Below are 57,671 nucleotides of genomic sequence, written 5' to 3' on the forward strand. Positions count from 1 at the left end.
ATAAAAAATCCGTGGTCGATACTGCCTGTCAGATGAGGTCAAGCACAGAGCCGCGCCTTGGCTGCGTCGTATTCTGCGGCAAGACGATCGACCAGGGCCGAGACGGGTTCGATGGCCTTGACGGCGCCCACGCCCTGACCTGCGCCCCAGATATCTTTCCATGCCTTCGCGCCGCTGGTTGCGGCTCCAAAATCCATCTTCGATGGGTCGGCCACGGGTAGATTGTCGGGGTCCATACCGGCGGCGATAATGGAGGATTTCATGTAGTTGCCGTGAATGCCGGTGAAATAGTTGGAATAGATGATGTCATTGGCATTGGCCTCAACGATGGCCTGCTTATAGGCTTCGCTGGCCCGCGCTTCCGTCGTGGCGATGAAGGGAGAGCCGATATAGGCCATATCTGCGCCCATGGCCTGTGCCGCAAGAATTGCGCCGCCATTGGCGATGGCGCCTGCCAGAAGCAGGGGGCCGTCAAACCATTCGCGTATTTCCTGCACCAGCGCGAAGGGCGACAGCGTGCCCGCGTGGCCACCAGCACCGGTCGCCACGGCAATCAGCCCATCGGCACCCTTGCGGATGGCTGAATTGGCGTGGCGGTTGTTGATGACATCATGCAGCACTATTCCGCCATAGGAGTGGATGGCGGCATTGACCTCCGGCACGGCGCCGAGCGAGGAGATGACAACAGGCACCTTGTATTTCACGCAAAGGCCCAGATCATGCTCCAGCCGCTTGTTGGATGTGTGGACGATCTGGTTGACGGCAAAGGGAGCCGCCGGTTTTTCGGGGTTGGCTGCATTATAGGCGGCAAGATCTTCCGTCATCATGGAAAGCCATTCGTCCAGCTGGCTTTCGGGGCGGGCATTGAGCGCCGGAAACGCGCCGACGACCCCCGCCTTGCACTGCGCCAGCGTCAATTCCGGATGGGAAATGATGAAAAGCGGCGAGGCAATCACCGGCAGTCGAAGATTATCCTTGAGGACGGACGGCAGCATGTTTCCTCCCATGAATGACGTTTACGCGCACGTAAGATGTAGCGAAGCCAAGCGCCCTTGAAAAGCGAAAAAAGCGGCTGGTTTTGTGTTGGTGCCAAGTGCGCTATGGCCGATGCATCTCGCACGAAAGGGGAGGCCCGAAACAAGCCCGCTCGTCCAAATACGCCTATGGCCGTGCGTTCCGGGCATGTTTTCCCACGACATTCTGACGTTTGCCAAATACTTCTCTTGCGGTTGGGCAAGCGAGACGTTACCGAATCGTAAACATATGGCGCAATGCCGCAAAAGCCTTTCGGATGGCAAGAAAAGGACCGATAGTGAGCGGACTGGAAACGGCAATCAGAAATGCCCTCGAAAAATCGGACAGATCGAGTGCCGAGGTGAGGGCCAGGATCTATCAGTCTTCCCGCCAGGCGCTGGAAGCGGGACTGCGCAAGCAGGGCATAGAAGATCCAGAGGTTGTTGCGCAGCAGCGCCAGCGTCTTGAAACGCTTATTCATGCCATTGAGGGCGAAGAGCGAAACCGGTTGTTGAGCGTGGTGGAGGATCATGTCCGGCGCGAAGCAGCCAGAGCAGCCGCTCCACCACCGCCGCCTGTCCGGCCATCGGTCTCAGCGCCGACGCGGCAGGTGGAAAATGACGAGGATGTTCTGCCGGTAGAGGCTGAGGTGCGCGGACAACCGCGCGAACCGGATACGTCAATCGACGACATGGGCGACTTTCGCGCTGAGCGCGGCGTGATGGCGCCCGATGCGCGCTCCGCCCCGGTCGCGGCAGATGCGGCATCGCTTGCCTTCAAGCCGGAACGTGCAGCCAAGGCGCGCCGCAAGAAGGGACTTGTGGCCCGCCTCTTCATCTATTTCACGCTCTTTGCCTTCCTGGGCTTCTGCGCGTGGTGGGTCTATAGCTCCGGCCTTTTACTCAGTTCTGCGGAAAGGGACACCAGCGTGCCAAACCCGCCGCCGCAGGTTCAATCGGAAGATTTTACCGGCGCGGAAACGGCACCCCAGCCAAGCCTGGAAGCGGGAAGAGGGTTTTCCGAAGCCTGGGAGGAGGTCTTCAATGCCGAGCAGGGCAATGCAGGCCTTCAAACCGGCTCACTTTCGGCTGTTGAGCCAATCTCCACACCGGCAGGAAAAGCTGTCCGCCTGACATCCCGCGTCGCGGAAAGCGATGGCAATGTGAGCATTACCGTTCCCACAGAAGTGCTGCGGGAAATGGCCGGAAAGTCATCGACGATTTCGGTGACCCTGCAATCGTCCAGCGACCGGCAGACGCAGCTTTCGATAAGCTGCGATTTCGGCAGCCTTGGAAATTGCGCCCGCCATCGCTTCACGGCAACGCCAGAGCGTGCGGATATGCTCATCAATGTCACATTTGACCGGACGATAGCGCCGAATGCGCCCGGACGCATCATCATCAACAGCGATATCGATGGCAATGGACGACCCGTCAATCTATATTCGGCGCGCATCCTGCCGGGAGAATAATGGACGATCGGAGCGGTGAGGGCCACAGGGAGCGAGTTCCTGTGACCTTCATTTAAGAGCAGGCGGCTATTTTCGGGGACGTCTAGTTCAGGAAATCGGGGCCGGAGCCGATGATCTTGTCATCGATGTCGCCAATCGCCTTCTTGTCCTTGCCTTCGTAATCCAGCGATTTCAGGATGTGCTTGATGAGATTGATCCGTGCGCGGCGCTTGTCGTTGGCGCGGATCACGGTCCAAGGCGCATCTTCTATGTGGGTTTTCTCCAGCATAAGATCGCGCATCGCCGTGTAATCGTCCCACTTGGTCAATGCGGCAATGTCCATGTCGGAAAGCTTCCACGCCTTGAGAGGGCTGTGGCGGCGGTCATGAAACCGGTCTATCTGGGTTTCGCGGCCCGTATCCAGCCAGAACTTGAACAGATGCGTGCCTTCATGCACCACCATCTTTTCCAGCCGCGGCGTTTCTTTCAGAAACCGCTTGTGTTCTTCCGGCGTGCAGAACCCCATGACCGGCTCAACGCCAGCGCGGTTGTACCAGGAACGGTCGAACATCACGAATTCGCCTGCTGTCGGGAAATGAGAGATGTAACGCTGGAAATACCACTGGCCGCGCTCGGTTTCCGTCGGCTTGGTCAGCGCCACGATGCGCGCATAACGCGGATTGAGATACTCCTTCACGACGGAAATCGCGCCGCCCTTTCCTGCCGCGTCGCGTCCCTCGAAAACCGCCATGATGCGCTTGCCTGTGGCCTGCAGCCAATACTGGACCTTCACCAGCTCGATCTGCAACGCTTCCAGCGTCTTTTCGTATTCCTCGCGTTTCATCTTCTTGTCGTAGGGAAAACCACCGGCCGAAAGTTTCTTCGCCTCGACCCAGTCGGGCAGAACGGGGTCATCGATGTTGAATATGTGCGTCTTTCCGTCGATCTGCAGTTCGACTGAACGGTCTTTGCTGTTTTCGCTCATCGTGGCTCCCATTGTGCTGCCGTTGTAACCGGCATGAAAATCCCCTCGCTTGCGAGGCGGACGACCCAGAAATATCTGCAATCCTGTTTCGCAACCGTGAAAGAACTGGCTGTGGAAAAGACATAGTGATGAATCTCTGTCATGAAAGAGCGGTAAAAGGGTCGATACGCTGATTTTCGGCGTCAGAGGAAAGCAGATGGCAATGGCGGTCTCGGAAAGCGGCAGCACGGTTGGGCGGTATTGGGGCGGGCTGCGCCGTAGCTGGTTGCCTATTCTGGTCGTTACCCTTTTGGCAATCGTGGCGATGACGGAGCTGCGCGCACCCTATGTTCCGCTGGCGCTGTGGGCCGGGGCCGTGCTGGCCATTCTCGCCATCGGCCCGGGCTCGGTGGCAAAGGCGCCAAAACGCGCTGTCGTGCAGGAGATCGATGAGGAGCAGGCTGTCAGCGAAAGTCATATTTCGGGTGTTCGCTCAGGTCTCGCTGTTCTCGATACGCCGGTCTTCATTCTGGATCGCAATGCCAGCGTTCTTTTCGAAAACAGCGCGGCGGAACGGGCGTTCGGCACTCTTCCTGTCGGCTCGCATATTTCCGGGCGCCTGCGCTCGCCGGGTCTGCTGGATGTCATCAGGGAAACGATCGCCACCGGTCAGCCCAACCAGGTGGAACATTCAGAACGTCTGCCTTCCGAACGCGTCTTTGTCGTCAGCATAGCGCTTGCCGCGGCGCAGGAGCAGGCCGGACCACCGCTCTATATTCTGTCCTTCCGCGATATTTCGGAGCTTCGCCGCATAGACCGTATGCGCAGCGATTTTGTCGCCAATGCAAGCCACGAACTGCGTACGCCGCTTGCGTCTCTTCGCGGCTTTATCGAAACCATGCAGGGACCCGCCCGGGATGATCCCAAGGCGCGTGAACGCTTTCTCGGCATCATGCTGGATCAGGCCACGCGCATGAGCCGTCTGGTGGACGACCTGATGTCACTGTCGCGGCTGGAACTGCGCGCCAATATTGCACCCGACCAGAAAGTCGATCTGGTCCCGCTTCTGGGCCATGTGCGCGACAGCCTTCTGCCGCTGGCCGAAGAACTTGGTATCGAGATTAACCTCCATGTTCCCGATGGCAAGGTGGAGGTGACGGGAGACCGTGACGAACTGGTGCAGGTCTTCCAGAACCTTGTCGAAAATGCCTGCAAATATGGTCAGGATGGCAAGGTCGTCGATGTGTTCCTGCGGGCCGAAGCCGGTAAACCTGTAGAGGTCGGCGTGGTCGACAAGGGGCCTGGCATTCCGGCAGAGCATGTTCCCCGTCTGACCGAGCGGTTTTATCGCGTCAGCGTGGCCGATAGTCGCTCCAAAAAAGGCACGGGTCTGGGCCTTGCCATCGTCAAGCATATTCTCACGCGCCACCGCGCGCGCCTCATAATCCGCTCGGAACTTGAGGTGGGTACGGACTTTACCGTGCGTTTTTGACATAAAACCCGTATCACGTGATTTTGTGAAATAAAAAACCGTTTCTATTCAGAAACTTAGGCTGTCACAAATACTTCATCGAAGTGACATAAAAGGGTGTGGCAAGACTGGTTAAGAAGAGGCCGCCGGGGCAGCCCAGATTGGGCCAGCGGGTAAAAAGCTACTGCCGGCAGCGTTCACAAAAGCCCATTACAGGGCCCCATACGGGAGAGTCACATGAATATCGTAAAATTGTCCGCAGCAGCCCTGGTGGCTTCCGTTGCCTTCGCAGGCGCCGCCGCTGCTCGCGACCAGATCCAGGTTGCTGGTTCCTCCACCGTTCTGCCTTACGCAAAGATCGTTGCTGAAACTTTCGCTGAAACCTTCCCTGACTTCAAGGCTCCGGTCGTTGAGTCCGGCGGCACGGGCGGCGGTCTGAAGGCATTCTGCTCTGGCGTTGGTGAAGGCACCATCGACATTGCAAACGCTTCGCGCAAGATCAAGGCTGACGAACTCGCAGCCTGCAAGGCAGCTGGCGTTACCGACGTTCAGGAAGTCAAGATCGGTTACGACGGCATCGTTTTCGCGATGGACAAGTCCAACAAGGACGTCAAGCTCGAGCCAAAGGATCTCTACCTCGGTCTCGCAGCTGAAATCGTCAAGGACGGAAAGCTCGTTGCCAACCCTTACAAGAAGTGGTCCGAAATCAACAAGGAACTGCCTGATGTAGCGATTGCTGCTTACATCCCAGGTTCCAAGCACGGCACACGCGAAGTCTTCGAAGAGAAGATCATGGCTGACGGCTGCAAGGAAGCGAAAGCAACCGACGCAATCAAGGCTCTGGTTCCAGATGCCAAGCAGGCAGCTGCCAAGTGCATCGCAGTCCGCAAGGACGGCATGGCAGTCGACATCGACGGCGACTACACCGAAACGCTCGCCCGTATCGATGCGAACAAGACAGGTCTCGGCGTCTTCGGCCTGGCATTCTACGAAAACAACAAGGACAAGCTGAAGGTTGCAACCGTCAGCGACGTCGTGCCAACAACGGAAACCGTTGCAAGCGGCAAGTACCCTGTTTCGCGCCCACTGTTCTTCTACGTCAAGAAGGCACATGTCGGCGTTATCCCTGGCCTCAAGGAATATGTTGAGTTCTTCACCTCTGACGAGATGATCGGACCTGACTCTCCGCTGGCCAACTACGGCCTGGTTGCTGCACCGGAAGCCGAGCGCAAGGAAATCCGCGCTCAGTTCGAAGCTGGCAAGATCATGTAATCTGTCTGGAAGGCGCGGCTTCATCGCCGCGCCTTCCGTCCATCTTTCTGTTGGCAAGGCGCTGTGTGGGTTGACAGTTCCTATTTATCGTATGACCAAGCGGCCGATAAATACGATGTATCAACCCGGAATGCCTGAGCCGAGAAACGCAACATGGCACCTTTCGCAAACCGCTTCCCGGAAACGGGCTCAAGGCTGTTTGCGATGATCCGATGTGCAAATATTAAAGCTGCCTGATCCCGCATCCATTTTCCGGTGCGCCGAGGAAAGTCTCCATGAACACATCCATTCTTTTGCTGATATTGGCGCTGATCGGCATAGCCAGCTATGTGCTTGGCTCTCGCCGTGCTGTCGCTCTGGCTGGCGGTCGTCCGTCGTCCATGCATTCCCGGGCCGGTTATCATGGCTCCTATGTTCTTATCTGGGCCATTATTCCGTCCGCATTTATTTTAGCAGTTTGGCTCATCGTCAGCCCCATGGTCATCACCTCGGCTGTGCGCGGTGCATTTCCAGAAGACATCAGGTCCCAGTCCGAGGCTCAGCAGAGCCTCAGCTACGGCATGGTCGGCTCGATTGCCCGCGGTCTTGAAAGGCTGACACCAGAAGAGTTCGCCCAGGCCAAGGCCGATCCTGCAACGCTGCGTCCGCTTTTGGGGTCCAAGGGTGTCGCCATTGCCGGCGATCCGGAGCCCTTCATGGTCGAGGCGGCTGAAACGCTCAATACCATGACGGCGGCCAGCCGCATCGGCATGGTGCTGGTGGTGCTGGGCGCAGCCGTTGGCGGTGCGCTTTATGCCCTGCGTGGTATCGCTCCCCGCTTCCGTGCCCGTAACAATGTCGAAAAGGTCATTCTGGCGGCTTTGCTGCTGGCATCCTCCATCGCCATTCTCACCACCATCGGCATTGTTCTGTCGATGCTGACGGAAGCGATCCAGTTCTTCAACATGGTTCCGGCCTACCAGTTCTTCTTTGGAACCGTCTGGGACCCGCGCTTTGCCGCCGCCGGCGCGACCGAGAGTGCAGGGCAGTTCGGCCTCGTGCCGTTGCTTGCGGGCACGCTCTATATCGGCTTCGTCGCGATGCTCGTTGCCGTTCCCGTCGGTCTGTTCTCGGCCATCTACATGGCGGAATATGCCTCGCCGCGCTTCCGTTCGGTTGCCAAGCCGCTTCTCGAAGTGCTGGCGGGCATTCCCACCATTGTCTACGGCTTCTTTGCCTTGACCACGGTTGGCCCATTCCTTCGCGACATCTCATCGCAGATCAACGGTCTTGCCACCGGTGATTACACCAACTTCATCCAGGCGCAGAGCGTCATCACCGCTGGCTTCGTCATGGGCATCATGCTGATCCCCTACGTGTCGTCGCTTTCGGATGATATCATCACCGCGGTGCCGCGTGCGCTTCGCGATGGTTCGCTCGGTCTCGGTGCCACCCGTTCGGAAACGGTCAAGCGGGTCATTCTGCCTGCCGCTCTGCCCGGCATCGTCGGCGCGATCCTGATGACCGCGTCGCGCGCCATCGGCGAAACCATGATCGTGGTTCTGGCCGCAGGCGTTGCCGCCCGCCTTCAGCTCGATCCGTTCGAGCCGATGACGACCGTAACGGTCAAGATCGTCAGCCAGCTGACGGGCGACCTTGAGTTTACCTCGCCGCAGACGCTCGTTGCCTTTGCGCTCGGCATCACACTCTTTGCCATTACTCTTTGCCTCAATATCTACGCGCTCTATATCGTGCGCAAATACCGGGAGCAGTACGAATGACCGAGGTCGTTACCCAGGGCTTTGCCGCCCCAGCCGCAACGAAGAAGGTCCGTCGCGATATCGGCATCAAGCGCCGATACGCAGCCGAGCGCCGCTTCCGCACCTACGGCCTTGCCGCCATTTCCTTCGGCCTGCTGTTCCTGTTCCTGCTTCTCTGGTCGGTCGTCGGCAAGGGCTATACGGCATTCCAGCAGACCATGATCACCGTGCCGGTCGAGTTCTCGCAGCAGATCATCGACCCGGACAATGTCCGTGCCCAGAACCCTGGCAAGCTGATGACCGCGAACTATCCCGTGGTTGCCCGCAATGCAGTGGCAAAGGCGCTCGGCGTTTCCCTGGATGATCGTGATGCCCTGAAGGCTGTCAATTCTTTGATCTCCGACAGCATTCGCGGACAGTTGCGCGATCTGGTCGTGGCCGATCCCAGCATCGTTGGAACCACCCGCACCGTTGCCCTTCTGGCGTCGGGCGATCTCGACAGCGTCGTCAAGGGTCAGGTCGATGTTTCCGTCAACGAACAGAACCGTCGCATCTCCGATCAGCAGCTCGCATGGGTCAAGCAACTGACCGACGCCGGCCAGCTGGCCAAGGAGTTCAACACCGGCATCTTTTTCAACGGCGCATCCAGCCGTCCGGAAGCCGCAGGTGTCGGCGTGGCCCTCATTGGCTCCTTCTATATGATGATGATCGTTCTGGTCCTTTCGCTGCCCATCGGTGTTGCCGCCTCCATCTATCTGGAAGAGTTTGCACCGAAGAACCGCCTGACGGACCTCATCGAAGTCAACATCAACAATCTGGCTGCCGTACCGTCCATCGTTTACGGTCTGCTTGGCCTGTCGGTCTTCATCAACTTCATGGGCTTCCCGCGCTCGGCTTCGCTGGTCGGTGGCTTCGTGCTGACGCTGATGACCCTGCCGACCATCATCATCGCCACCCGCGCGGCGCTGAAGGCGGTGCCGCCATCCATCCGCGCTGCGGCTCTGGGCCTTGGCGCATCCAAGATGCAGACCATTTTCCACCATGTGCTGCCGCTGGCCATGCCCGGCATTCTTACCGGCACCATCATCGGCCTGGCACATGCCCTTGGCGAAACCGCACCGCTGCTGCTCATCGGCATGGTCGCCTTCGTCGCGAATTATCCGACAACGCCGATGGATCCGTCCACGGCCCTGCCGGTGCAGATCTACATGTGGGCGAACGAAGCGGAACGTGCCTTTGTCGAGAGAACGTCAGGCGCCATCATCATCCTGCTTATGTTCCTCATCGTCATGAATGTGGGTGCAATCCTGTTGCGTCGCCGCTTCGAGCGTCGCTGGTAGGCCATCACAACGTGCCGACCGGTTTTTCGTCCGGAAATGCGATAAAACAAACACCGGGAGCTTTAATTATGAATATGTTGTCGGAAGCAGCAGTTGAGAAGGCGCTGGACAAGAAAATGAATGATGTAACATACAAGATGATTGGTAAGGACGTTTCCGTTTATTACAGCGAGAAGCGTGCTCTTTACGACGTGAACCTGAATGTCCGCGAGAACACGGTCACCGCGTTGATCGGCCCGTCCGGGTGCGGAAAATCCACCTTTTTGCGCACGCTCAACCGTATGAACGATACGATCGACGGCTGCCGTGTCACGGGCAAGATCACGCTCGATGAAGACGATATCTACGATCAGTCCATCGACGTGGTGGAACTGCGCGCCCGCGTCGGCATGGTGTTCCAGAAGCCGAACCCATTCCCCAAGACGATCTATGAAAACATCGCCTATGGCCCGCGCATCCATGGTCTTGCCCGCAACAAGGCGGATATGGACCAGATCGTCGAGTCCAGCCTGCAGAAGGCCGGTCTGTGGAACGAAGCCAAGGATCGCCTGCATGAATCAGGCACCGGCCTGTCCGGCGGCCAGCAGCAGCGTCTGTGCATTGCGCGCGCGATTGCTGTGTCTCCTGAAGTCATCCTGATGGACGAGCCATGCTCGGCGCTGGACCCGATTGCGACGGCAAAGGTGGAAGAACTCATCCACGAGCTGCGCGCAAACTACACCATCGTCATCGTCACCCACTCCATGCAGCAGGCAGCCCGCGTCTCGCAGCGCACCGCCATGTTCCATCTGGGCCATCTGGTCGAAGAAAACGACACCGACAAGATGTTCACCAACCCGGATGACCAGCGCACGCAGGACTACATCATGGGCCGCTTCGGCTGATCTGCCGCAGGTTGAAACCATTCGCGTGGCACCGCTTGAGCCCGTCCGGGCTTGCGGGCCAGCGCATCGAAACTGGAGATTTCGTACATGCCGACACATTCCCATATCATGTCCGCCTATGACGAGGAGCTGAAGTTCCTCACCCGCCGCATCGCCGAAATGGGCGGTCTGGCGGAACAGATGTGCGCCGATGCGGTGCGCGCGCTCGTCAATTCCGACGCAGCACTTGCCCAGAAGGTCATATCCGACGACACGATCCTCGATCATGCCGAGCGTGAGATTGGCGACAAGGCCATCGTCACCATCGCCAAGCGTCAGCCCATGGCTGCCGACCTTCGTGAAATCATCGGCTCGCTGCGTATCGCTGCCGATCTGGAGCGCGTGGGCGACCTTGGCAAGAACACCGCCAAGCGCGTCATCGCGGTTGCCGGTACCGGCGTTCCGCGCAAGCTGGCCCGCGGTCTGGAGCACCTGTCGGAACTGGCGCTGGTGCAGCTCAAGGAAGTGCTTGACGTCTACTCCACCCGTTCGGCGGAAAAGGCCCAGGCCATCCGCGAGCGCGATGAAGAGATCGATGCCATGTACACCTCGCTGTTCCGCGAGCTCTTGACCTACATGATGGAAGATCCGCGCAACATCACGACCTGCACGCATCTCCTGTTCTGCGCCAAGAACATCGAGCGCGTTGGCGACCACGCAACCAACATTGCCGAAACCATCTACTACATGACCACCGGCAGCCAGCCGGAAGGCGAGCGTCCGAAGGACGATAGTTCCAACACGCTTGGCGCAGTAACCGAGTGAGTTGCAGCATCGGCGCCGAAGGTCGAACATGACCTTCGGTCGGCCCGATGTGTCGATCAACATGCCAGAGCGGCCGCAATGCGCCCCGAAGAACGCCTTGCGCTCTGGTCAGACTGGCGGAGTTCAAATCCATGGTGCCGAAAATCGCAGTTGTCGAAGATGAAGAAGCGCTCAGCGTTCTTCTCCGCTACAATCTGGAATCCGAAGGTTATGACGTCGACACCATTCCCCGTGGCGACGAGGCGGAAATCCGCTTGCAGGAACGCACCCCGGATCTTCTGATCCTGGACTGGATGTTGCCGGGCGTTTCCGGCATCGAGCTTTGCCGTCGCTTAAGAATGCGCCCGGAAACCGAACGCCTGCCGATCATCATGCTGACGGCGCGTGGCGAGGAGAGCGAGCGCGTGCGGGGATTGGCGACCGGCGCTGACGACTATGTGGTCAAGCCGTTTTCGACCCCAGAGCTGATGGCACGCGTCAAGGCCATGCTGCGCCGTGCCCGCCCGGAAGTTCTGTCCTCCGTCCTGAAATGCGGCGATATCGAACTCGACCGCGAAACCCACCGCGTGCACCGCAAGACCCGCGAAGTGCGTCTGGGGCCAACCGAGTTTCGCCTGCTGGAGTTCCTCATGGTCTCCCCCGGTCGCGTCTTCTCGCGCTCGCAGCTTCTGGATGGCGTATGGGGTCACGATATCTATGTGGATGAACGCACCGTGGACGTTCATGTCGGCCGTCTGAGAAAGGCGCTCAACTTCTCCAATATGCAGGATGTCATTCGCACCGTGCGCGGCGCGGGCTATTCCATGGAAGCCTGACGGGCCTTTCGACACCCTTTTGAAGCACAACGCGCGCAGGATGTTCTGGCTGGAACACGGCGCGCGTTTCCTGTTTTATGCCAGGATCGAACAGCTGCCGCCGAGGGAACCGTCGTTTGCGTTCATCGCTAGGATAAATTCTCAGGTTCTGGCGGCGGCTCCAAACTTCGCCCTCGGGTGCGAAAAAGGGTAGGGCGGGATTTCCTTTTCCAAGCGATTTTTCTGAGTAAAAACAACAGGCAGGGACATTGCGGAAATTGAAATAGCGATACGGGTAATTATTCTTCTGACCGTGCCTTTACGTTGCAAGATAAAAGCGAATTTCAATTATCTGTAATTTAAGGTTTGACTATCAGGGAATAACCCTCTATCAATTGGTCATCGATATTTTGCTTGCTGAGCTTTGGTTGCCGCGCGATTAGCACCGCGTTTTGAACTAACCCTTTCCTTCAAAAAAATCGCTATACTCGCACACAGGGCGTCAGTTCTGTGATCTATCACTTATGCTTTGAAAGGGTTCATTATGACCACAGGCACAGTAAAATGGTTTAACTCCACCAAGGGCTTCGGCTTCATTCAGCCAGACAACGGCGGCACGGACGCATTCGTACACATCTCCGCTGTAGAGCGTGCAGGTATGCGCGAAATCGTTGAAGGCCAGAAGCTGAGCTACGACCTTGAGCGCGACAACAAGTCGGGCAAAATGTCGGCTTGCAATCTCCAGGCTGCTTAAATACGGAATCTGCTTTCCTTTGACCACGGATGTACTGGCACTGTCGAAAGTATGAGACCAACCGAGGTCAGGCACGTTGCCTGGCCTTTTTTTGTGCCGCAGCTCGGCACATGCGCCAGAGCGTTTTTCATTTGCGAAATCCGCCTCCGGCCACCCAATCCACTCCGCATCGGCATTTTTTTGAAATCGATCCCGATCTCAGCCGAAGCGACAGGAAGGAAAATCCATGTCCGAAACACACAGCAAATCTCGCCAGCAGGCTGAGAAGGCATTCGGCGCCACGCAGACGCAGTTCTTCGCTCGCGGTCACGCCGTGGACGAACTGAACTCGATTGCGCAGGCGCGTGATGAAAAGACCCAACGCTTGCGCGAAGCGCGTCTTGCCAAGGAATTGCAGGATAGCCTGAACCCACCGCCAGCGCCCACAAAACGCGGTAAAAAGTCCTGATCGCGAGATCGGAATGACCCTTCAACTGGAATAGAGATTTGAGAAACACAAGAAACGCCAGAACCAACGAAGTTGCCGACCGTCGCGGCGCTGCTGCTGACGCCAAGGCCGCACTTTTGCAGGCCTACAAGGCAGCCAAGGAAGCCGCAGCGCCGATGCTCGAAGCCAAGCAGGCCGAGCAGATTGCCGTTGCCGAAGCCCGTAGGGCCCGCCAGGCTGAACGCGAGCAGCAAAAGCGCGACGAGAAAATCCGCATCGAAGCAGAAGCCGCTCAAAAGCAGGCAGAACTCGATGCCGCCGCCAGCGCCGAAGAAGATGCCCGCAAGCTGGCCGACAAGAACCGCATCGCGCGTGTCATCGAAGACGAAGCGGCGCGCAAGGCAGAACGCGATCGCCGTTATGCCAACCGCAAGGCCCGCCAGGGCTAATCCGGCTACAGACGTTCTCGTCAAACATAAAGCGGGCCACCCGGTCCCGCTTCAGCCTGCCGGCAAATGCGCCGGTGGCGTTACTTCGGGGCCAGCCTCCCTTTCCTCCGGCGGCTGCCCGGTCGATACGAGCAGCACTTTCGTTCGTTCCCATTGCGCTCTTTTGTCATACCGCAGGTAAGCCGCAAACCGGCTGATGCGCGTCTGTTATGGCGGCAACGCTACGTTCATGGCGCTGGCCTGGCCGGACAAGAAACCATCCTGTAGTACCCCAACGCGCCGCCTCTCGATGACGGCTCCTGTTTGCCATGAGGGCATGGTGATTTCTCGCGAGCCTTGAGCAGCACAGCACCTTTCGGTGGGAAGCAGCCCATTTGAGACGGTCAGCCTCCGCCACCGTACCGTCTTTCTCCACGAACAAAAAAGCGGGCCGAATGGACCCGCTTTTGCTATCTTTTGAGATTTCGCTCAGGCCCTGCGGCGTTCGCTGACGGGCTGGTAAGCCATCTTCGCGTGGAACTTGCAGTAAGGCGAGGACTCGGAAGCTTCACAGCCACAGAAGTGGAAGTCGTCCTTCAGCGGATCGCCAACCGGCCACTTGCAGGTGCGCTCTGTCAACTCGGTCAGCGTCAGGCGCAGCGAGGTTGGCAGCGATGTGTTGGTAACGGGCACATATTCCAGAACCTGAGCCGTATCGAGAGACTGATCTTCCTTCAGCGCGGTGGCGCCTGCGGTGCGGGCGGCAGGGCGGGCAGCGGCCGGGCGCGCCTGAAAATTGGTTGCGCGTGGCGCGGTTGTCGTTGCAGCAGGGCGCTTGGCCGCAGGACGTGCGGTTGCAACCGTGCCGCCAGCCTTTGCGCGACCTGGCAGGTTGAGGCGGTGAACCTTGCCGATGACGGCATTGCGGCTGACGCCGCCGAGCTGGGCTGCGATCTGACTGGCGCTCAACCCTTCGGACCACAGTCTTTTGAGTTTTTCCACTCGTTCATCAGTCCAGTTCATACAGCTTCTCCGCTCGTAGCGCAGGCAGAATCTTTCCCCGATGCCGTGGAGCAAACCACGCGCAGAGTATCCGCCAGATTGTAGGTGACTAGGTCCGCCGCTTGCAGTCTAGTAATTGAGAGTTAACCTAATCGTAGGCAGACTCCGTGACAAGAGTCGGGAGAATCATCTGGAATCGATTTTCCGGTTTTCCCCAACTTGCTTTCCGCGTGAGTCAGAAAAGCAACACTTTGTAGCTCGGTAAAAACCCTCTACCATGGCTTGAGAATGCCTGCTAACGCGGACTTTTGTTGACATCCACAGGTGAAGTGACAATAGTGCGCTCGACGTACAGAAATGCCCCAAGCCGCCGCGAGGCGGCGTTTTTGATTTTCAGGCACGGGATAACCGGTAAGCCCTATTGACAGCGCGTTTGCGCAAGGAGTGATACAGCCATGGCCGACACCGCGCCATTGTTCGATACGTTTTCCAGAGCCCCGTTGCGGTTTGAGCGAGGAGAGGGCGTTTGGCTCGTCACAGAGAGTGGCGAGCGATATCTGGATTTCGGCGCGGGCGTGGCTGTCACCTCGGTCGGCCACAGCCACCCGCATATGGTTGAGGCTTTGAAGGCCCAGGCGGAAAAGGTCTGGCACCTGTCCAATCTCTATGAAGTCGCAGGGCAGGAAGTGCTGGCCAGACGGCTCGTGGATACAACTTTTGCGGATAAGGTCTTCTTCACCAATTCCGGTGCCGAGGCGCTGGAATGCGCCATCAAGACCGCACGCCGTTATCATTATACTCACGGCAATCCCGAGAAATTCCGCATCATCACCTTTGAGGGCGCGTTTCACGGTCGCACGCTCGCAACCATCGCTGCCGGTGGCCAGCCAAAATACATCGAAGGCTTCGGCCCCAAGGTCGAAGGTTTCGACCAGGTACCATTCGGCGATCTCGACGCTCTCAAGGCTGCGATCGTGCCGGAAACGGCTGCATTGCTGATCGAGCCCATTCAGGGTGAAGGCGGCATACGCGTTGTCGATCCCGAGTTTCTGCGGGCCATGCGCGCGCTGTGCGATGAGCACGGCCTTCTTCTCGTTTTCGATGAGGTCCAGACCGGCGTCGGACGTACGGGCAAGTTCTTTGCCCATGAATGGTCGGGCGTGACACCCGATATCATGGCTGTTGCCAAGGGTATCGGCGGCGGTTTCCCATTCGGCGCGTGCCTGGCAACGGCTGAAGCTGCGTCCGGCATGACGGCCGGTGTCCATGGCACGACCTATGGCGGCAACCCGCTTGCCATGGCGTGCGGCAATGCCGTGCTGGATATCGTGCTGGCCGATGGTTTCATCGATCACGTGCGCGATGTCGCCCTGGTTTTCCGTCAGGGACTGGCCTCCCTCAAGGATCGTTTCCCCGATGTCATCGAGGAAATTCGTGGCGAGGGACTACTGCTCGGCATCAAGGCCAAGGTGCCGTCTGCCGATCTGCTTCATGCCATCCGTGCGGAACATCTTCTGGCGGTTCCCGCTGGCGATAACGTCATCCGCCTGCTTCCGCCGCTGGTGGTCACCGCGCAGGAAGCGCGCGAGGGCCTCGCACGTATCGAGAAGGCTGCAGAGGCACTCACGACGAAACTGGCGAAAAGCGCCTGAACGCACATGTCCAGGCGCGCAAAGGCGCAGCCTGCATTGATGGGACAGCATAAAATGGCATCAGCAAAACATTTTCTCGACCTTTCGGCCGTCGGTTCGGAAGACCTGAGAGTCATCATGGACGACGCGCGGGCGCGCAAGGTTGCAACGAAGAACGGCACTGCCGAGAAGCCATTGGCTGGCAAGATGCTGGCGATGATCTTCGAAAAGCCCTCCACCCGTACCCGCGTCTCCTTCGATGTGGGAATGCGCCAGCTGGGCGGCGAAACGCTGTTTCTTTCCGGCACCGAAATGCAGCTTGGCCGCGCCGAAACCATTGGCGATACCGCCAAGGTTCTGTCGCGTTATGTCGATGCCATCATGATCCGGACCACGGACCATTCCCGTCTGCTGGAGCTTGCGGAGCACGCAACCGTTCCCGTCATCAACGGCCTGACGGATGATACCCATCCCTGCCAGATCATGGCCGATATTCTGACCTTCGAAGAGCATCGCGGCCCGGTCAAGGGCAAGACGATTGCCTGGACAGGGGATGGCAACAACGTTCTGCACTCGCTGGTGGAAGGTGCCGCGCGTTTCGGTTACCGCATGAACATGGCGGTGCCCATGGGTTCGGAACCGCACGACCGCTTTCTCAACTGGGCGCGGAACAATGGCGGCGATATCATGCTCTGCCACGATGCGGAACGCGCTGTAACGGGTGCCGATTGCGTTGTGACGGATACATGGGTTTCCATGAACCAGGAGCACAAGGCGCGCGGCCACAACATCTTCCAGCCCTATCAGGTCAATGCTGGCCTGATGGGCAAGGCCAACAAGGATGCCTTGTTCATGCACTGCCTTCCCGCCCACCGCGGTGAAGAGGTGACGGACGAGGTCATCGACGGGCCGCAGTCGGTGGTCTTCGATGAAGCGGAAAACCGTCTTCATGCGCAAAAGTCCATCATTGCATGGTGCATGGGCGTCATCTGATCCGGCACGGCCTGCTGCCACGCCTGTCGCTTGAATTTCAGCCGTGGCTTCCTATTTCTAGCCGAGTTCAACACCGCCGCTTGTTACAAGCGGCGGCTTTTCATCAATTGTTCGCCGCATCAATGGCCGCATAGCTGTCCGCTTCCGGAAGAATGCGGGTCGGCAAGCGCAAGGCTGTTTTCGGACGATCCGCCCTTTGAGCGAAAGTTAAGGTGGCGGAGTGGTTCCGTTTTCGTCTTTCACGGGCTATCAGTGCAACACGAACATTATGCCTTCCGGTCGGTGCCTTTGCAGGCCTCGATCATCCGCGCGGCAGCGCGGGCAGGGCGTCAAGGAGTAAGGAAATGGCAGACGCAACAGTACAGCTGGACGAGCTCCAATTTGCCGGTGATGACAAGGTCGTTCCCTTTCAGGTCGAAGGGCTGGACGTGCGCGGTCGCGCCGTGCAGGTCGGGCCGCTTTTGAACGCCATTCTGGAACGGCACGAATATCCGCCCGTTGTCGCCTGCCTTCTGGCCGAGGCTGTTGTCCTGACAGCATTGATCGGCACGTCGCTCAAGTTTTCCGGCAAGCTGACATTGCAGACGAAGGGCGATGGCCCGGTGGATCTGCTGGTTGCGGATTTCACGGCGCCGGAAAACATGCGCGCCTATGCCCGCTTCGATGAGGAGCGGTTGGAGCAGGCCATCGCTGCGGGAGAAACCTCGCCGGAAGAATTGCTCGGCAATGGAATTCTGGCCTTTACCATCGATCAGGGCGTGGGAATGCAGCCATATCAGGGCATCGTTCCGCTGGATGGTTCTTCGCTGGAAGACATTGCTGGCGTCTATTTCCGCCAGTCGGAACAGTTGCCGACCCGTGTCCGGCTTGGCGTTGCCGAGCTTTATGATCGCGATGCCGATGGCAAGCCACGTCACAACTGGCGCGCCGGCGGCATCATCGCGCAGTTCCTGCCGCAGGCACCGGAACGCCTGCGCCAGCGCGATCTGCACGGTGGCGATGGTGATGAGGGCGCGGCCGAGTATTCGCAGGACGACGCGTGGACCGAAGCCGTAACCCTGATCGATACCGTCGATATGGACGAACTGACCGATCCGCAGGTGCCAGCAGAAAAGCTTCTGTTCCGCCTGTTTCACGAGCAGGGCGTACGCGTCTACGAACCGCAATCCATTGTCGACCGCTGCAATTGCTCGCGGGAAAAGATCAAGGGTGTTCTGTCAGGATTTTCCGCCGAGGAGATCAAGGACAGCCAGGAAGACGGCGTCATTTCCGTCACCTGCGAGTTCTGCTCGACCACCTACCGCTACCCGGTAGACGAACTGGTCGCGGCTGATTGATGAGAAAAGGCGGGATTATCTCCCGCCTTTTTTGTCGCTTCAGGGTATCTTGCAGGTGAAATTCGCGGCATCGTTGACGTCGCCCGTGCCGGAATAGACGGCGGCCTGAGGGTGCGGGCAAAGCGGACGCGTCATAACGGTCTTCCTGTCCACGATCTTGGCCGCATGGATGACATCAGGCGCCTTGCCGTTTTCAACCCAGTCCATCAGCGGCGTGAAGGCGTCGAAGGTGTCGGTGCCATAACCCATCCGGCAATGGAACATGCCCGGCACCATGAACAGGCGGTAGAATTCGCCGGTTTTCTCCGCCCCCATCGTCTTGCGCACGGACTCGTAGTAATCCAGACCCATCAGCGGATTAAGCGCCGGATCGGACCATCCGAAATAGGTGATCATTCGCCCGCCGCGCTTCTGGAAGGCGCTGAGGTCGGGATTGTCGGCATCGACAAGTTCACGCACGGCCACGACCTTCTCATATTGCGTGTCGAAATCGAATGACTTCCAGTCGATCGCCTTGCCGGAGGCGGGCAGCATGGCCATGTTCTTCACGAATGTATCGCCATAGGCCAGCTGCCTGCTCGGGCCGTTTTCCGAAATCACCCACTGGTCCCAGCCGCTTGCGCCTGCCGCATCCAGCCCTTCCGTGCCCGCCACCACGCCGGGGAACACCGTCTTGCCTTTGACGGTGACACCCTTTGCAAGGGTCTTGAGGGTTTCGACCTGCTCCTTGCTGAAGCAATCATCGCCGCCCTTTTCGCAGATTTTCAGATCCTTGGCCGGATCGAAATTGCATTGTCTGGGGTCGGAAATCAGGCCATCCTTCACGCCATCAACGGCATCGCACCTGTCCATCACAGCCTTGGCAAGCGCCGGAAGCTGGGCCTTGCGAATGGGCGCCTTCAGCAGCGCCTGCGCGTTCCAGATGTTCCACAGGCCGGTATCGCTGAACCGCAAAACCGGTGCGCCTGCCAGAATGCCATCGAAATCGCCGGGATATCGCTGCGCTGCCATCAAGCCCTGTCGCCCGCCGGTCGAGCAACCATCCCAATAGGAAAAGGTCGGGTGCCGGTCGTAATAGGTTGCAGCGACGGTCTTTGCGGTCTGGACGGTAACGTGAACCGCACGCGACCCATAATCGACCAGCAGCGCCAGATCCGAAGCGAAGTCGCCGAGATCATAGGTCTTTGCGTCATGGCCCGTATTCTGCTGCACGGTGAGGAAGCCCCGGGAAAGGGCAGCGTCGCGTGTTTCGAGACGTGATGGCGCCGCCAGATCTTCACCGGCATAACCGCCATTGCCGAACATATAGACGCGCCTGTTCCACTGGTCCGGCAGTGCCAGCTCGAACCGGATCTGCGGGCGTATATAACCCGTGACGTGGCAGAAGCCGGGCAGGCCTTTGCCGGCCTCAACATAACGTGCCGTCAAAGTCGTGACGTCATCGAAAGTGCGGCTTTGCAGCATTGTGCAGCTCAAGGCAGCCGAGACAGTTGCCGATGTCAGATCGGGCCTGTTTCCACTATCGATGAAACTGCTGCGGTTTTGTGCCTGTGCGGAAGCGGAAACCAGCAGCGCCAATAGCGTGCAGGTTCCCAAGCCTATGGCTCGCGTCATCCATTTTCCTCCCAGAAAGGTTGTGACGCGATCAAGGTGCCGTATCGGGTCCAGCGGGACAAATAACGAAACGCGCAAAATACATAACCGGAGGTTTCAGAATCCGGTTATCAATTCAAAATGCGTGTCAAACCCGGGCTGTCCAGCGAGAATGCGGGAATGGCAACGCTGAAGACTTCGCCATTGTCGGCCTTCATCTCATAATGTCCGAACATCAGTCCGGACGGGGTATCGAGCGGGCAGCCGGAGGAATATTCATAGGTGTCGCCCGGCTCCAGATAGGGCTGTTCGCCCACCACGCCTGGGCCGGAAACTTCGTCGACCTGGCCGTTTTCATCGGTAATATGCCAGTAGCGATTAACGAGCGTAACAGCCCTGTCCGAATTGTTTGAAATCACGACCGTGTAGCCCCAGACGTAGCGATTGTCATCCGGGTCGGACTGCTCTTCAAGATAATAGGGGTCGACCGTGACCTCGATATCTCTTGTCAGTGCACGATACATTCACAGGGCCCTACGTCGTTGTTGTTTTATTATTCTACACTACAGGCATGGGCTTAGGTCAAGAAACCCGGATTTCATATTGTATTTACTTTACCGGCGATGGTAAATTTTGGCTGCGGCCAGAGGAGGGTGTCACGCCTGGATGATGACAGTGCCATAACATCCGTGCCCTGCTTTCCATAATGCTTATTGCGGGGCGTACGGAAATTTTTCGAGGCGGCGATTGCGGTCGCGCATATAGGGGCGGGTAGGCGGCCCGGCACCAGGCCGGACCGTTGATGTCGATCAGGCCGAGACCTTGGCGAGTGCTGCTGCGAAATCCTCCAGCAGATCGTCGGTGTCTTCGATGCCGCAGGAAAGGCGCAATGTGCCGCCGGAAATGCCCAATTCGGCGCGGGCTTCATCCGTCAGGTTCTTGTGCGTCGTCGTGCCCGGATGGGTGATGAGGCTCTTGGCATCGCCGAGATTGTTGGAAATCTTGATGACCTCCAGGGCGTTCTGCAGCTTGAATGCCGCTTCCTTGCCACCTTTGAGCTCAAAGCAGACGAGGGTCGATCCACCCGTCATCTGCCGGGCAATGATGTCGGCCTGCGGGTGATCGGCCCGGCCGGGATAGATGACCTTGGCCACCTTGGTCTGCTCTGCCAGAAAATCGGCGATCTTGCCGGCATTGGCGGTCTGCTGGCGCACGCGAAGCGGCAGGGTTTCCATGCCTTTCAACAGTGTCCAGGCGTTGAAGGGCGAAAGAGCCGGGCCAGTATGGCGGAAGTAGTCCTGAAGCTCTTCCTCGATCCACTTCTTGTCGGAAAGAACCACGCCGCCAAGGCAGCGTCCCTGACCATCGATATGCTTGGTCGCGGAATAGACGACGATATGCGCGCCCAGTTCCAGCGGCTTCTGGAAAAGCGGGGTCGCAAACACGTTGTCTACAACCAGTTTCGCGCCGATCTGATTGGCAAGCTTGGCAACGCCTGCGATATCGACCACTTCCAGCGTCGGATTGGTCGGGCTTTCCAGGAAGAACAGCTTGGTGTTGGGCTGGATCGCCTTTTCCCAGTTGGCAAGATCGCGACCGTCTACCAGCGTGCAGCCAATGCCATATTTGGGCGCCAGCGTTTCCACCACCCAGCGGCAGGAGCCAAACAGCGCGCGCGCGGCAACGATGTGATCGCCCGCTTTCAGCTGGCACAGAATGGCGGCGCTGACGGCAGCCATGCCGGAGGCCGTGGCGCGGGCATCTTCGGCGCCTTCCAGCATACACATGCGCTTTTCGAACATGTCATTGGTCGGGCTTGCGTAACGGGCATAGATAAAGCCATCCGTCTCGCCCTTGAAACGGGCTTCTGCGGCTTCAGAGCTGTCATAGACGAAGCCCTGTGTGAGATAGATCGCCTCGGATGTCTCGCCATAGGCAGAACGCAGTGTGCCGCCATGGACCAATTGGGTTGCCGGGCGCCATTTCTTGCTCATGTCATCACCTTACAAACAAAAAAACCGGCCGCAAAAGCAGACCGGTTACAAGCACCCGGTCTTTTTAGCCACTTATTTAACGTGGCTGCAAGCCGACCGGCCAAATCACCACGGGATAAGATTGCCATAACTCCGTTAACGACTTGCGTCAATGCCTTGCTTTTGGTTTTGTCGCCCATGAAAAAGGTGGTGAGCGATGACGAGAACAACAGGCATTTTGGCAGATGGAGCGATCCGCGAGCTGTTCCACGCCGGTCAGTTGACCAGCCAGAAGGCGCTGGATCGAGATCAGGTCCAGCCTGCCAGCCTGGACCTGCGTCTGGGTGCCAAGGCTTACCGTGTCCGGGCCAGCTTCATGCCCGGCCCATCCACCAAGGTCATCGAAAAGCTGACCCGCCTCAGCCTTCACGAGATCGATCTCAGCGAAGGCGCGGTGCTGGAAACAGGCTGCGTCTACATCGTCCCCCTGATGGAGGCGCTGGCGCTTCCGGCAGGCATGTCTGCTTCCGCCAACCCGAAAAGCTCGACAGGCCGCCTCGACATCTTTACCCGCGTCATCACCGATTATGCGCAGGAATTTGACAAGATCCCGGCGGGATATCACGGTCCGCTCTATCTTGAAATCAGCCCGCGCACCTTCCCTATCGTCGTTCGTCAGGGCTCGCGCCTGTCGCAGATCCGCTTCCGCATCGGCCACTCCGTTCTCAACGAAGGTGAGTTGCTGACGCTGCATGAAAACGAAACGCTGGTGGCAAGCGAAACCCCCAATGTATCGGGCGGCGGCATTGCCCTGTCGATCGATCTGCAGGGCTTCGGCGAACAGGGCCTGATCGGTTATCGCGGCAAGCATCACACCGCCGTAGTGGATGTCGATCAGAAAGCGGCGCATGACGTGCTGGACTTCTGGGAGCCAATCCATGCGCGGGGCCGCGCTGAACTGATCCTCGACCCGGATGAATTCTACATTCTCGTCTCCCGCGAAGCGGTGCACGTTCCACCGCTCTATGCCGCCGAAATGACGCCCTACGACCCGCTGGTAGGCGAGTTCCGCGTACATTACGCAGGCTTCTTCGATCCCGGCTTCGGCCACGCCAGCGCCGGCGGAACCGGCAGCCGCGCGGTTCTCGAAGTCCGAAGCCACGAAGTCCCCTTCATTCTCGAACACGGCCAGATCGTCGGTCGCCTGGTCTACGAACACATGCTGACCAAACCGGAAGGCCTCTACGGCACCGGCCTCGGCTCCAACTATCAAGCCCAGGGCCTCAAACTCTCCAAGCACTTCCGCGCCTGATAGACCCACAACAAACTTGACAGCCCACCACAACTGTCAGACTTTTGAATGCCATGCGGGTGTAGCTCAATGGTAGAGCAGCAGCTTCCCAAGCTGAATACGAGGGTTCGATTCCCTTCACCCGCTCCAGGCGTTCTTTCCCCTATATTTGCGATCTTGGAACAAAACTCCGTCGAGTAACGTTGGTTTTCCGAATAACAAAAGGAAGTACCGATGTTTAAGATGGTAAAACTGATGTCAGTGGCTGCCATGAGTGCTGGGTTTTGTGGCGTTACTTTTCTGCCTGCCCATGCATTGAGCGTCATTTCTCCGGCCTATGAGGAGCAGGCGCCCGCTGCCGCCGCCACTTACAGCCATCCGCCTGTTGCCTTTACTGGTGGCGTTGGTGAGGCCGCAAATTCCCAGGGTTTTGCGCTTTCTCCTAATGAGATTCAGCACGTTCGCTGGTGTGCGCAAAACTACACTTCTTATCACGCGACCGATGACACCATCGATAATGGCACGGGCGCTCGTACTGCCTGCAAGTCGCCCTACTGATCTTGCTCTGAGTTACGACTTCTGGAAGATATCTACCAAATTAGAAATATACTTTTGTTGATCTAGAAAATACTTCATTTATTCTTTTTGACGGGGCTGTGCGGCGTCTTGTTCCAGACGAAGGGCTTGTAGCGCAACTCATAGATCGCTCGCCAGGCCGCGAGCGAGATCATCAGCCAGTATGCCGGGGTCGCCAACCATTTGCTTCCCACCATGCTTTTCTCATGGTCAATCATGGCCCGACTGCCCATAAGCAGGAAGACGGCGTAGCTTCCAAGAATGTTGAGAAGATCGATTGTAAATAGCCAGAACTGGATCGTCGACAAGGCGTCCGGTCCCTCCGTCAGGATTGTCTTCGCCGTCAGTGCCACCGTCACGATGAACAATGGATGCGTGAGCGACGACAGGAGCATTCCACCGATGAGAAGCTGGAAGACGGCGTAGGCTTTCCAGCCCATTTCGTTGGCTACCCGCAGGGGAGATCGCATCATGACCAGCCACGTCTGCAGCCAGCCCTTGAACCATCGCGTTCGCTGGTTCAGCCAGACGGAAAACTCTGTTGGAGCATCCTCGAGCGTGGGGTAACTTATGACATCCGACTGGTGGCCGAGGCGATAGAGCCGCAAACCGAGATCTGCGTCTTCGGTGACGTTGAAGGGGTCCCAGGCCCCCACATTGCGCAGGACCGATGTTCGAAAATGATTGGAGGTCCCACCCAGAGGCATTGGCATCCTCATTTTTGCCAGCATGGGCAAAAGCCGCCGAAAAAGGGCTGAATATTCCAGGGAAAAGGACGCGGTCATCCACGATGTGTTGGCATTGCTGATAATGAGTGGAGCCTGCAAGCTTGCCAGATTGTCACAGCCTTGCTGAAACCGGGCGTAGGCTTCGCGCAATTGCTTGGGATGCGGGCGATCCTCGGCATCGTAGATGGCGGTGAATTCGCCGCGCGCGCCTGCAAGCGCATAGGTCAGCGCCTTGGGTTTTGTCCGGGGCAGGGATGGCGGCACCCGGATGATTTCGAATTGTGGACCGAGATCGAGCTGCTCGATGGCGGACAGAGTACCAAGGTCATCTGCTTCACAGACAAGCTTGACGTCCAGCTGCGACTTGGGCCAGTCCAGCCTGTTCAGTGCGGTGACAAGCTGCTCAACGACTGTTTCTTCGCGGTAGAGTGCGACCAATACGCTATAGACCGGCAAAGCTTCATCGTCGTGCTTTTCGACCAGCGCCAGGGTCCGGCGATCGGGCTTTGCGCGCAGCGGTGCCAGCTTGAAAAGGAGGGCACTCATGTAAAGCACGGCGGTAACGATGTGCAGCAACTGGAAGGTAAGCGTGGGTGCCGCAATGAGTGAGCCCAGAAAACAGGTCGCCCCCACACCCAGCAGAAAGCCCTGCTTGCCGTGCAGGGTAATCCGCGCCGAGTATAGAGGGGTCTTGTCGAAGAGAGCATGGATCGTCTGGCGCGTTCGGCGTCCTTCCCCGGCCTTCCAGACCGCCTGCCGGAGCGCAGAGGGAGTGGTGACAACAAGGTCGCCAGCCAGATCGGGAGTGGCTTGAAGCGCCCGCTTCAACCTTGCGATGCTTTGCAGATCCGGCACGATGGCCATATGGGGCATGGCATCCTGAGGCGACAGCCGCACCATGCGCGTATCCCGAAGTTGAATATCGAGAGACGGGGTGTCCACGATAACGGCATGGTCCAGCTCGGCCACGAAGGGCAGCCGCAGGAATCGTGCAAAGGCCCCGAAATAGGCATCTTCAGTGACAAGACCGCTCGAGAGAAGCTCCGCCTCGAATGTCGAGCCGTGGAGAGACGCCCGTCTCGAAAACATCTCGATATAGGGTTTGCCAAGACCAAGCGTTTTCAGGAAAGCTGCATCGTCGCTTTCCGGCACATCAGCATCGGCATACGACAGGGAGCGACTGTCGAGTGGCTTGAAAGCAATAATTTCACTTTTCACAAGCATCGCATTACGCGATATTTGTGTATATTCGTCGAATTGCGACATACGCGTTCCCGGCCGCTGCCTGCAGCGGCACCCTATATCCCCGTAACGGATGTTATATATGCGCTCTTGGGCTGCACTACTAAAATTAACGGGTATTTTCATCTACTCGACCGTTGTTGCGCCGTCTAACGGGCTGGCCGCGGAAAACCTGCCTGATGCCGGTCGGCTGCCTGTTCTGTTTGACGCGCAGGAGCGGCTTCCGGGCGCGGACCTGTCCAAGGTTCCGCGTGTTCGCTTCCTGATGTCGGTGGATTTTCCGCCTTTCAATTTCACCGATCAGGACGGCCGCCTGGTTGGCTTTCATGTGGATCTGGCGCGGGAAATCTGCGCGCAGCTGAAAATCGAGAGCAAGTGCCAGGTGCAGGCGCTGCCCTTTGACGAGTTGGAAGCGGCGGTGGAAATGGGCGAGGGTGAGGCTGTCATGTCCGGCATCGCCTCCAGTGCGGATTTGCGCAAGAGCTTCAGCTTCACCAGGCCTTACATTCTTCTGCCCGCTCGTTTTGCCGTCAACAAATCCGCGAGACTGGAAGGGCAATCCGCCGCAGCGCTCTCCGGCCGCAAGGTTGGCGTCATCATCAATTCCCGCCACGAAACGATGCTGAAGGCCTTTTTTCCCAAGGCCGCAGTCAACGGCTTCGATGGCTATGAACCGATGTATGAGGCTTTGAAGACGGGAAAGATCGACGCCGTCTTTGCCGATGGGCTGCGACTTCCATTCTGGGTCGCGGGCACGGCTTCGGAAGGATGCTGTGCCATGTTCGACGGCCCCTATATGTCGGATCGATTCCTCGGTGAGGGCTTCTCGATCATGACGGTCGATCCCGAAAACAAGCTCGTTCCGGCGTTCGATCAGGCGCTTGCCGCATTGTCGCGCAACGGGCGACTGGAGGAAATCTACCGCCGCTATTTCCCATACGGCTTGTTCTGAGCAGTTTATCGGGCGTAGAGCGTCCCATCCGGCACGGGCGCTCCGGAACTATTGGCTGGCCCAGATGATGCGGGCCACCCACTCGACATCGGCGAGATCGAAGCTCCGGTTGGGGTGCTCGGGGTTAAGCGAAAAAAGCTCGATTGTCTTTGCCGTCTGGCGGGCCAGAACCTTGGCCATGACTTCACCGTCGCGACTTTTCACCACCACGCGGTCACCGCGCCGAACCTGCGCGCCGGGCTCCACGATCAGCACATCGCCATCGCGATATAGCGGCATCATGCTGTCGCCCTGAACCTCGAGTGCATAGACACCGGGCCTGTTGGCAGGCGAGGCGGGAAAATCGACAACATCCCAACCCTGGCCGGCGGGAAAGCCGCCATCATCGAAAAATCCACCGGACCCTGCCTGGGCAAAGCCCAGAAGCGGAATGGACCCCATTTGCGGCGGGAAGTTGCCCTCCGGTATGGTGTTGTTCCTGTGGGCATGGCTTAGCGCAAAGCCAAAGAACTGGTCGATTGTCGCGCCTGTCGCTTCCAGCACCTTGGAAATCGATTCCGTGGATGGCCAGCGCTGGCGCCCGTCCGGCCCCTGACGTTTGGATTTGTTGAAGGATGTCGGGTCAAGCCCGGCCTTGCGCGCCAGGCCCGAAGGAGACAGCTGGTTACGATCCGCAAGGGTATCGATGGCGCTCCAGATATTTTCGTGTGACAGCATGGTTAACGGCCCGGGTGGAGCGGCGTCGTCACGCGGCTCTTCAGCAACTGCCGAAATTTACCCAAAGCCGAACCAAGAGTAAAGTGCAAAAGGAATAAAATCCTTGTATCAGGCCACAAGCGTCGACATGGTAATCTTGGAAAGCTGAATGACCGCCTGCGTGCGACTGTCCACTTTCAGTTTCAGCAATATGGCCGAGACATGCGCCTTGATCGTGGCTTCCGAAACGCCAAGCTCATAGGCAATCTGTTTGTTGAGCAAGCCTTCGCCCAGCATCGAAAGAACGCGGCTCTGCTGCGGGGTCAGCGTCCTCAACCGGCTGATGAGATCCGCCAGCTCGGGGTCGTGCTCCTGTCCGGATTGGCCGTAAACGGGCATCCATATGTCGCCTTCCAGAACGGCGCGAATGCCGGCGCGCATGTCCTCGATGCCTGCGGATTTGGAAATGAAACCGGATGCACCGAGTTCTATGGCGTGGCGCATGGTCGCCGGGTCGTCGGTTGCCGAAACGATGACGATGGGCAGACTCGCAAATTCTGCCCGAAGCGACATCAGCCCCGAAAAGCCGCTGACGCCGGGCATGGCCAGGTCAAGCAGCATAAGGTCTGTGTCTGGGTAACGCTTGGCGGCGGCCTTCGCAGCGTCGAAGTCACCCGCCTCGACAATGGTGTTTTCGCCCTCAAGCCCGCTTACCGCCTGCCGCAAGGCGCCGCGAAACAGAGGATGGTCGTCTGCAATGATGATGGTGAGTTGTGACATGCCGCGCCCCCTCCCAAGAGCATTTCATGTTCGCCTCATATTTTGGCGCAGTTTCCCTGTGCGTCAAGTCTCCACATCCAAGGATTGCGCCAATTTCCCCGCGAATTCAAGCGCTCAATTAGCCACTCACCTCGGCCTTGCCGCAATGGCACAAAAATCTGCGTGAAGTGATGGACAAGCAGGGTCATTTGCGGCAAACCCCAACGCATCTGAAGGAGATGCCGATGAGTGAAACGCCCCCCGTCATTTACAAGATCGTGGATGCCGCCTTGTGGCGGGAAGCTGCGGAAACGGGTGTTTTCATGGGCGCGGCCATCGATCTTCAGGATGGCTATATTCATTTCTCCACAGCGAGCCAGCTGCACGAAACCGCGCGCAGGCACTTTTCCGGCAAGGACAATCTTGTCCTCGTTGCCGTGGATGGCGGTGCGCTTGGCGACAAGCTGGTTTTCGAACCTTCGCGCGGCGGTGAAGATTTTCCGCATCTCTATGCGCCCCTGCCATTCAGCGCGGTCCTTTGGGAAACACCGCTCACCCTTGATGACGATGGCGCCCACCAGTTTCCGGAGATTGCATGATGAGCGGATTTTTTTCCTCGATCGGTCGCCGTGGCCTGTTTCTGATGGATCCGGAAGTGGCGCATGGCATGTCGATCGCTGCGCTGCGTTCGGGCTTCATTCCCACCTGCCATGTGCCGCATGATCCGCGCCTGCAGCAGACGGTGGCCGGCCTTGTTTTCCCAAATCCGCTCGGCATGGCTGCAGGCTATGACAAGAATGCGGAAGTGCCGGGTCCGCTGCTCAAGCTGGGCTTCGGCTTCACCGAAATCGGCACGGTTACGCCGCGTCCGCAATCGGGCAATCCCAAGCCGCGCATTTTCCGTCTCGTGGAAAATGAGGCGGTCATCAATCGGCTGGGCTTCAACAATGAAGGTCACGCGGCTGCTCTGGCGCGCCTCATGGCAGCGGGGCTGCGCGGCATTGTCGGCGTCAATATCGGCGCCAACAAGGATAGCGAAGACCGTGTTGCGGATTACGTGAGGGGCATCGAAACCTTCTCCTCCGTTGCCTCCTATTTCACGGCCAATATCTCCTCTCCCAACACGCCGGGCCTGCGTGACCTGCAGGCGCGGGAAAGCCTGTCGGCACTGTTAAAGGCCGTTCTGGAAGAGCGCGATGCACAAGCGCAAAAGCTCAACCGCCGCCTTCCCGTCTTCCTCAAGATCGCGCCCGATCTGACAGAGGAAGGGCTGGACGATATAGCAGCCGAAGTGCTGGCGCATAATCTCGACGGCCTGATCGTTTCCAACACAACGCTGTCTCGCAACGGGCTTCGCCCCGGCGCCAACAATCAGGAAACGGGCGGGCTCTCCGGCAAGCCGCTGTTTGATCTCTCCACCACCGTGCTTGCAAAAATGCGCAAACGCGTCGGTCCCCACCTGCCGATTATCGGCGTGGGCGGCGTGTCCTCCGCCGAATCCGCACTCGAAAAAATCCGCGCCGGGGCCGATCTCGTGCAGCTCTATTCCTGCATGGTCTATGAAGGCCCGGCACTGCCCGGCCGTATCGTGCGCGGGCTGTCGACCTTGGTCGAGCGTGAACGCGTCGCCAATATCCGCGAGCTGCGCGACACCACGCTCGACCGCTGGGCCGACCGGCCACTCTAGTCCCCAAACCACCACCTTCACGCCGTAGCGCCCACCCCACCCCCCGTCACCCCGGACTTGATCCGGGGTCTAGTGGTGCGCGTCTGCGCTCCGGGAGATGTGTTCGTTCGACAGCCCCGTGGTTAGGGTCCTCTCGCCTTGCAGACGCAAGGCGGCTGGATCCCGGATCAAGTCCGGGATGACGGAGGAGAGGTGGTGCAGAGGTCGTCCACGCAGACGTGGTGCCTCCGGACGCCTAAGAGAGGGAGTGCGGAGGTGGTAGACGGAGGCAGCGTTGTGTTGACGGTAGTCTTCAAAGAATTGAAGCCAAATGAGCAAGGTCGGTCGGCTGCGGAGATCGAGAAAGCGTATAGGCCGACCTCAACCGAATACCGTCACGCCCCCCCCGTCACCCCGGACTTGATCCGGGGTCCAGCGGGCGCGCGTCTGCGCGCCGGGAGACCTCTTCGTCCGGCGCCTCAGAGTCCGACCTGCGACAACCGCAGTCACCTATTGGCGCGCGTCATCACCGACACAGCACCATGGCCCAATAGGGCCGGTTCTTCGCCGCCGCATCATAAGCGACGGCCACTCCCAGTCCACCGTAATTGCCCAGCATGTTCTCCAGATGGTGCGGTGAGCCAATCCAGGCCTTGACGACACGCTCGACGGTATCCTGTCCGGCGGCGACATTTTCCGCGGCGGGCAGGGGCACGCCGCCATCTTTCATGCGGATGAGGAAGCTGTCGGTGAGGCCGATGAGGTGCGCCATTTTCTGGGCCTTGACCATGCGGTTGGCCTGATAGGCGGCGGCCTGCTGGGCGGCGCTGTTGGCAGAAAGCGGCGAAAGTCCCTTCGAGCGGCGAAGCTCGTTGACCATGGGCAGCGCTGCTGCAGTTTCATCGCGCGTGCCGGCGGCCACGCCCTTGTTGGTGGGGGTAGAGACGCAGGCAGACAGCGCGGCACCGGCGGAGACGAGCACGAAACCGCGTCGCGAAAGCGTGAAGACTGAAGGCTGGGTCATATTATCGGCGGAAGCTCAAAAGGCGCAGGATGATGAAGACGGGCACGACGATGACGGCACCTGCAAGCAGGTAATCGCCGATGCTGCCCAGCGCGCGGAAACCGGTGTGCCATAGGTCGAGCACGAAATCACGCAAGCCGTAAATGATGTTCCATGGCGTCAAGCCGAACACAGCCATGACGAAACCGACGATCAGCGACACGACGAGCAATTTGACGATTGTCCGCGCGACACTATCACCCAGCACCTTATCGACCTCACCGGCCATAGCAGTTCTCCTAAATTCCGGCCAAGACATATGAAGCATCGCCGCACTATGCAAGCTTCAGCGCTTCCCCGGCACCATATTTGCCGCTGCCATGAAATAGGACTTGAGTTTTTTTATGGCTTGAGGAAAGACAGCGCACCTCTTTCAGGGATTTGCGAATGGCCTCAAACCAGTTTTCCTCCGGCGATGCCATCGCAGACCGGCGCGCCGATTATGCCCGTATGCTCGCCGAAAGCGGAGATAACGCGGCTGCTGCGGAATTGATCGAACAGGCGCTGGAACTTGCGCCATCCTGGGCCGCAGGCTGGGTAAAGCTGGGGGATTATTGCCAGAAGGCCGGGCAGCGGGAAAAGGCCATTGCCGCCTATGAGACCGTGGACCGACTTGACCCCGAGGGCATTTTTGCCGCGTCCCTGAAGCTTGCCGTGCTGGGGGCGGCGGAAACGCCGGAACAGCCGCCAAGTGCCTATGTCGAGGGCCTTTTCGATGATTACGCCGATCGTTTCGAAACATCGCTGGTCGAAAAGCTGGAATACAGCGTGCCGCAAAAACTGGCGGCGCTGATCGAAACCGCCAGACCGGCCAGCGGGCAGTTTGCCTGCATCGTCGATATCGGCTGCGGCACCGGCCTGCTCGGCATGGAACTTCACGCCTGGACGCAGCGGCTCGAAGGCTTCGATATTTCCACTAATATGCTGGCCAAGGCCGAAGAAAAGGCGATCTATCACCATCTGGCGCAAGCCGATCTTTCGTTGCCTGCGGACACATCCGGCCTTTTTGCAGATGGCCTTGTTCCCCACCGCGCCGATCTGGTCGCGGCTGCCGATGTCATGATGTATCTGGGAAGCCTCGAAACCGTCATGCCGCTCGTCAATGCCCTGCTTTCACCCGCTGGCGTCTTTGCCTTTTCCGTTGAAGATGCGGGAGCCGGTGACGGCTTTGTGCTGCAGCCATCGCTTCGCTATGCGCATTCGGAAACCTATGTGCGGGGCCTGCTGGCCTCTGCGGGTCTGAAAATCATCGATATACAAAAGACGACCATTCGCAAGGACGCTGGAAAACCCCTGTCCGGCATTCTCTTTCTTGCCGGAAAAGCGGCCTGATCTTTTCATTTCTTGCCATTTTGGCAATAGGTCAGCCTTGCTTACGTATCGCTCTTGATACGAAGCGTGTTGCAGTGCAAAATATGGCCTATCAGCGCCTCCCCCTCGTCATGATCGGGCGCGGCGATGCACTCTCACACATTCTTTCTGGTTTCGGGGTAGCGCGCATGGCATTCACAAGAAGCGTCTATGGCATGTGGAGTGTCGATCCGGCAAAGCACGCGCCGGTCGAAGACATTCAGGGTATAGTCACCGGCAGCATCGTGTCGGCCCTTGGGTTTTACCTGCTGGCCAAGGTTGGCCTTTTGACCGGTGGCACGGCGGGCGTTGCCTTCCTCATCCATTATGCCTTTGGAATAAGTTTTGGCCTGCTGTTCTTTCTCGTCAATCTGCCGTTCTACTACCTTTCCTTCCGTCGGCTCGGTCTTGCGTTTTCGCTTAAGACCTTCATTGCCATCGCCCTCGTTTCGGTGCTGACAGAGCTTGAGACCCGCTGGATGGTGGTGGAAAGCATCAACCCGCTCTGGGCCGCGCTTCTGGGCGGTCTGTTGCTGGGTTATGGGCTTCTAGCGCTTTACCGTCACCGCGCAAGCCTCGGCGGCATCGGCATTCTCGCCATCTACATACAGGATCGCTTCGGCATTCGGGCCGGTCTCATCCAGCTTGCATTCGACAGCTGCGTCATGATTGCCGCCTTCTCGATCATCAACCCGCAGACGGTGATCTACTCCATCGTGGGCGCCTTCGTGCTCAACCTGTTCCTCGCGATCAATCACCGCTCGGATCGCTATATCGTCGTGCGTTGATCTCTTGAATTTTTACCCGCTACAGCGCAAAGAATAACAGGCATTGCGGGGTGATCATGAGCGACATAGCAGAAAGCAAACGTATCCGTTTCTGGGCATCGACGCCTGATCGGCATTCCGTGGTAGAGGATGCGCAGGCGGTTATAGCGGGCAGCATGTTGGCGTCGCTCGGTGTCGTCCTCCTGTCCGGCGGTGGCCTGTTGACGGGCGGCGTGGTTGGCGTCGCCTTTCTTTTGCATTATGTGACCGATATCAGCTTCGGCCTTCTGTTCTTTCTTGCCAATGTGCCCTTTTATTTTCTGGCCTTTCGGCGGCTTGGGCTCGTCTTTACCATCAAGACATTCTGTGCTGTTGCGCTCACCTCGCTGCTGTCGGAATATCTCCCGCAGCTTATCGTGCTTGAGAACGTCAATCCCATCGTGGCTGCCCTGTTTGGCGGGCTGGTAGTTGCGGCCGGAATGCTGGCGTTGTTTCGCCACCGCACCAGCCTTGGCGGCTTCGGCATTCTGGCGCTCTATCTGCAGGATCGCTTCGGCATTCGCGCCGGTCTTGCGCAACTGGCCTTCGACTGCACCGTCCTCGTCTGCGCTTTCTTCGTCGCAACGCCTTTCATCATTCTCTGCTCCATCCTCGGTGCGCTGGTGATGAACCTCGTCATTGCCGTCAATCACCGCAATGACCGCTATATCGCCATGTGAGGCCCTTCTTTTTCGCCAGCATTTCACTACTTTAGTGCTGTGACACACACCGAGCCCCCCAGTTCCGGCCTAGATGTCGGCACCCTGCCTTTATCCTTCCAGAAATGGTTCGGCGAAAAGGGCTGGAGCCCACGCGCCCACCAGCTGGAACTATCCGCTCGCGCTCGGGGTGGCGAAAACATGCTGCTGATTGCGCCGACCGGTGCCGGCAAGACGCTGGGCGGCTTCATGGCATCGCTGACTGATCTCGCAGAGCGCGGCAAGGTACCGCCGGGGTCTGCATTCGTTGGCGTCCACACGCTCTATATCTCGCCGCTGAAAGCGCTTGCCGTCGATATCGAGCGCAACCTGATGAAGCCGGTATCGGAAATGGGGCTGCCCATCTCGGTCGAGACCCGCACCGGCGATACGCCGCAGGCCAAGCGCCAGCGCCAGAAGCTGAAACCGCCGGATATTCTGCTGACGACGCCGGAACAGGTCTCGCTACTGCTCGCCAACAAGGAAGCCGAACGCTTCTTCAAGGACCTGAAATATGTCGTGCTGGACGAGCTTCACTCGCTCGTCACCTCCAAGCGCGGCCATCTCCTGTCGCTCGCCATTGCCCGCATTCGCAAGCACGCGCCATCCATGCGCACCATCGGCCTTTCCGCCACCGTCGCCGACCCCATGGATCTGCAACGCTATCTCAGCCCGCAACGGGAGGGCGAACCCACCGCCGGTCTCATCACCGTCGATGGCGGCGCAAAGCCGGATATCGCGATACTCGGCACGGAAGAGCGCATTCCATGGTCCGGCCACTCGGCCCGCTATGCCATGCAGGACCTCTATCCGGCCTTGAAGGCCCACAAGACGACGCTGATCTTCGTCAATACCCGCTCGCAGGCTGAGCGCATTTTCCAGGAACTCTGGACCATCAATGACGACAATCTGCCGATTGCGCTGCATCACGGCTCGCTGGATGCCGGCCAGCGCCGCAAGGTAGAAGCGGCCATGGCCGACAACAAGCTGCGCGCCGTCGTCGCCACATCCACGCTTGATCTCGGCATAGACTGGGGCGATGTCGATCTTGTCGTGCATGTCGGCGCGCCCAAAGGTGCAAGCCGCCTTGCCCAGCGCATCGGCCGCGCCAATCACCGCATGGATGAGCCCTCCAAGGCCATTCTCGTTCCCGCCAACCGCTTCGAGGTCATGGAGTGCCGGGCAGCGCTCGATGCCAATTACATCGGCGCGCAGGATACGCCACCCATCGCCGAAGGCGCGCTGGATGTGCTGGCCCAGCATGTGCTGGGCATGGCCTGCGCCGAACCCTTCGATGCCGATGAGCTCTACCGCGAAGTCACGACAGCATCGCCCTATTATGGCCTACCGCGCGAGACCTTTGATCGCGTGGTGGATTTCACCGCGACCGGTGGATATGCGCTGCGCACCTATGAGCGCTACGCCCGCATCCGCCAAACGAAGGAGGGACTCTGGCGCGTTTCAAACCAGCAGGTGGCGATGCAATACCGCCTCAACCTTGGCACCATCGTCGAGGCCGCCGAACTCAACGTCCGCATGGTCAAGCGCAATGCCAAGGGCACGGTCGGGCGTGGCGGCATGTCGCTCGGCAAGGTCGAAGAGTATTTCCTTGAACAGCTGGTGCAGGGCGATACTTTCCTGTTTGCGGGCAAGGTACTGCGCTTCGAAGGCATCAGGGAAAACGAATGTCTGGTCAGCCAGGCCTTTTCCATGGACCCGAAAATCCCCTCCTATGCGGGCGGCAAGTTTCCGCTTTCCACCTATCTGGCGGATCAGGTCCGCTCCATGCTGGCCGATCCCGCCCGATGGCACGCCCTGCCGGATCAGGTGCGCGACTGGCTGGCCATCCAGAAGGAAAAATCCATCATCCCCAAGCGGGATGAGCTTCTGGTCGAGACCTTCCCCTTCCGCAAACGCTTCTTCATGGTCATGTACCCTTTCGAGGGGCGGCTGGCGCACCAGACGCTCGGCATGTTGCTGACGAGACGGCTGGAGCGGGCCGGAGCCAAGCCCATGGGCTTCGTCGCCACCGATTATTCGCTGGCCATCTGGGCGCTGGAGGACATGGGCAGACGTCTGCAATCGGACCGGCTTTCGCTCACCGACCTGCTGGACGAGGATATGCTGGGCGATGACCTTGAGGCGTGGCTGGACGAATCCTTCATGCTCAAGCGCACCTTCCGCAACTGCGCCATCATCTCCGGCCTCATCGAGCGCCGCCATCCCGGCAAGGAAAAGACCGGGCGGCAGGTCACGGTGTCCGCTGATCTTATTTATGATGTTCTTCGCAGCCATGAGCCCGATCACATCCTGCTGGAAGCCACGCGTCGCGATGCCGCAGCCGGACTTTTGGACATTGGCCGTCTTGGCGATATGCTAAGGCGAATCAAGGGTCACACCACCCATTGCGCTCTGGAGCATGTTTCGCCGCTGGCCGTGCCGGTCATGATGGAAATCGGGCGCGAAACCGTGGCCGGTCAGGCGCAGGATGATGTGCTGGCAGAAGCGGCCGATGAGCTGATTGCGGATGCGATGTCATGATGCATCGGGCGCAAGGACATGAAGGACAAAACCGAGACGTGCTGAGCCGACTTGCCTTAAGCGACAAATTTGCCACCGGCTTTGAATGCCTCGGCTCGGAAACCGCCATCAATGGCGTTGCCGGCTGGTGCGATCCGCTGGGCGGGCTTTACCTGCCAGATCTGTCGCTGCTGGTCGTCTCCGATCTTCACCTTGAAAAAGGTGCGGCCTTCGCCCGTCGCGGGCGCCTGCTGCCGCCATACGATACCATTGCAACGCTCAAGATCCTGTCCTCGCTGATCATCCGCTACGATCCGAAGATCGTCGTCAGCCTCGGCGATAATTTCCATGATCGCATCGGCTCGCAGCACCTGCCGCTGCCGCTTCGCGATCTCATCAAGGACATGGCCAAGGGCCGAGAATGGATCTGGATCAACGGCAACCATGATCCCGATGGCACGGTCGATCTGCCGGGCTCCTCCAGCGACGAATTGTTTTACGGCAATCTCGTCTTCCGGCATGAGCCGAAGCTGGGCGCATCCGCTGGCGAAATCGCCGGCCACCTCCACCCCGCCGCCACCGTGCGCCGCCGCGACAAATCCGTGCGCCGCCCCTGCTTCGCCACCGACGGCACCCGCCTCCTCATGCCCGCCTTTGGGGTGTTGAGCGGCGGGCTCGACCTGCGCCACAAGGCCATGAAGGGCCTCTTCGACCACACCTCGCTCGTTGCGCACCTCATGGGTCGCGACCGAATCTACTCTGTGCGATTTGGAAATCTGCTGGGGTAATCGGCGGGCTTCGGCCCTCAGCGCAACCAAAGACCGGGTCACTTCCTCTCTGCGGCTTTCAAACGAGGTCTGCGTACAACAGGCATCGCAGCAGCGAGCAAGAGGCAGGGCGCAAAACACGAAATAATCACGATAAATCAACGCCTTATATATTACTCTGCAAAAAAACCTCAAAATTCTTTCTGCATTTCATTCACACCCTCTGCACCTGAAGCACAATTCTCCCGTTCCGCCCTCGGATACACCGCAAGGCGTTGCGGCGAGGCGGGATCGGCGCTGGTGGGCGGGGGGCTACGCATCCTCTCGGTCATCGGGGTCGAGCAGCAATCCCCCCGGCGGCAACGGGAGGAGGGTGACGCGGTTTCGGACCGGCCGTGTCGTCTTCCCGATGCCCGACCTGGTTGCGTGGATGGCGTCGTCAGGCTGAACCACAGTCTGAAGTCGCCCTTCCCTGTGCCAGGAGCCTCGCCGCCGGGTGTACCGACAGCTCATCGTCCCTTGGTCGAACGCGACCATGTGGATTGAAGCGAAAGTCAGGCGGTACACAGGAAGATGCTGCATCTGCCCCGCATCGTCATCGACGGTGCGGACGGATCGCAAGGGATGCATCTGGCCGGGGCTGGCGGGTGAGGACCTTGCGGAAAACGGATCGCTCCGGTCCGCGCCTTGATTTTTCGGCGCGGGCAGAGGCGAAGGCAGGTGTGGCTGAACTGGCAGGGTGCCTTTCCGCAAGGGATGGCACCACCCGGATGGGAAGGGTCGGGCCTTGGCAATGTCCGACCGGCTCTCCGGCAAGGTTTTACCCTTGCCATCCGGTGTCTGCCAGCCGTGGCAAGTGGATTGCTGTTTGGCCAAAAGAGCCGAACGGGGCGCTGAAAGGTGCCACTTATAGACTACCCAACGAGGCAGCTTGCAGCGCCCCGTCCGACATACCCATGACCGCAAATGGTCAGGGGGCCAGAGAATGAAGCATCCCACGGGCAGCCTCTGCCGCGTGAACGGCGAAGCTTGGAATAGAGGTTGCCGGGTTTTTTGACAGGATTTGACGGAAGGACGGATGCGCGTTCAATCGCGTCTGAACAGAAGGCTTGCGCCCCAGCCGGTTATGACGGCCAGCAATACGCACAGGATACCATAGACGATGGGAGTCTGGTGGGCGGCATCGGTGATGGCCTGTTCCATGCCTGTTTTCACCACGCGCAGCCGCAGTTCCTTTTGCGCAACGGGTGCTCCGCTCTTGAACAGATAGGCGCGGGCGGTGTGTACGCCATTTGGCACATTGGCGGGCAGGCGCAGCGTGGCCCAGAAGAGGCCGGTGCGTTCCAGTCGAACGCCTGTCGTGTCGTTGCGATAGATGCCGCTGGAAAGCTTCAGGCGGCGATAGGCTTCCTGAAAGTCGTAGACATTGTCCGGCACGCCGGAAAACACGGCGCTGCGCAGCGGCAGATGTTCCACCCCAAGACCCATGGCGGTCAGCGTTCCGGCGGTGGCAATGTCCTGAATGTTGCGGGTGCTGGCCATGGAATAGGATTCCGGTAGCGGCGCGAAGGTTATCGCACTGGTGTTGATCCAGATGCCTGCGACCCGGCTTTTCTTGCGCACGGTGGAATATTCATTCGGGCCCTCCAGCGTCACCACGATGTCGTACTGGCCGATGGCCAGCAGCAGCTGGTCGGCATTGTTGAGAGCGCCGAACATGGTGAAGTCGGCGCCGCGAAAATCGGACGCTATGGAGATTTCGGTGGTCGAGGCGCCGATCTCGATGTTTTCCTGCAGGGTGCGAGACTGCCCCGACGCATCCGGCGAAATCGCCAGCGGCGGTGTTTGCGCAAAAGCCGTTCCGCAAAGCGTGCAAAAAAGGGTGGCAAGCAGGGCGCTGCGGATCAATAGCCCAGCCCTCCCACGGCGACGGAAAACAGATCGTCCGGTTTGATGACGAGGGTGATTGCAAGCCTGACGCCGACCGCCAGAACCAGAAGCGCCAGCAGCGCGCGCAGCTGTTCGCCGCGCAGTTTCTGGCCCACGCGCACACCATATTGCGCGCCGACCACACCCGCCAGCATCAGGATGAAGGCCAGCACGATATCGACGGAATAGTTCGTTGCGGCCTGAACAATAGTGGTGTAGGCGGTCACGAAAATGATCTGGAACAGCGATGTCCCAACCACGACATTGGTGGGAATGCGCAAAAGATAGATCATGGCGGGCACCATGATGAAACCGCCGCCAACGCCCATGACCGAGGTCAGAACACCGATGCCGAAGCCGAGCACGATGATGGGGATGACGCTGAGATAGAGCTTCGATTTCTTGAAGCGCATCTTAAGGGGCAGGCGGTGCACCCAGTTGTGGTGGCCGGGACGGCGAAGCGGCACCGTCTCGTTGCGGGCGGTGCGGCGAATGGCGGAAATGCTTTCCTTCAACATCAGCGCGCCGACGGTGGAAAGCAGGATGACGTAAAGCAGCGAAATGATCAGGTCCAGCTGGCCGATGCTGCGCAAGAGCGTAAACAGCCAGACGCCGAGCGTGGCTCCGCAAAGGCCGCCGATCAGAAGCACGGTTCCCAGCTTCACATCCAGCGTGCCACGCCTGAAATGGGAGATGGAGCCCGATACCGAAGAGGCGACCACCTGGTTTGCGCCGGTTGCCACGGCAACCACGGGCGGAATGTTGTAGAAGATCAGAAGCGGGGTGATCAGGAAGCCGCCGCCCACGCCGAACATGCCGGACAGAAAGCCCACAGCCGCGCCCATGCCGAGAATGATGAAGATATTCACCGAAAGTTCTGCAATGGGCAGATAGACAGTCACATCAGGACCTCGGGCATCGTTCCGTGCAAAAAGGCAAAGCCGCCTCAAGGCGGGCTTCACCACGAATGGGGTGGTATCGGTCGAGAAATGGCAAAGGCAGAAGCCTTGCGACCTTCCACTGTTCATGCCCATGGTGGGCATGACTGTCAATTATTCAACGGGAAATACGTTGATAATTTGGAAAGATCGGCAAACTGCCGGATTACTTGTTGCGAGCCAGCAACTCGGTAACCAGCTCATCGGTAATGCGGCCGTCCGGTGTGTGACCGATGGACTTCTGGAAGTCCTTGATCGCCAGAACCGTGTTGCGGCCCAGCTTTCCATCCGGCTCGCCCGCCTTGAAGCCATTGTTGTTCAAGATGGCCTGGATGTTGCGGATCGCCTTCTGCATGTCGACGGATGAGGTCTTGATCTCTTCGCCGCCTGTCCATTCCGCTGGCGGGTTGACCGAGTTCGCATCATCATTGAGCGGGGTCACCTGCCAGGCATTGACAGAGGCCTTGGCGGTATCCAGCTGCGCGGGCGTCATGGCCTTGGCCACGTCGTCGCGCTTCTGGCCGGCATCGGCATCGCCATCACGGGCGGCAATTGCAAACCATTTGTAGGATTCTTCAAGGCTCCGGGCCACGCCGCTGCCACGCGCATAGAGAATGGCAAGGTTGAACTGGCTGTCGCGAACGCCGAGGTTGGACGCGCGGATGAACCACTCTGCCGCCGCATTGAAATCCGGTGCGCCTGCCGCGTCGGAGGCGAGCAGGACGGCCAGGTTGTGCATGGCGCCCGCATTGCCCTGATCCGCGGCCAGCTGGTAGTACCGCTTGGCTTCGGACAGGTTGCGCTCGACACCATTTGCCTTCTCATACATGTTTCCGAGGCGATACTGAGCCGGTGCGAGGCCCCGGTCTGCCGCAAGCTTGTACCACTTGGCAGCCTCGGCACGGTCGGATGGAACGCCGCGGCCATCGGTGTAGCGTGCGCCGATTTCAAAAAGTGCCAGCCGGTCGCCCTTGGCAGCTGCGTCCGCCAGGGACTGAGGTACAATGCCTGCCGGAACGGCAATCGTTTCGGCTGGTTGAGCGGCTGCTTCCTTTTTGAACTGGGCCTGCGATGCGTCGGAGACAGCGGTTGCGGGCTGCAGGTGCTCCACCACGCCGGTGGACCGGGCGGCTGGCGCAACCGAAATGGTCGGCGTTTCCTGCGGAAGGCGCGCGCCGCCAATCGGCCTTGTGTCGATCAGATGATCGCCCTTGTCGGCTTCGGCCTGCATCCGTTCGCCCGCAGCAATGGCGTTTTCATCCATGGTGCTGTCAGAGGGAAGCGTCACGGCAGGGTCGACACCGGCGGGCTTTGCCTCGACCGGTACAACGGAAGCAGCCGGTGCTTCGACAGGCGCCTGGGCCGGTGCCGGTGCAGAACCGCTCGATGCTGGTTCGCTTGAGGATGGCTCGGTGGTGAGGGCGGGCGGGGCGGTCTCGCTACCGACGAGCGACTTGATCGCAGGCATTGCCATCATGGCCAGAAGGATGGCACCGATGCCCAAAAGCAGGGGACGGCGGTAACGGGAAAGGGCGGAGCCTTCCTTTTCGGCATTCGTCGTCTTGGCACGCGGAGAACGTTGCGCGGCACTCCGGTCGGGCACGCTTTCCTGCGCTGCGGCCTGGGCAGCACGGCGGGCGGCCGCAATGAAGTCGGCACGGCTGTCGCCCTCGACGGTGCCATTGCGGGCAGCGGCGGTCTGGCTGGCGCGCACACGCTCGAGAATCTTCTTGATGTCAGGCGCACCGGAGCCGGGCTCCAGCAGCTCGGTTTCCATGTCCGCCTGCAGCGTGTCGACGGGGTCGAGTGCCGGTGCAGGATCGATCTGCTGGCGCTGTGAAACCTTCGGCGCTTCTTCTTCCTGCGTCTTGGCGGCGCTGGATTTGAAGCGACGGGTCAAACCTGAGAGAATGCTGCGTTTTTCAGGAACAGCCGTCTTTTCTGCTTCGGGCGGCAGCGGCGCATCGGCAAGCAGCGCGGTCTCGGCGTCTACCGCTGTTTCAAACGAAGAACGGTCGTCCCTGGCAATCAGCCCTTCTGCCGGAAAGGTCGCGGCAGGCATACGTGCCACGCTTTCATAAGCGGCCCAGTCATCTGCCGGAAGCGATGCGGATTGTGCAGTCGTCGGGCGATTGTCGAGCGTGTCGAGACGTCCGGCAATCTGGACCAGCGTTTCATGCAGCGCTTCGAAAGTCCGGTGCGTGCGCTCTTCCGTGTTGCGGCTGAGACCTTCCAGCTTGCGCAGATCATTGGCAAGCTCGGTGAGGATGACCATGTCCGTATTGCTGGCGGTCTGCGCCAGATTGTTGCGCGTATGCGCCTCAAGAACAGCTTCCGCCGCCTGACGTGCAGCCTCGATGATATATTCGTCGCTGGACGCCATATAGTCTTCGATATTGGCCATGCGCCGGTCGAGTTCCGGCGACATCTCGCCAGCACCAGCCGCGGGTGCTCGGGTCTCATCCAGCTTGGTGGCAATGTCGCTCAGGCGGTCTTCGAGGCGCTTGAAGGCGGTGTCGTAGGACGCGTTGGACGGCGCGGCAGGCTTGGCTTCGATCTCTTCGATGCGCCGCGCGATTTTTTCCAGCCGCTCGGCCAGCTTGTCGTTGACAGCGCCATTGCCGAGTTCATCGATCTTGCGGGAAATCTCGGTCAGGAAGGAGGTCAGTTCCGGCTGGCTGGACGGGCGCTGCGAACGCTCCAGAAGCAGCGAAAGCTGATCTAGCCGCTCTCCCAGTTGCGAGACGCTGCGGTCGGTAGACAGCTCCTCGATGCGGGTCGTCAATGCATCCAGACGCGCACCGAGTGCGTCCGCTGGCTTTTCCTTTGCCTCTGCTGCGCGCTTCAACATCTCGATCTGCGAGGTGAGACTTTCCAGCCGGTCTTCCAGACGCTCCGCCATGGAGGTGTCGAAGGAGGAGGCCGCGCGGCTTCCCGTCGCGGATATCGCCCGGCTGATTTCGTCAAGACGCTCGTCCAGACCGGAGAAATGTTCGCCAAATGCCTGTTCGTTCGGCTGGATGTGACGGCCCAGCTGCTCGACTGCGCTGGCGATGGTCAGCAGTTTTTCTTCGAGTGCCCGGACGGCAGAGGAATTGCCGCTCATCGAACCCAGCTGGCCCTTGATATCGTCCAGTCGGTAAGCGAGTGAAACGATCTCTTCCTGCAGCGGAGCGGTGTCGAAACCGCGCAGCGTGTCGTTGACGCTATCGAAGCGCTGCTCCATGCGGTGCATACTGTCTTCGCGCGCTACCTGGTCCATCAGGCTGCGCAATTCCTCGAATTCGCTGCGAAGGGCCTGCGCATCCGGCAGGGAGCTTTTACCCATCCGCTCGATGCTGGCCGCCAGCCGCGCGACGTCCTCGCGAATATCCTCGGCGAAATCCTGGTTTTCGGCAAAGGAGCGAATGTTGCGCAGCTCAGAGCGCACACCCTGCATTTCGCGGGCAACGCCTTCGGTAATCTCGTGCTTCAATTCCTGACGCAGGCTGACCAGTGCTTCCGCCACTTCGCGCAGCGCCGCATCACCCTGACTTGGCGCTGGCGGTGCCGCACGCTCGATACGGGCCGTCGGGCGTGGCCGTGAAGCTGGAATGGCTGTGGAGGAGCGATAGTCACGCTCGACATAGCGGCGGTCATGATCGCGCTCGCCAACCATGTCAGCGCCGCGCGCGGCCTCTACCTGCTGTCGCTCCCATCGGGCATCGAGCGCCTGCTGGCGCTGCCGGATTTCGTTGACCGGATCAAAACGCGGCTTTGCCGGCGCATGGGCCGGGCTATCCTGAAATGCGGGGCGATCGCGCTCGGAGCGCGTAGAATGATTGTCATAGGACGGGCGAGCGGCCTTCGCGCCCAGAAGATCCTCGATACGGGCCTCCAGGCCTTCAATGGTGCGGTTAAGCGCGTCCAGAGATGATCTGTCGTTTTGACGATGGGAATTCGATCGTAATCCGTTCATCTTCCTGCTCGCTTCGTCGTTGCCCGGTTTGCCTGTCTCGCTGCCCATGGGGCCGTGAAACACTGAGTTCTTGCTATTTGTTTGGTGGAACACCCCATGTGCGAAGCAGTCCGTCCACTAGGAACATTTCGCCATATTTGGTAAACAATTGGTTAACCATGTTGCGGCTTATTTAACTTTTTCTTCATATATCGAGGAGCAGTCATCTTTCAGCCCTGAAAACCCTGGTCTTTCACGAGGTTTCTAAAGAATACGCTGCCTTCCATATTTATCGTGAAAGCTATTTGACGTTTACGCGCACGTCAAATATTGTAAGCCCCATGTTGGTGCCGGAGCAGTCCGGCGAACGGTGCGGAGGATCATCGGTAATGCCTGTTTACAAGGCCCCAGTTAAAGACACCCTTTTCATTCTCAATGATGTGCTCGGCATAGAGCGCTACAACAATCTTCCCGGTTTCGAAGATGCCACGGCCGATATGATCGAGGCGATCACTGGCGAGGCGGCCAAGCTTGCCGAAGAGCAACTTTTCCCGCTCAACCTGTCCGGCGACAGCCAAGGCTGCAAGCGCGCCGAAGATGGTTCGGTCTCTGTTCCCGATGGTTTCAAGCAGGCCTACGATGCCTATTGCGAAGGCGGCTGGACAGGCCTTGCCGTGCCGCCTGAATATGGCGGGCAGGGGCTCCCCTACACACTTCACGCTGCTATCGGCGAGTATATGTCATCGGCCAATCTTTCGCTGATGATGTATCCAGGCCTTACGCAGGGCGCGATTGCTGCCATTCTGGCGCATGGCTCCGAAGAGCAGAAGCAGACCTATCTGCCGAAGATGGTCGAGGGCACATGGTCCGGCACCATGAACCTGACAGAGCCGCATTGCGGCACCGATCTCGGTCTTCTGCGCACCAAGGCGGTGCCGCAGCCAGACGGCTCTTACAAGATTTCCGGCCAGAAGATTTTCATCTCTGCTGGCGAGCACTCCATGACCAGCAATATCATCCATCTGGTCCTCGCCCGCATTGAAGGCGCACCGGAGGGGACCAAGGGCATTTCGCTCTTCATCGTGCCGAAATTCCTCGTCAATGAGGACGGCTCGGTCGGTGCGCGCAACGGTGTGGTCTGCGGCGCGCTTGAGCACAAGATGGGCATTCACGGCAATGCAACCTGCGTCATGAACTATGATGATGCGACGGGCTATCTCATTGGCGCGGAAAACAAGGGCCTTTCGGCCATGTTCGTGATGATGAACGAGGCTCGCCTCGGCGTTGGCCTGCAGGGCCTGTCGGTTGGCGAAATCGCCTATCAGAACGCCGTCGAATATGCCCGTGAGCGCATTCAGGGCCGCTCTCTCTCCGGTGCGAAGGCGCCCGAGAAGAAGGCCGATCCGATCATCGTTCACCCCGATATCCGCCGCACGCTGATGACCATCAAGGCCTATAACGAGGCTAGCCGCGCGTTCCTTCTTTGGACCGCCCTCCAATCGGACATTGCCCATCGCGCGGCCGATGAAAAGGAACGCCAGACGGCGGATGACCTGCTCGGCCTCGTCACCCCCATTCTCAAGGGTGTGCTGACCGACAAGGGCTTCGACCATGCCGTGATGGCGCAGCAGGTGTTTGGCGGCCACGGCTATATCGAAGAACATGGCATGAGCCAGTATGTGCGCGATGCCCGCATCACCATGATCTATGAAGGTGCGAACGGCATCCAGGCGCTCGACCTCGTGGGCCGTAAGCTGGGCCTCAATGGTGGCCGTGCGGTCATGGCGCTGTTCAAGGAAATCGGTGATTTCTGTGAGGAAAACCGTGCCGATGAGAACCTGACGCTTTACACCAAGGGCCTCAAGAAGGGCCTGAACGATCTGCAGGCCGCGACCATGTGGTTCATGCAGCACGCCATGGCAAAGCCCGACAATGCCGGTGCCGGTTCTACCGACTACATGCACCTCTTTGGCCTCGTCGTTCTGGGTTACATGCAGGCGCGCATGGCAAAGGCTGCGCAGGCGGCACTGTCATCAGGCTCTTCCTCGGACGAGGACTATCTCAAGACCAAGCTGGTGACGGCAAAGTTCTTCATGGAGCGGATCCTGCCCGAGACGGCATTGCGCAAAACGCGCATCGAAGCCGGTGCCGACACAATGATGGAACTGGCTGCGGAAGCGTTTTGACGGTGGAGCTTGAAGCCCTCTCATTGAAATGAGGGGGCTTGCCTGCGCACCAGAAATTTCGAAGGCGCCCACGCGCCGACAGGGAGATGAGACATGACTGACGTTTACATTTACGACCACGTCCGCACGCCACGCGGGCGCGGCAAGAAGGATGGCTCTCTGCACGAAGTGCCTTCCGTTCGTCTGGCCGCAAAGACGCTGGAGGCGATCCGCGACCGCAACGGGCTTGATACCGCAACCGTCGATGACATCATTATGGGCTGCGTCGATCCGGTCATGGATGCCGGTGCCGTCATCGCCAAGGGCGCGGCCTTTGAGGCTGGATATTCGACCAAGGCGCCGGGAATGCAGATTTCGCGCTTCTGCGCATCGGGCCTGGACGCCATCAACTTCGCAGCTGGCAAGGTTGCCGCCGGTTCGGATGAAATCGTCATTGCGGGCGGCGTGGAAAGCATGTCGCGCGTTGGCATGGGCATGTCCGGTGGTGCCTGGTACATGGACCCTTCGGTTAGCTTCCCGGCCTATTTCATGCCGCAAGGTGTCTCCGCCGATCTGATCGCGACCAAGTACGGCTTCAGCCGTGACGATGTGGATGCCTATGCGGTGGAAAGCCAGAAGCGCGCGGCGCATGCCTGGGAAAACGGTTACTTCAAGAATTCCGTCATTCCCGTGAAGGACCAGAACGGCATCACCATTCTTGACCGTGACGAGCATATGCGCCCCGGCACCGACATGCAGGCGCTCGCCTCGCTCAACGCATCCTTCCAGATGCCGGGCGAAATGGGTGGCTTCGAGGCTGTCGGCATCATGGCGCACCCCGAAGTGGAGCGCATCAATTACGTTCATCACGCGGGCAATTCCTCAGGCATCGTCGATGGCGCGGCTGCCGTGCTGGTTGGTTCCAAGGCCGGTGGCGAGAGCATGGGCCTGAAGCCACGCGCCCGCATCCGCTCCTTTGCCAATATCGGCTCCGACCCGGCGCTGATGCTGACCGGTCCTGTGGATGTGACCGAAAAGCTTCTGGCCAAAACCGGCATGTCGATTGCCGATATCGACCTCTTTGAATTGAATGAAGCTTTTGCGGCCGTGGTTCTGCGTTATCTTCAGGCCTTCGACATCAGCCACGACAAGATGAACGTCAATGGCGGCGCGATTGCCATGGGCCACCCGCTGGGTGCCACCGGTGCGATGATCCTTGGCACGGTTCTGGACGAGCTGGAACGCCGCGATCTCAACACTGCACTGGTCACGCTTTGCATCGGTGCTGGCATGGGCACGGCAACGGTTATCGAGCGGGTTTGATTGGAGCGACGAGCATGGCGGCGCATTCGAACGAGACCAAGAGGCATTTCCAGACGAGGCAACTCGACAAGGATATGGCCGATGCTGCGCAAGTGGTAGGTCGCGTTACGCCCGCCGAAAGCCACGCACGGATGAAGGCAGAAAGACGAGGACTGATCATCGTTCTCGCTCTGCTTGTCGTTCTGCTTTGCTACCTGCTCGGCGTCTTCGGTTAGCACAAGAAATTCAGGGAAGAGGAATCCCAAGATGAGCACTTACACCAATTTCACCGTCGAGACCGACGCAGACGGCATTGCCCTTGTGACATGGGACATGCCGGAAAAATCCATGAACGTCTTTACGGCGGAAGTCATGGAAGAGCTGAACGCAATCGTTGACGCCACCGTTGCAGATGCGGCGGTCAAGGGCGTGGTCTTCACATCTGGCAAGAGCAGCTTTTCCGGCGGTGCGGACCTGTCGATGATCAAGTCCATGTTCTCCTTCTACAATGAAGAGAAGGAAAAGGACCCGGAACAGGCAGCGAAGAAGCTGTTCGATCTGGTCGGTAAGATGAATGGGCTTTTCCGCAAGATCGAAACCAATGGCAAGCCCTGGGTTTCCGCCATCAACGGCACCTGCATGGGTGGTGCGCTGGAACTGTCGCTGGCGTGCCATGGCCGTGTCGCGTCAAACGCAAAGAGCGTCAAGCTGGCGCTGCCGGAAGTCAAGGTTGGCATTTTCCCCGGCGCCGGTGGCACGCAGCGTGTTTCCCGCCTGACTGATGCGCAATCCGCCCTGCAGATGATGACGACTGGCCAGTCGCTGACTGCGAGCCGCGCCAAGGCCATGAACCTCGTGCATCAGGTGGTGGAGCCGGATCAGCTGATCCCCGCCGCCAAGCAGATGATCAAGGATGGACTGAAACCCGTCGCTCCCTGGGATGAAAAGGGCTTCAAGGCTCCAGGCGGCGGTATCTGGACGCCAGCCGCTGCCCAGCTCTGGCCTGCGGCCCCGGCCATCCTGCGTCGCGAAAGCGCTGGCAACTACCCGGCAGCACTCGCCATTCTGAAATGCGTTTATGAGGGCCTGCAATTGCCCTTCGACACGGCCCTTAAGGTGGAGCAGCGCTACTTCACGGAAATCCTTCGTTCGAAGGAAGCCTTCGGAATGATCCGCTCGCTGTTTATTTCCATGCAGGAACTGGGCAAGGGCGCACGCCGCCCCGCCGGACAGCCCAAGAGCGATCTGAAACATGTCGGCATTGTTGGTGCAGGCTTCATGGGTGCTTCCATCGCTTATGTCACTGCTGTTTCGGGTCTTGATGTGACCCTGATCGACCGTGATGACGAAGCCGCCGCCAAGGGCAAGGCCACCTGTGAAGGTCTGGTGAAAGACTCTGTCGGCAAGGGCCGCATGACGCAAGAAGAGGGAGCAGCCATTCTCGCCCGCATCACGCCAAGCTCCGACTATTCCTCCCTCAAGACAGCAAATCTCGTCATCGAAGCCGTGTTTGAAGACCGCGATGTGAAGAAGGGCGTTATCGAAGCCGTCGAAGCGGTTCTGCCGGAAGGCGCTATCTTCGCCTCCAACACGTCAACCCTGCCCATCACCGGGCTTGCACAGAACTCCAGGCGCCCGAGCGACTTCATCGGCATCCACTTCTTCTCACCGGTTGAAAAGATGATGCTGACGGAAGTCATTCTGGGCAAGGATACCGGCGACAAGGCGCTCGCCGTGGCGCTGGATTACGTTGCCAGAATCAAGAAGACGCCGATTGTCGTCAATGACACGCGCGGCTTCTTCGTCAACCGCTGCGTTCTGCGTTACATGGCCGAAAGCTATGACATGCTGATCGAGGGCGTGCCTCCGGCAATGATCGAGAATGCTGCGAAGTTCGCGGGGATGCCGGTCGGCCCGCTGGCGCTCAACGACGAGGTGGCGATTGATCTGTCCTACAAGATCCTGAAAGCCACCGTTGCCGATCTGGGCGACAAGGCCGTCGATGGCAGACATATGGAACTGGTCAAGAAGATGGTGGAAGGCGAGGGCCGCTTTGGTCGCAAGAACGCCAGGGGTTTCTACGACTATCCTGCCAAGCCCGCCAAGAAGTCCCTCTGGCCCGGCCTGAAGGACATGTATGCGCAGAAGAAGCCTGAAGATGTTGATATGGATGTGCTGAAACAGCGCTTCCTCGTTACCATCGCGCTGGAAGCGGCCCGCGCGGTTGAAGAGGGCATCGTCACTGATCCCCGCGAGGCCGATGTCGGCTCCATTCTCGGCTTCGGCTTTGCGCCTTACACCGGCGGGGCTCTCTCCTATATCGATGGCATGGGCGTGAAGGTCTTCGTTGAGCTGGCGGAAAAACTTGCAGAGTCCTATGGACCCCATTTCACGCCGACACCGCTCTTGAAGGACATGGCCGCAAAGGGCGAAACCTTCTACGGACGCTTTGATCCTTACGGGAATGCTGCCCAGGCAGCGTGAAGCCCTCGAGATCATCCAATCGACAGGCCCTGCGGGGCCTGTTTTCGTATCCTGTCCGCTAGAACTTCTGCTCCCGTGCCGACGCATTGAAGACCAGCGTCATTTTGCATCCTTTTTCCCGCTGCTGCGTTTGCAGGACAGTCACCGTCCGCACGCGATTGTCGCGTCGGGAATTGCTGTTTACCAATGAGGAAAATCGAATGAGGGCGCCAGTACGATCCCATGGTTTCGACAAGCCATCCGACCTTGAAGACGAGCTTTCCGAGCTTGACGAGACCTTGAGCAACGAGCCGAAACATCCGGCGCTGAGAGCAAGGACGCAGGACACGGCTCCTTCGTCAATCCAGCTGGAGCTTGACGATCTGCGCCAGCAAATCGAAGACATTCGCATCGACATCGAAAACCTCAAGGCTTCGAGATCGGCAAAGAGCCGCAAGAACAACAGCGCCGCCTCGGACGTCGCCAACTGGCTGCCGGTAGTACGTTCGGTCGCCATCACATCATTGGCGGGCCGCATATTCGCATCGTCACCCATCATGGCATTGCTTGTCGCAGGAGTTCCCTTCGCGCTTGGCCTGTCCGCAGGCTCTAGATAACCGCTGTGGCAGAGGGTAGGGCGTCAACCTGTCGCCACGCCCTCTGCCCCACCCATCGCATTTGAAATGCCGGCGCCGAATGCGACGATTGCAGGTCTGCGCTTCGCCTATCCACAGCGCCTTTCCAGCACTTCCAAAAAACTGTCAAAAAAGTTTGGTCTGGTGCTTGCCATGGCCGAACAAGATGTTATAACCCCGCTCACTTCCGGGGCAGCAAGCTTCTCCGGCGCTTGAAAAAGCGAAGGTTCTTCAAGAGCCTGTAGTGCCCGGATAGCTCAGTTGGTAGAGCAGCGGATTGAAAATCCGCGTGTCGGTGGTTCAAATCCGCCTCCGGGCACCATTTAAATTCCTCAGTCGTTGTTGGTGCTTTACTGGCTACAGAATTCTTTCTGTTGCTGCCGAGAGTACCAGTTCTATTGCTGCTGCAACGTCGAGGTAGGGTGACCTTGTTGTTGCCTTTTCGAACTCCGGCATGACGCTCAATGCGCCGATAAGAAACTTCCGCATCTCACACGGCACGTGACACTACTATCCCTTGTCGAGCTCCGGAGAATTTTCTGTCCATGCACAGCGTGGCTGCGGAAGCGCCTGTCGCTGTCATCGAAGCGCGAATATCTCGGTCGATCTGTGGCTTTCTGAGGTGGATGCGTTCCCACGGCTAAAGAGTGCCAGAAATCTTCGTGACATGGAGACCAGCGCCGATTCTCCTTATTTTTCCCGCATCGGACGGTGTCTTATTCCGGCTTCGCGGCTCATCCCCAACGCAAAAGTTACCAGTCTATTAACAGAAAACGCTCGCCGCGCACCTCCGGTAACGTGAGTTGTAACTAAAATACAACAGGTGGGTCGTTGCGTACTTTCAAATATGAGAAAATTCGACTCTACAAGGTTGCGAGGTCCGGCAACATTCTGTCTATTCGAAATCCGAAGCGGGGGGCATCTCTAAGATTGTTCCGCTTTGTAACGAAACATGACTGGAGGTCATTATGAACATCAAGAGCCTTTTGATCGGCTCCGCTGCCGCTCTCGCAGCAGTATCCGGCGCACAGGCCGCTGACGCTATCGTCGCTGCAGAGCCTGAGCCCCTCGAATACGTTCGCGTTTGCGACGCTTTCGGCACTGGCTTCTTCTACATCCCAGGCACCGAAACCTGCCTGAAGTTCGGCGGTTACGTTCGTTTCCAGACCGACATCAACCGCGGCACTGGCTTTGGCGTAAACACCAACGGCCGTACATCTGACTGGGATTCGTTCACACGCGCTCAGTTCGAAGTTGACACACGTACAGACACCGAACTCGGCGCTCTGCGTGGCTTCATCGGCTTCCGTGGCAACGCTGACGGCGGTTCTTCCTCTTCTTCTTCCGTATTCGTTGACCAGGCGTTCATCGAACTCGGCGGCCTGAAGGTCGGTAAGTTCTACAACTGGTGGGACGATGGTCTCTCTGGCGAAGCTGACGTTCTCTCCACGAACGCACTCTTCAACTCCGTTCGTTACACCTACGATGCAGGCTCTTTCTGGGCTGGCGTTTCGGTTGATGAACTGGAAGGCACGAACTCGCAGTTCGTATTCGATACAGGTGCTACTGTAACCAACGGAGCAGGCACGTTCGCCGTTCTGTCGCAGGAAGTTGACAACAATGTTGGCGTTTCTGCTGGCATGGGCACAAAGCTCGGCGGCGCAACGCTCGCTCTGATCGGTGGCTATGATGTCGACCAGGAAGAAGGCGCTGTTCGTCTGATCGCTACTGCAGACCTCGGTCCTGGCACACTTGGCCTTGCTGGTGTTTGGGCTTCTGGCGCAAACGCTTACTACGCAGAATCCGAGTGGGCTGTTGCTGCTGAATACGCAATCAAGGCAACCGACAAGCTGACCATCACTCCAGGTGCTCAGTACTTCGGTAACGTATCTGACCGTATTAACCTGGTTAACATCTCAACAGGTGCAGCAACTGGTCGTGCGATCCTTACGAACGATTTCACGAACAACGATGCTTGGCAGGCTGGCGTTACGCTTGACTACAAAATCACCGATGGCCTTTCCACAAAGGTTGCAGTTAACTACTACGACGTAGACGGTGGCGACGATCAGGTTAACGGTTTCGTTCGCCTTCAGCGTTCGTTCTAATCAAGTCTGACTTGATCTAGGAAATGGAAAACCCGGCATTGTGCCGGGTTTTCTAATTTAGTAAATATCAAAAAATTAGTAGACAAGTTTCTTTTTTAGCCCCAAGATATATGCGGTCAAATGGCGTGATCCACAGCGCTTAGCTTCGTCAGTTGACTCCAGTCAAGCCCCATCAACCACCCTTGGTTGATGGGGAGGACTCGTCTCTCAGGCTGATCGCTAACAAAGCGGATCGCTACAAACTCTCCAATAGTTCAATTTGCACTTTCCCAGATCCGCTAGGTCTTGGACTCCGGGGTATTTTTCACTGAGCATTGGCTGATAGCGGAGAGAACTGGTGTCGCGGTGGTGCGCACCGATATGGCTCATTGAAGCCTCTGGCGGCGTGTGTTCACGCAACAGCACTGCCAGCAAAATCCAGAACTGGTTTTATACGCAGTCTACTCGGCGTAAATCTCACCCGAGGACGTCACGATCTGCCATTTTCCATCGACATTGCTCATGGAAATCAACTTGCTTTCGTCGGGGAGGATCGAGCCGATCTGGACCAGGAACATTCCCGATTTGTCTTCAATGAGCGCACGCCCGTTTGAGACATGCAGCAGTTTGAACTTTGTTCCGCCGGGGAAGGGTTGCGATTTTCCTTCTCCAATGGTGTCCTGCTCGGCACCCGCAGTCGGGACGGTTGCTGTCGTCAGGGCGTCGAGGTTCATATCAGGCGTTTCGTCCTGACCTTCAGAAGTCATGCCTTCATCGACATGGGGAATGATGGCGGCAACACCGCCGCCCTCACGCTGGGGAACATGTTTAAGAGCTTCCCAGCCAGCGCCACTGATGCCGAATTTGTCGGGGTTGAAAAAAACGTACCACGGAAGTGCCGCTGCAGCACCCGCCATGATAATTAGGCTGGTGGTAAGAACCCGGTCGAAATCGCGGATCGAGCGTCTGCGCTGCGCATCGCGATCCATGCTACCCGGCTTTTTCGTGAGAAGATTCATTGTTAGGCTCCCCGTCGCTGCATGGGTGCTGGTTGGTTGTTGACCGGTGCGTTTCGAAGAGCGTTGGCGAGCTCCGCATAGGCATCGATCACCGTCGCATCACCGGGCGACTGCTTGAGAACATCGTAGACAAAGGGCACCTGCTTGACGGCCATGTCGAGTTCCGGGTCAACACCGGGTCTATATCCGCCGATGAGACGCAGATCCTTGGTTTCTTCGAAATTGTGAATTAACGATTTGAGGCGCGAGACAAGCTTCTGCTGATCGGGCGTCCATGCCTTGTGAGAAAGTCGGGAAATGGATGCCAGCGGATTGATCGGCGGATAACGGCCTTCGTCGGCCAGAGAGCGATCGAGAACGATGTGGCCGTCCAGAATACCGCGTGTCGAATCGGCGATCGGGTCGTTGTGATTGTCACCATCGACAAGAATGGAAATGATCGCCGTAATGGTGCCCGCGCCCTCGGCGCCTGGGCCTGCGCGCTCCAGAAGTCGCGGCAGTTCGGTAAAGACCGAGGCCGGATAACCACGGGCAATCGGCGGCTCGCCCGCTGCAATCGCGACTTCGCGAATGGCATGGGCAAAGCGGGTGATACTGTCTGCAATGAAAAGGACATTTTCGCCCTTGTCACGAAAATGCTCGGCAACGGTCATGGCAACCAGAGGCGCCATCTTGCGCAACATCGGGCTTTCATCGCTGGTGGCGACAATGGCGATGGATTTCTTCATGTTGTCACCGAGCGTATCCTCGATGAATTCGCGAACTTCGCGGCCTCGCTCCCCCACCAGCGCAATCACGACCTTGTCGAACGCATCGGCACGCGCGAGCATCGACAACAACGTGGATTTGCCGACGCCCGAACCTGCGAAAATACCCAGTCGCTGCCCCAGGCACAGGGGCGTGAAAATGTCGATTGCCTTTACGCCAGTCCGGAAGCCGACCGTGACGCGGCTGCGCGTCATCGAAGGTGGCGGCAAGGTCATGACCGAACGCTTGTGCGGCCCCTTCAGCAAAGGCCCCTTGTTGTCGATTGGCTTGCAAAGAGAGTTGATGGTCCGTCCGCACCAGCTGTCATCGGGCTCAACGCGGAATTCGCCTTCCCGCAAGACAACGTCGTTGACGCCAATGGGATCGCCCGGTTCGATGGGGCAGACATAGATCAGATCGGGCTCAACACGGACGACTTCACCGAGATGCAGCCCTGCCGAGCTTTTGTGCACGACGAATTCACCAAGCCGCACGTGTTCCGAAAGTCCGCTGACCGTGTAGTGACCAGCGGCAATGGTTCGCACGCGTCCGCCGCGCGACATCGGCATACCGGCCGCAGCCTGCGCTTCGATGATCTGCGCCAAGGATTCCAGCTTGGGGAAAATATTGGGTTGAACCTGGGTTTCCATGTGTGTCAAGCGCCGTTACTGCCCACCACCCAGCGTGCGCACTGCCTGTGAGAAAGAGTCCTCGGTGGATTTCATCATGGATGAAATGCCTTCGAAGGCCCGGTTCACCTGAATGAGCTGTGTCATCTGGTTGATGGCGTTGACGTTGGATTGCTCAACATAGCCCTGCATGACGCCGACAGAGGAATCGTTGACGACAGGCTGCGGCGCCTGGGAAAAGATAATGCCGCTGTTTTCATAGCGCACAAAACCCTTCGATGCGTCGGCGGTGAAGAGGCCAAGCTGGGCCACCGTCGTTCCGTTCTGGACAATGCGTCCATCGGACCCGACGGTCGGCTCTCCCGCTGCGGGATTGAGCTGGATCGGCGCACCACCCGCATCAAGAACCGGATAACCCTGGGTGGATACCAGCTCGCCTGTGACAGCCATGGAAAACCGGCCGTCGCGCGTCATGACCTGACCGGCAGGCGTATTGATGGCGAACCAGCCATCACCCTTGACTGCGAAATCGAACGAGTTGCCGGTCTGGATCATTTCGCCATTGCGGGTCGAAAGATAATCGTTGCCCTGCGTCACGAAGGCGATGTCGGCCTTCAGGTCGTTGCGCGTCTGGCTCATGACCTGGTCGAATTTGACCTCTGTTCCTCGGAAGCCGACAGTATTCATATTGGCAATATTGTCAGCGATGGTGGTGAGGCGACGTTCCAAGGCGATCTGGGAAGAAATCCCGACATAAATACCAGATTGCATGTTAGTCTCCTGCGCAGAACCTGAGGAAAAGGCGCAGTGACGACACGGCAGCCTAATATTGGCTGAAACTATGAGTGTTTGCTTGTGCGAAGCTTTTGACGGGGAGCGCCCACTTTAAAGCGGCCGATTGACAGGCCCGGTTGCGGGGGCTTCAGGACAAAGTCTGCAACATGGACGCGCAAGCCAGCCTCGCACAAGGCATGTCCCATATCCCTGACATGCGAAATTGGCATCAGACGCGAGCTTCAGATGAACATTATTATCGGACTAGTCATAACCTTTGGCTGTATTATCGGCGGTTACATGGCCATGGGCGGTCACCTGGACGTGCTGGTGCAGCCATTCGAGCTCGTCATCATCGGCGGCGCGGGCCTGGGCGGCTTTATCATGGCCAATCCCATGAAAGTGGTGAAGGACAGCGGCAAGGCTCTCGGCGAGGCGTTCAAATTCGCCGTGCCGAAGGAGCGTCACTATCTGGATGTGCTGGGCGTGCTCTACTCGCTGATGCGCGATCTTCGCACGAAATCGCGAAACGAAATCGAAGCTCACATCGACAATCCGGACGAATCCTCGATTTTCCAGCTTGCACCATCCGTTCTGAAGAACAAGGAACTGACCTCTTTCATCTGCGACTATGTTCGTCTCATCATCATCGGCAATGCGAGAAGCCATGAGATCGAAGCCCTGATGGACGAAGAAATCGAAACGATCCTGCATGACAAGATGAAGCCGTACCACGCCATCACGGCAATGGGTGACAGCTTCCCGGCAATCGGTATCGTTGCCGCCGTTCTCGGCGTTATCAAGGCCATGGGCAAGATCAACGAATCGCCCGCCGTCCTTGGTGGCCTGATCGGTGCTGCGCTCGTCGGTACCATGCTCGGGATCATCCTGTCCTACTCGATCTGTAATCCGCTTTCGGCACAGATCAAGATCGTTCGCACCAAGCAGCACCGCCTCTACATCATCGTCAAGCAGACGCTGTTGGCCTACATGAACGGCTCCGTTCCCCAGGTCGCGCTTGAGTACGGGCGCAAGACCATCTCCAACTACGAGCGCCCATCCATCGACGCTGTCGAGCAGGAGATGATGAACCCCGGTGGCGATCAGAAGGCGGCTTGATGATGGCGAATGCTGCACAGACAACTGCCTCGACGATGGATCCGGCCCTGCTCGCAAAGCTGACCGGCGGCCTTGGCGACAGCAAGCGGATAGCCAAGATCGGCACCGAGATAGGTCAGATCTACAGCAACTTCCTGCCTGATATCTTCCACAGCGAAACCGGCATCGCAATCGAGGTGGATTATATCGGTTGCCAATCCGGCCTGATGACGGATCTTATCCAGCAACTGGGCAAGGAATTTGCCGTTGCGGATTGCTCCTTGCGCAATTGGTGCCCCAATTTCATGCTGGGCACCGGCACGGCCTTCATCATGGCCTTGATGGAGCGCATGCTCGGTGCAGCGCCCGAGACCATCATGGAGCCGGAAGTTCGTGCACTCTCGCAAATCGAGCTCGATCTGGCCGCGTTGGTCATCGGGCGGGTTGGAGACGTGCTTCGCTCGGCTGTGAACGCGCCGGGTGGATTTGAAGCAACAGTGGAGCCGCCGTTCAACGGCAATGGCAAGAGCGCCTTCGAAGAAGCGATGGCCGCCCAGTTCGGGCTGATGATCCGTCTGAAGGTGGACATCGGTAAAGTTTCGTCCGAGTTCGCGCTGGTCATTCCACAACGTGCGCTCCTGAAGACCAATATCGTCGCGCCGAAACCATCTGCTCAGGCGTTGAAGAAGCAGGAAGAATGGGTGGAGATGATCTCCGAGCAGGTCAAGCGGTCCCAGGTGACACTGGAAGCGAGAATAAGGCTGCAAAGCCTGACCCTCAAGACCATTGCGCGTCTCGTCGAAGGCGACGTCATCCCGTTCAGGGATGCCAAGCAGGATGATATCTGCGTCGAAGTCAGCGCCAACGGCGCCAATATGTATAACTGCGAGTTTGGACGGGCCGGAGACAGATACACGGTCCGGGTCAAGAATAACGTCAGCACGGACGACGAAATTCTTCGACA

At 58.7% G+C, this 57,671-nt stretch carries 49 protein-coding genes, 2 tRNA genes and 1 riboswitch (1 of these 52 cut by a window edge); of the genes, 34 read left to right on the forward strand and 17 right to left on the reverse strand.

The features are described from left to right. Nucleotides 1–38 precede the first annotated feature (38 nt). Nucleotides 39–995, reverse strand: coding sequence for an NAD(P)H-dependent flavin oxidoreductase (locus QRN85_RS07115; RefSeq protein ID WP_284757284.1), 957 nt, complete (start codon nt 993–995; stop codon nt 39–41). Nucleotides 996–1,312: 317 nt separating this feature from the next. Between QRN85_RS07115 and QRN85_RS07120 the strand changes: the two genes are divergently transcribed. Further along, on the forward strand, nt 1,313–2,485 hold the full coding sequence (locus tag QRN85_RS07120; RefSeq protein ID WP_284757285.1) for a hypothetical protein: 1,173 nt from the start codon (nt 1,313–1,315) through the stop codon (nt 2,483–2,485). An 82-nt stretch (nt 2,486–2,567) separates the two neighbouring features. On the opposite strand, the gene ppk2 is transcribed toward QRN85_RS07120, so the two are convergent. Next, complete coding sequence (gene ppk2 / locus QRN85_RS07125) at nt 2,568–3,449, reverse strand: polyphosphate kinase 2 (protein ID WP_284757286.1); 882 nt, start codon at nt 3,447–3,449, stop codon at nt 2,568–2,570. 265 nt (nt 3,450–3,714) lie between these two features. On the opposite strand from ppk2, the gene phoR reads away from it, so the two are divergent. The 10 genes from phoR to QRN85_RS07175 all read left to right on the forward strand — a co-directional run bounded on the left by phoR (nt 3,715) and on the right by QRN85_RS07175 (nt 13,362). Continuing rightward, the gene (gene phoR / locus QRN85_RS07130) at nt 3,715–4,920 is read left to right on the forward strand and encodes a phosphate regulon sensor histidine kinase PhoR (RefSeq protein ID WP_502870772.1); all 1,206 of its coding nucleotides are present in this window, start codon (nt 3,715–3,717) and stop codon (nt 4,918–4,920) included. Nucleotides 4,921–5,136: 216 nt separating this feature from the next. Continuing rightward, nucleotides 5,137–6,171, forward strand: coding sequence for a substrate-binding domain-containing protein (locus tag QRN85_RS07135; protein WP_112962071.1), 1,035 nt, complete (start codon nt 5,137–5,139; stop codon nt 6,169–6,171). A gap of 275 nt (nt 6,172–6,446) precedes the next feature. After that, the gene (pstC, locus tag QRN85_RS07140) at nt 6,447–7,931 is read left to right on the forward strand and encodes a phosphate ABC transporter permease subunit PstC (protein WP_112962072.1); all 1,485 of its coding nucleotides are present in this window, start codon (nt 6,447–6,449) and stop codon (nt 7,929–7,931) included. Next, the gene (gene pstA / locus QRN85_RS07145; RefSeq protein WP_062586363.1) at nt 7,928–9,250 is read left to right on the forward strand and encodes a phosphate ABC transporter permease PstA; all 1,323 of its coding nucleotides are present in this window, start codon (nt 7,928–7,930) and stop codon (nt 9,248–9,250) included. The genes pstC and pstA overlap by 4 nt, the downstream gene beginning before the upstream one ends. Nucleotides 9,251–9,318: 68 nt before the next feature. After that, entirely contained in the window at nt 9,319–10,134 is an 816-nt protein-coding gene (pstB, locus tag QRN85_RS07150; protein ID WP_112962073.1) for a phosphate ABC transporter ATP-binding protein PstB, read from the forward strand. Nucleotides 10,135–10,221: 87 nt separating this feature from the next. Further along, complete coding sequence (gene phoU / locus QRN85_RS07155; protein ID WP_062586367.1) at nt 10,222–10,938, forward strand: phosphate signaling complex protein PhoU; 717 nt, start codon at nt 10,222–10,224, stop codon at nt 10,936–10,938. A gap of 131 nt (nt 10,939–11,069) precedes the next feature. Further along, a complete protein-coding gene (gene phoB / locus QRN85_RS07160) occupies nt 11,070–11,753 on the forward strand; it encodes a phosphate regulon transcriptional regulator PhoB (protein WP_045229896.1) in 684 nt (227 codons plus the stop codon). A 523-nt stretch (nt 11,754–12,276) separates the two neighbouring features. Next, nucleotides 12,277–12,486: a cold-shock protein gene (locus tag QRN85_RS07165; RefSeq protein WP_045229895.1), complete on the forward strand. Its 210-nt coding sequence runs from the start codon at nt 12,277–12,279 to the stop codon at nt 12,484–12,486. 226 nt (nt 12,487–12,712) lie between these two features. Continuing rightward, complete coding sequence (locus QRN85_RS07170; RefSeq protein ID WP_062586370.1) at nt 12,713–12,934, forward strand: hypothetical protein; 222 nt, start codon at nt 12,713–12,715, stop codon at nt 12,932–12,934. Between the two features lie 38 nt (nt 12,935–12,972). Beyond that, the gene (locus tag QRN85_RS07175; RefSeq protein ID WP_113092863.1) at nt 12,973–13,362 is read left to right on the forward strand and encodes a DUF6481 family protein; all 390 of its coding nucleotides are present in this window, start codon (nt 12,973–12,975) and stop codon (nt 13,360–13,362) included. A gap of 468 nt (nt 13,363–13,830) precedes the next feature. Here QRN85_RS07175 and QRN85_RS07180 read toward each other — a convergent pair whose 3' ends face one another. Then, nucleotides 13,831–14,364: a GcrA family cell cycle regulator gene (locus QRN85_RS07180; protein WP_284757287.1), complete on the reverse strand. Its 534-nt coding sequence runs from the start codon at nt 14,362–14,364 to the stop codon at nt 13,831–13,833. Between the two features lie 434 nt (nt 14,365–14,798). Here QRN85_RS07180 and QRN85_RS07185 point away from each other — a divergent pair, with 434 nt between their 5' ends. From QRN85_RS07185 to QRN85_RS07195, 3 genes are all read left to right on the forward strand, one after another. Further along, nucleotides 14,799–15,995 (forward strand): aspartate aminotransferase family protein, encoded by a 1,197-nt coding sequence (locus tag QRN85_RS07185; RefSeq protein ID WP_284757288.1) that lies wholly within the window; start codon nt 14,799–14,801, stop codon nt 15,993–15,995. A 54-nt stretch (nt 15,996–16,049) separates the two neighbouring features. Continuing rightward, nucleotides 16,050–16,967: an ornithine carbamoyltransferase gene (argF, locus tag QRN85_RS07190; protein WP_062587175.1), complete on the forward strand. Its 918-nt coding sequence runs from the start codon at nt 16,050–16,052 to the stop codon at nt 16,965–16,967. A 344-nt stretch (nt 16,968–17,311) separates the two neighbouring features. Then, a complete protein-coding gene (locus tag QRN85_RS07195; RefSeq protein ID WP_113092864.1) occupies nt 17,312–18,304 on the forward strand; it encodes an Hsp33 family molecular chaperone in 993 nt (330 codons plus the stop codon). 39 nt (nt 18,305–18,343) lie between these two features. Here the strand turns inward: QRN85_RS07195 and QRN85_RS07200 are convergent, their stop codons facing one another. From QRN85_RS07200 to QRN85_RS07210, 3 genes are all read right to left on the reverse strand, one after another. Next, nucleotides 18,344–19,918: a tannase/feruloyl esterase family alpha/beta hydrolase gene (locus tag QRN85_RS07200; RefSeq protein WP_284757289.1), complete on the reverse strand. Its 1,575-nt coding sequence runs from the start codon at nt 19,916–19,918 to the stop codon at nt 18,344–18,346. Between the two features lie 110 nt (nt 19,919–20,028). After that, the gene (apaG, locus tag QRN85_RS07205) at nt 20,029–20,421 is read right to left on the reverse strand and encodes a Co2+/Mg2+ efflux facilitator ApaG/CorD (RefSeq protein ID WP_062586380.1); all 393 of its coding nucleotides are present in this window, start codon (nt 20,419–20,421) and stop codon (nt 20,029–20,031) included. A gap of 285 nt (nt 20,422–20,706) precedes the next feature. Continuing rightward, on the reverse strand, nt 20,707–21,891 hold the full coding sequence (locus tag QRN85_RS07210) for an O-succinylhomoserine sulfhydrylase (protein ID WP_284757290.1): 1,185 nt from the start codon (nt 21,889–21,891) through the stop codon (nt 20,707–20,709). A gap of 43 nt (nt 21,892–21,934) precedes the next feature. Next, a riboswitch (SAM riboswitch) is annotated at nt 21,935–22,013 on the reverse strand. A 74-nt stretch (nt 22,014–22,087) separates the two neighbouring features. On the opposite strand from QRN85_RS07210, the gene QRN85_RS07215 reads away from it, so the two are divergent. The 3 genes from QRN85_RS07215 to QRN85_RS07225 all read left to right on the forward strand — a co-directional run bounded on the left by QRN85_RS07215 (nt 22,088) and on the right by QRN85_RS07225 (nt 23,719). Continuing rightward, complete coding sequence (locus QRN85_RS07215) at nt 22,088–23,182, forward strand: 2'-deoxycytidine 5'-triphosphate deaminase (protein ID WP_284757291.1); 1,095 nt, start codon at nt 22,088–22,090, stop codon at nt 23,180–23,182. Nucleotides 23,183–23,237: 55 nt separating this feature from the next. Further along, a tRNA-Gly gene (locus tag QRN85_RS07220) sits at nt 23,238–23,311 on the forward strand. An 84-nt stretch (nt 23,312–23,395) separates the two neighbouring features. After that, entirely contained in the window at nt 23,396–23,719 is a 324-nt protein-coding gene (locus tag QRN85_RS07225) for a BA14K family protein (RefSeq protein ID WP_284757292.1), read from the forward strand. Between the two features lie 74 nt (nt 23,720–23,793). Here QRN85_RS07225 and QRN85_RS07230 read toward each other — a convergent pair whose 3' ends face one another. Then, complete coding sequence (locus QRN85_RS07230; RefSeq protein ID WP_284758797.1) at nt 23,794–25,689, reverse strand: glycosyltransferase family 2 protein; 1,896 nt, start codon at nt 25,687–25,689, stop codon at nt 23,794–23,796. Nucleotides 25,690–25,897: 208 nt separating this feature from the next. Here QRN85_RS07230 and QRN85_RS07235 point away from each other — a divergent pair, with 208 nt between their 5' ends. Next, nucleotides 25,898–26,659: a transporter substrate-binding domain-containing protein gene (locus tag QRN85_RS07235; RefSeq protein WP_350225071.1), complete on the forward strand. Its 762-nt coding sequence runs from the start codon at nt 25,898–25,900 to the stop codon at nt 26,657–26,659. A gap of 48 nt (nt 26,660–26,707) precedes the next feature. On the opposite strand, the gene QRN85_RS07240 is transcribed toward QRN85_RS07235, so the two are convergent. Then, nucleotides 26,708–27,376, reverse strand: a complete 669-nt coding sequence (locus tag QRN85_RS07240) for a S24 family peptidase (protein WP_062586390.1) — start codon at nt 27,374–27,376, stop codon at nt 26,708–26,710. A gap of 108 nt (nt 27,377–27,484) precedes the next feature. Next, nucleotides 27,485–28,135 carry a response regulator gene (locus QRN85_RS07245; protein ID WP_284757294.1) on the reverse strand — a complete coding sequence of 217 codons (651 nt, stop codon included), beginning with the start codon at nt 28,133–28,135 and terminating at the stop codon, nt 27,485–27,487. A gap of 224 nt (nt 28,136–28,359) precedes the next feature. On the opposite strand from QRN85_RS07245, the gene QRN85_RS07250 reads away from it, so the two are divergent. Further along, nucleotides 28,360–28,713, forward strand: coding sequence for a DUF952 domain-containing protein (locus QRN85_RS07250; RefSeq protein ID WP_284757295.1), 354 nt, complete (start codon nt 28,360–28,362; stop codon nt 28,711–28,713). Then, the gene (locus QRN85_RS07255) at nt 28,713–29,801 is read left to right on the forward strand and encodes a quinone-dependent dihydroorotate dehydrogenase (RefSeq protein ID WP_284757296.1); all 1,089 of its coding nucleotides are present in this window, start codon (nt 28,713–28,715) and stop codon (nt 29,799–29,801) included. The genes QRN85_RS07250 and QRN85_RS07255 overlap by 1 nt, the downstream gene beginning before the upstream one ends. Nucleotides 29,802–30,306: 505 nt before the next feature. Here QRN85_RS07255 and QRN85_RS07260 read toward each other — a convergent pair. After that, entirely contained in the window at nt 30,307–30,804 is a 498-nt protein-coding gene (locus QRN85_RS07260; protein ID WP_113219180.1) for a CAP domain-containing protein, read from the reverse strand. A gap of 1 nt (nt 30,805) precedes the next feature. Next, nucleotides 30,806–31,072: a DUF6460 domain-containing protein gene (locus QRN85_RS07265; RefSeq protein WP_062586396.1), complete on the reverse strand. Its 267-nt coding sequence runs from the start codon at nt 31,070–31,072 to the stop codon at nt 30,806–30,808. 158 nt (nt 31,073–31,230) lie between these two features. Between QRN85_RS07265 and QRN85_RS07270 the strand changes: the two genes are divergently transcribed. From QRN85_RS07270 to pdeM, 5 genes are all read left to right on the forward strand, one after another. Next, nucleotides 31,231–32,175: a class I SAM-dependent DNA methyltransferase gene (locus QRN85_RS07270; RefSeq protein ID WP_284757297.1), complete on the forward strand. Its 945-nt coding sequence runs from the start codon at nt 31,231–31,233 to the stop codon at nt 32,173–32,175. Between the two features lie 194 nt (nt 32,176–32,369). Further along, nucleotides 32,370–32,981, forward strand: coding sequence for a YitT family protein (locus QRN85_RS07275; protein WP_062587178.1), 612 nt, complete (start codon nt 32,370–32,372; stop codon nt 32,979–32,981). 56 nt (nt 32,982–33,037) lie between these two features. Further along, nucleotides 33,038–33,679 carry a YitT family protein gene (locus QRN85_RS07280; RefSeq protein ID WP_284757298.1) on the forward strand — a complete coding sequence of 214 codons (642 nt, stop codon included), beginning with the start codon at nt 33,038–33,040 and terminating at the stop codon, nt 33,677–33,679. Between the two features lie 39 nt (nt 33,680–33,718). Next, nucleotides 33,719–36,238, forward strand: coding sequence for a ligase-associated DNA damage response DEXH box helicase (locus QRN85_RS07285; RefSeq protein WP_284757299.1), 2,520 nt, complete (start codon nt 33,719–33,721; stop codon nt 36,236–36,238). A gap of 38 nt (nt 36,239–36,276) precedes the next feature. Beyond that, complete coding sequence (gene pdeM, locus QRN85_RS07290) at nt 36,277–37,005, forward strand: ligase-associated DNA damage response endonuclease PdeM (RefSeq protein ID WP_284757300.1); 729 nt, start codon at nt 36,277–36,279, stop codon at nt 37,003–37,005. A 1,065-nt stretch (nt 37,006–38,070) separates the two neighbouring features. Here pdeM and QRN85_RS07295 read toward each other — a convergent pair. The 3 genes from QRN85_RS07295 to QRN85_RS07305 all read right to left on the reverse strand — a co-directional run bounded on the left by QRN85_RS07295 (nt 38,071) and on the right by QRN85_RS07305 (nt 43,809). Further along, entirely contained in the window at nt 38,071–38,892 is an 822-nt protein-coding gene (locus QRN85_RS07295) for a TIGR02186 family protein (RefSeq protein WP_062586402.1), read from the reverse strand. Then, entirely contained in the window at nt 38,889–39,815 is a 927-nt protein-coding gene (locus tag QRN85_RS07300) for a sulfite exporter TauE/SafE family protein (RefSeq protein WP_062587180.1), read from the reverse strand. Before QRN85_RS07300 ends, QRN85_RS07295 begins: the two co-directional genes overlap by 4 nt. 202 nt (nt 39,816–40,017) lie before the next feature. Next, complete coding sequence (locus tag QRN85_RS07305) at nt 40,018–43,809, reverse strand: peptidoglycan-binding protein (protein ID WP_284757301.1); 3,792 nt, start codon at nt 43,807–43,809, stop codon at nt 40,018–40,020. Between the two features lie 368 nt (nt 43,810–44,177). Here QRN85_RS07305 and QRN85_RS07310 point away from each other — a divergent pair, with 368 nt between their 5' ends. The 7 genes from QRN85_RS07310 to QRN85_RS07340 all read left to right on the forward strand — a co-directional run bounded on the left by QRN85_RS07310 (nt 44,178) and on the right by QRN85_RS07340 (nt 52,461). Beyond that, complete coding sequence (locus QRN85_RS07310) at nt 44,178–45,974, forward strand: acyl-CoA dehydrogenase C-terminal domain-containing protein (RefSeq protein WP_284757302.1); 1,797 nt, start codon at nt 44,178–44,180, stop codon at nt 45,972–45,974. A 93-nt stretch (nt 45,975–46,067) separates the two neighbouring features. Next, the gene (locus tag QRN85_RS07315) at nt 46,068–47,276 is read left to right on the forward strand and encodes an acetyl-CoA C-acetyltransferase (protein WP_062586406.1); all 1,209 of its coding nucleotides are present in this window, start codon (nt 46,068–46,070) and stop codon (nt 47,274–47,276) included. Between the two features lie 14 nt (nt 47,277–47,290). Beyond that, complete coding sequence (locus QRN85_RS07320; RefSeq protein WP_284757303.1) at nt 47,291–47,491, forward strand: hypothetical protein; 201 nt, start codon at nt 47,291–47,293, stop codon at nt 47,489–47,491. Nucleotides 47,492–47,522: 31 nt separating this feature from the next. Continuing rightward, a complete protein-coding gene (locus QRN85_RS07325; RefSeq protein WP_284757304.1) occupies nt 47,523–49,739 on the forward strand; it encodes an FAD-dependent oxidoreductase in 2,217 nt (738 codons plus the stop codon). 200 nt (nt 49,740–49,939) lie between these two features. Continuing rightward, entirely contained in the window at nt 49,940–50,335 is a 396-nt protein-coding gene (locus QRN85_RS07330; RefSeq protein WP_284757305.1) for a hypothetical protein, read from the forward strand. A gap of 264 nt (nt 50,336–50,599) precedes the next feature. After that, nucleotides 50,600–50,675 (forward strand) — tRNA-Phe (locus tag QRN85_RS07335). 646 nt (nt 50,676–51,321) lie between these two features. Beyond that, nucleotides 51,322–52,461 (forward strand): porin, encoded by a 1,140-nt coding sequence (locus tag QRN85_RS07340; protein WP_284757306.1) that lies wholly within the window; start codon nt 51,322–51,324, stop codon nt 52,459–52,461. A 440-nt stretch (nt 52,462–52,901) separates the two neighbouring features. Here QRN85_RS07340 and QRN85_RS07345 read toward each other — a convergent pair whose 3' ends face one another. Genes QRN85_RS07345 through flgF form a run of 3 tightly spaced genes read right to left on the reverse strand, consistent with a single transcriptional unit; the run spans nt 52,902 to nt 55,606 of the window. Beyond that, nucleotides 52,902–53,459: a hypothetical protein gene (locus QRN85_RS07345; protein ID WP_062586415.1), complete on the reverse strand. Its 558-nt coding sequence runs from the start codon at nt 53,457–53,459 to the stop codon at nt 52,902–52,904. A gap of 2 nt (nt 53,460–53,461) precedes the next feature. After that, on the reverse strand, nt 53,462–54,856 hold the full coding sequence (fliI, locus tag QRN85_RS07350; protein WP_284757307.1) for a flagellar protein export ATPase FliI: 1,395 nt from the start codon (nt 54,854–54,856) through the stop codon (nt 53,462–53,464). 15 nt (nt 54,857–54,871) lie between these two features. Next, the gene (gene flgF, locus QRN85_RS07355) at nt 54,872–55,606 is read right to left on the reverse strand and encodes a flagellar basal-body rod protein FlgF (RefSeq protein ID WP_112964111.1); all 735 of its coding nucleotides are present in this window, start codon (nt 55,604–55,606) and stop codon (nt 54,872–54,874) included. A 249-nt stretch (nt 55,607–55,855) separates the two neighbouring features. On the opposite strand from flgF, the gene motA reads away from it, so the two are divergent. Beyond that, entirely contained in the window at nt 55,856–56,728 is an 873-nt protein-coding gene (motA, locus tag QRN85_RS07360; RefSeq protein ID WP_062586421.1) for a flagellar motor stator protein MotA, read from the forward strand. Further along, nucleotides 56,725–57,671, forward strand: partial view of a FliM/FliN family flagellar motor switch protein gene (locus QRN85_RS07365; protein WP_082469648.1) — the 5' portion only. Its footprint extends 13 nt past the window's final position; 947 of the gene's 960 nt are visible here — the first part of the coding sequence; its start codon is at nt 56,725–56,727; its stop codon lies beyond the right edge, outside the window. Before motA ends, QRN85_RS07365 begins: the two co-directional genes overlap by 4 nt.

Source organism: Agrobacterium sp. fls2-241-TYG-188a, from assembly GCF_030209845.1.

Coding starts and splice junctions, on each gene's coding strand:
- QRN85_RS07180 (WP_284757287.1), bottom strand. CDS start 14,364: ATGAACTGGACTGATGAACGAGTGGAAAAACTCAAAAGACTGTGGTCC.
- QRN85_RS07135 (WP_112962071.1), top strand. CDS start 5,137: ATGAATATCGTAAAATTGTCCGCAGCAGCCCTGGTGGCTTCCGTTGCC.
- fliI (WP_284757307.1), bottom strand. CDS start 54,856: ATGGAAACCCAGGTTCAACCCAATATTTTCCCCAAGCTGGAATCCTTG.
- QRN85_RS07195 (WP_113092864.1), top strand. CDS start 17,312: ATGGCAGACGCAACAGTACAGCTGGACGAGCTCCAATTTGCCGGTGAT.
- QRN85_RS07270 (WP_284757297.1), top strand. CDS start 31,231: ATGGCCTCAAACCAGTTTTCCTCCGGCGATGCCATCGCAGACCGGCGC.
- QRN85_RS07345 (WP_062586415.1), bottom strand. CDS start 53,459: ATGAATCTTCTCACGAAAAAGCCGGGTAGCATGGATCGCGATGCGCAG.
- QRN85_RS07170 (WP_062586370.1), top strand. CDS start 12,713: ATGTCCGAAACACACAGCAAATCTCGCCAGCAGGCTGAGAAGGCATTC.
- QRN85_RS07240 (WP_062586390.1), bottom strand. CDS start 27,376: ATGCTGTCACACGAAAATATCTGGAGCGCCATCGATACCCTTGCGGAT.
- QRN85_RS07200 (WP_284757289.1), bottom strand. CDS start 19,918: ATGACGCGAGCCATAGGCTTGGGAACCTGCACGCTATTGGCGCTGCTG.
- QRN85_RS07250 (WP_284757295.1), top strand. CDS start 28,360: ATGAGTGAAACGCCCCCCGTCATTTACAAGATCGTGGATGCCGCCTTG.
- QRN85_RS07305 (WP_284757301.1), bottom strand. CDS start 43,809: ATGAACGGATTACGATCGAATTCCCATCGTCAAAACGACAGATCATCT.
- QRN85_RS07260 (WP_113219180.1), bottom strand. CDS start 30,804: ATGACCCAGCCTTCAGTCTTCACGCTTTCGCGACGCGGTTTCGTGCTC.
- QRN85_RS07315 (WP_062586406.1), top strand. CDS start 46,068: ATGACTGACGTTTACATTTACGACCACGTCCGCACGCCACGCGGGCGC.
- QRN85_RS07275 (WP_062587178.1), top strand. CDS start 32,370: ATGTGGAGTGTCGATCCGGCAAAGCACGCGCCGGTCGAAGACATTCAG.
- argF (WP_062587175.1), top strand. CDS start 16,050: ATGGCATCAGCAAAACATTTTCTCGACCTTTCGGCCGTCGGTTCGGAA.
- QRN85_RS07165 (WP_045229895.1), top strand. CDS start 12,277: ATGACCACAGGCACAGTAAAATGGTTTAACTCCACCAAGGGCTTCGGC.
- ppk2 (WP_284757286.1), bottom strand. CDS start 3,449: ATGAGCGAAAACAGCAAAGACCGTTCAGTCGAACTGCAGATCGACGGA.
- QRN85_RS07230 (WP_284758797.1), bottom strand. CDS start 25,689: ATGCTTGTGAAAAGTGAAATTATTGCTTTCAAGCCACTCGACAGTCGC.
- apaG (WP_062586380.1), bottom strand. CDS start 20,421: ATGTATCGTGCACTGACAAGAGATATCGAGGTCACGGTCGACCCCTAT.
- QRN85_RS07115 (WP_284757284.1), bottom strand. CDS start 995: ATGCTGCCGTCCGTCCTCAAGGATAATCTTCGACTGCCGGTGATTGCC.
- QRN85_RS07265 (WP_062586396.1), bottom strand. CDS start 31,072: ATGGCCGGTGAGGTCGATAAGGTGCTGGGTGATAGTGTCGCGCGGACA.
- QRN85_RS07225 (WP_284757292.1), top strand. CDS start 23,396: ATGTTTAAGATGGTAAAACTGATGTCAGTGGCTGCCATGAGTGCTGGG.
- QRN85_RS07185 (WP_284757288.1), top strand. CDS start 14,799: ATGGCCGACACCGCGCCATTGTTCGATACGTTTTCCAGAGCCCCGTTG.
- QRN85_RS07255 (WP_284757296.1), top strand. CDS start 28,713: ATGAGCGGATTTTTTTCCTCGATCGGTCGCCGTGGCCTGTTTCTGATG.
- phoB (WP_045229896.1), top strand. CDS start 11,070: ATGGTGCCGAAAATCGCAGTTGTCGAAGATGAAGAAGCGCTCAGCGTT.
- pstB (WP_112962073.1), top strand. CDS start 9,319: ATGAATATGTTGTCGGAAGCAGCAGTTGAGAAGGCGCTGGACAAGAAA.
- pstA (WP_062586363.1), top strand. CDS start 7,928: ATGACCGAGGTCGTTACCCAGGGCTTTGCCGCCCCAGCCGCAACGAAG.
- QRN85_RS07310 (WP_284757302.1), top strand. CDS start 44,178: ATGCCTGTTTACAAGGCCCCAGTTAAAGACACCCTTTTCATTCTCAAT.
- QRN85_RS07320 (WP_284757303.1), top strand. CDS start 47,291: ATGGCGGCGCATTCGAACGAGACCAAGAGGCATTTCCAGACGAGGCAA.
- pstC (WP_112962072.1), top strand. CDS start 6,447: ATGAACACATCCATTCTTTTGCTGATATTGGCGCTGATCGGCATAGCC.
- motA (WP_062586421.1), top strand. CDS start 55,856: ATGAACATTATTATCGGACTAGTCATAACCTTTGGCTGTATTATCGGC.
- QRN85_RS07215 (WP_284757291.1), top strand. CDS start 22,088: ATGACGAGAACAACAGGCATTTTGGCAGATGGAGCGATCCGCGAGCTG.
- QRN85_RS07325 (WP_284757304.1), top strand. CDS start 47,523: ATGAGCACTTACACCAATTTCACCGTCGAGACCGACGCAGACGGCATT.
- flgF (WP_112964111.1), bottom strand. CDS start 55,606: ATGCAATCTGGTATTTATGTCGGGATTTCTTCCCAGATCGCCTTGGAA.
- QRN85_RS07340 (WP_284757306.1), top strand. CDS start 51,322: ATGAACATCAAGAGCCTTTTGATCGGCTCCGCTGCCGCTCTCGCAGCA.
- QRN85_RS07330 (WP_284757305.1), top strand. CDS start 49,940: ATGAGGGCGCCAGTACGATCCCATGGTTTCGACAAGCCATCCGACCTT.
- phoU (WP_062586367.1), top strand. CDS start 10,222: ATGCCGACACATTCCCATATCATGTCCGCCTATGACGAGGAGCTGAAG.
- QRN85_RS07280 (WP_284757298.1), top strand. CDS start 33,038: ATGAGCGACATAGCAGAAAGCAAACGTATCCGTTTCTGGGCATCGACG.
- QRN85_RS07210 (WP_284757290.1), bottom strand. CDS start 21,891: ATGAGCAAGAAATGGCGCCCGGCAACCCAATTGGTCCATGGCGGCACA.
- QRN85_RS07245 (WP_284757294.1), bottom strand. CDS start 28,135: ATGTCACAACTCACCATCATCATTGCAGACGACCATCCTCTGTTTCGC.